42 protein-coding genes, 1 pseudogene and 1 other annotated feature are annotated in these 53,059 nt (G+C 57.7%); of the genes and pseudogenes, 23 read left to right on the top strand and 20 right to left on the bottom strand.

Annotated features, from left to right (window positions below; translation table 11 throughout):
- Positions 1 to 2,017: Ig-like domain-containing protein (locus tag SJY36_RS00540; RefSeq protein ID WP_386172365.1), on the top strand; the 2,017-nt coding region annotated here is incomplete at its 5' end.
- A 135-nt stretch (positions 2,018 to 2,152) separates the two neighbouring features.
- Here the strand turns inward: SJY36_RS00540 and SJY36_RS00545 are convergent.
- Entirely contained in the window at positions 2,153 to 2,518 is a 366-nt protein-coding gene (locus SJY36_RS00545; protein WP_342580354.1) for a MobA/MobL family protein, read from the bottom strand.
- 387 nt (positions 2,519 to 2,905) lie between these two features.
- On the opposite strand from SJY36_RS00545, the gene istA reads away from it, so the two are divergent.
- From istA to SJY36_RS00565, 4 genes and pseudogenes are all read left to right on the top strand, one after another.
- On the top strand, positions 2,906 to 4,405 hold the full coding sequence (istA, locus tag SJY36_RS00550) for an IS21 family transposase (RefSeq protein WP_139246466.1): 1,500 nt from the start codon (positions 2,906 to 2,908) through the stop codon (positions 4,403 to 4,405).
- Complete coding sequence (istB, locus tag SJY36_RS00555; RefSeq protein WP_058317429.1) at positions 4,402 to 5,166, top strand: IS21-like element helper ATPase IstB; 765 nt, start codon at positions 4,402 to 4,404, stop codon at positions 5,164 to 5,166. The genes istA and istB overlap by 4 nt, the downstream gene beginning before the upstream one ends.
- A 139-nt stretch (positions 5,167 to 5,305) precedes the next feature.
- Positions 5,306 to 6,322: pseudogene (locus SJY36_RS00560) on the top strand (IS256 family transposase); the annotation flags it as partial.
- A gap of 95 nt (positions 6,323 to 6,417) precedes the next feature.
- Positions 6,418 to 7,362, top strand: coding sequence for a hypothetical protein (locus SJY36_RS00565; protein ID WP_386172370.1), 945 nt, complete (start codon positions 6,418 to 6,420; stop codon positions 7,360 to 7,362).
- Between the two features lie 53 nt (positions 7,363 to 7,415).
- On the opposite strand, the gene SJY36_RS00570 is transcribed toward SJY36_RS00565, so the two are convergent.
- The 8 genes from SJY36_RS00570 to SJY36_RS00605 form a co-directional block, all read right to left on the bottom strand.
- The gene (locus tag SJY36_RS00570) at positions 7,416 to 7,709 is read right to left on the bottom strand and encodes a hypothetical protein (protein WP_386172373.1); all 294 of its coding nucleotides are present in this window, start codon (positions 7,707 to 7,709) and stop codon (positions 7,416 to 7,418) included.
- Positions 7,691 to 8,359, bottom strand: a complete 669-nt coding sequence (locus SJY36_RS00575; protein WP_259950551.1) for a ParA family protein — start codon at positions 8,357 to 8,359, stop codon at positions 7,691 to 7,693. Before SJY36_RS00575 ends, SJY36_RS00570 begins: the two co-directional genes overlap by 19 nt.
- 89 nt (positions 8,360 to 8,448) lie before the next feature.
- Positions 8,449 to 9,501 carry a replication initiator protein A gene (locus tag SJY36_RS00580; RefSeq protein WP_386172377.1) on the bottom strand — a complete coding sequence of 351 codons (1,053 nt, stop codon included), beginning with the start codon at positions 9,499 to 9,501 and terminating at the stop codon, positions 8,449 to 8,451.
- Between the two features lie 254 nt (positions 9,502 to 9,755).
- Complete coding sequence (locus SJY36_RS00585; RefSeq protein WP_386172379.1) at positions 9,756 to 10,052, bottom strand: hypothetical protein; 297 nt, start codon at positions 10,050 to 10,052, stop codon at positions 9,756 to 9,758.
- A 149-nt stretch (positions 10,053 to 10,201) separates the two neighbouring features.
- Positions 10,202 to 11,436, bottom strand: a protein-coding gene (locus SJY36_RS00590) for an IS3 family transposase (RefSeq protein ID WP_386172136.1) whose coding sequence is annotated in 2 segments (ribosomal slippage) — positions 10,202 to 11,142 and positions 11,142 to 11,436 — 1,236 coding nt in all. Because the reading frame shifts where the segments join, the coding sequence is not laid out codon by codon here.
- Positions 11,033 to 11,149 (bottom strand) — a sequence feature (AL1L pseudoknot). It overlaps the preceding gene by 117 nt.
- Before the next feature lie 11 nt (positions 11,437 to 11,447).
- On the bottom strand, positions 11,448 to 11,633 hold the full coding sequence (locus SJY36_RS00595) for a hypothetical protein (RefSeq protein WP_386172382.1): 186 nt from the start codon (positions 11,631 to 11,633) through the stop codon (positions 11,448 to 11,450).
- Between the two features lie 18 nt (positions 11,634 to 11,651).
- Entirely contained in the window at positions 11,652 to 13,307 is a 1,656-nt protein-coding gene (locus SJY36_RS00600) for a type IV secretory system conjugative DNA transfer family protein (RefSeq protein WP_386172385.1), read from the bottom strand.
- A complete protein-coding gene (locus tag SJY36_RS00605) occupies positions 13,307 to 13,606 on the bottom strand; it encodes a mobilization protein (protein ID WP_386172388.1) in 300 nt (99 codons plus the stop codon). Before SJY36_RS00605 ends, SJY36_RS00600 begins: the two co-directional genes overlap by 1 nt.
- 642 nt (positions 13,607 to 14,248) lie before the next feature.
- On the opposite strand from SJY36_RS00605, the gene mobQ reads away from it, so the two are divergent.
- Positions 14,249 to 15,535 (top strand): MobQ family relaxase, encoded by a 1,287-nt coding sequence (gene mobQ, locus SJY36_RS00610; RefSeq protein ID WP_386172391.1) that lies wholly within the window; start codon positions 14,249 to 14,251, stop codon positions 15,533 to 15,535.
- Here the strand turns inward: mobQ and SJY36_RS00615 are convergent.
- On the bottom strand, positions 15,525 to 15,863 hold the full coding sequence (locus SJY36_RS00615) for a hypothetical protein (protein WP_065334475.1): 339 nt from the start codon (positions 15,861 to 15,863) through the stop codon (positions 15,525 to 15,527). The two genes, mobQ and SJY36_RS00615, sit on opposite strands and share 11 nt — an antisense overlap.
- A gap of 487 nt (positions 15,864 to 16,350) precedes the next feature.
- Between SJY36_RS00615 and SJY36_RS00620 the strand changes: the two genes are divergently transcribed.
- Positions 16,351 to 17,235, top strand: a complete 885-nt coding sequence (locus SJY36_RS00620; protein WP_386172394.1) for an ArdC family protein — start codon at positions 16,351 to 16,353, stop codon at positions 17,233 to 17,235.
- 220 nt (positions 17,236 to 17,455) lie between these two features.
- Here the strand turns inward: SJY36_RS00620 and SJY36_RS00625 are convergent, their stop codons facing one another.
- Positions 17,456 to 18,604 carry a Shedu immune nuclease family protein gene (locus tag SJY36_RS00625; protein ID WP_386172397.1) on the bottom strand — a complete coding sequence of 383 codons (1,149 nt, stop codon included), beginning with the start codon at positions 18,602 to 18,604 and terminating at the stop codon, positions 17,456 to 17,458.
- A gap of 83 nt (positions 18,605 to 18,687) precedes the next feature.
- Here SJY36_RS00625 and SJY36_RS00630 point away from each other — a divergent pair, with 83 nt between their 5' ends.
- The 4 genes from SJY36_RS00630 (at position 18,688) to SJY36_RS00645 (ending at position 23,755) form a co-directional block, all read left to right on the top strand.
- Entirely contained in the window at positions 18,688 to 19,371 is a 684-nt protein-coding gene (locus SJY36_RS00630) for a HEPN domain-containing protein (RefSeq protein WP_386172399.1), read from the top strand.
- Between the two features lie 212 nt (positions 19,372 to 19,583).
- Entirely contained in the window at positions 19,584 to 21,074 is a 1,491-nt protein-coding gene (locus SJY36_RS00635) for a hypothetical protein (protein ID WP_386172402.1), read from the top strand.
- Between the two features lie 650 nt (positions 21,075 to 21,724).
- Positions 21,725 to 21,949 (top strand): hypothetical protein, encoded by a 225-nt coding sequence (locus SJY36_RS00640; protein WP_296034079.1) that lies wholly within the window; start codon positions 21,725 to 21,727, stop codon positions 21,947 to 21,949.
- 24 nt (positions 21,950 to 21,973) lie between these two features.
- Positions 21,974 to 23,755 carry a RiPP maturation radical SAM C-methyltransferase gene (locus tag SJY36_RS00645; RefSeq protein ID WP_386172405.1) on the top strand — a complete coding sequence of 594 codons (1,782 nt, stop codon included), beginning with the start codon at positions 21,974 to 21,976 and terminating at the stop codon, positions 23,753 to 23,755.
- 169 nt (positions 23,756 to 23,924) lie between these two features.
- Here the strand turns inward: SJY36_RS00645 and SJY36_RS00650 are convergent, their stop codons facing one another.
- Both SJY36_RS00650 and SJY36_RS00655 read right to left on the bottom strand, forming a co-directional pair.
- Positions 23,925 to 24,518 (bottom strand): recombinase family protein, encoded by a 594-nt coding sequence (locus SJY36_RS00650; protein WP_386172445.1) that lies wholly within the window; start codon positions 24,516 to 24,518, stop codon positions 23,925 to 23,927.
- A gap of 6 nt (positions 24,519 to 24,524) precedes the next feature.
- Positions 24,525 to 25,136 (bottom strand): recombinase family protein, encoded by a 612-nt coding sequence (locus SJY36_RS00655; protein ID WP_386172408.1) that lies wholly within the window; start codon positions 25,134 to 25,136, stop codon positions 24,525 to 24,527.
- A gap of 120 nt (positions 25,137 to 25,256) precedes the next feature.
- Here SJY36_RS00655 and SJY36_RS00660 point away from each other — a divergent pair, with 120 nt between their 5' ends.
- The 3 genes from SJY36_RS00660 to SJY36_RS00670 all read left to right on the top strand — a co-directional run bounded on the left by SJY36_RS00660 (position 25,257) and on the right by SJY36_RS00670 (position 30,664).
- Positions 25,257 to 28,139: a Tn3 family transposase gene (locus SJY36_RS00660; protein ID WP_386172411.1), complete on the top strand. Its 2,883-nt coding sequence runs from the start codon at positions 25,257 to 25,259 to the stop codon at positions 28,137 to 28,139.
- 975 nt (positions 28,140 to 29,114) lie between these two features.
- Positions 29,115 to 30,317 (top strand): replication initiation protein RepC, encoded by a 1,203-nt coding sequence (repC, locus tag SJY36_RS00665; RefSeq protein WP_386172414.1) that lies wholly within the window; start codon positions 29,115 to 29,117, stop codon positions 30,315 to 30,317.
- A complete protein-coding gene (locus tag SJY36_RS00670) occupies positions 30,317 to 30,664 on the top strand; it encodes a hypothetical protein (RefSeq protein WP_386172417.1) in 348 nt (115 codons plus the stop codon). The genes repC and SJY36_RS00670 overlap by 1 nt, the downstream gene beginning before the upstream one ends.
- A 57-nt stretch (positions 30,665 to 30,721) precedes the next feature.
- On the opposite strand, the gene SJY36_RS00675 is transcribed toward SJY36_RS00670, so the two are convergent.
- Positions 30,722 to 31,993, bottom strand: coding sequence for a Y-family DNA polymerase (locus tag SJY36_RS00675; protein WP_386172420.1), 1,272 nt, complete (start codon positions 31,991 to 31,993; stop codon positions 30,722 to 30,724).
- A gap of 224 nt (positions 31,994 to 32,217) precedes the next feature.
- On the opposite strand from SJY36_RS00675, the gene SJY36_RS00680 reads away from it, so the two are divergent.
- Positions 32,218 to 33,150, top strand: coding sequence for an IS5 family transposase (locus tag SJY36_RS00680; RefSeq protein WP_386172423.1), 933 nt, complete (start codon positions 32,218 to 32,220; stop codon positions 33,148 to 33,150).
- Positions 33,151 to 33,177: 27 nt separating this feature from the next.
- Here SJY36_RS00680 and SJY36_RS00685 read toward each other — a convergent pair whose 3' ends face one another.
- Entirely contained in the window at positions 33,178 to 33,546 is a 369-nt protein-coding gene (locus SJY36_RS00685) for an ABC transporter substrate-binding protein (RefSeq protein ID WP_386172426.1), read from the bottom strand.
- Positions 33,547 to 33,870: 324 nt separating this feature from the next.
- Between SJY36_RS00685 and SJY36_RS00690 the strand changes: the two genes are divergently transcribed.
- From SJY36_RS00690 to SJY36_RS00720, 7 genes are all read left to right on the top strand, one after another.
- On the top strand, positions 33,871 to 34,917 hold the full coding sequence (locus tag SJY36_RS00690; RefSeq protein ID WP_386172429.1) for an AraC family transcriptional regulator ligand-binding domain-containing protein: 1,047 nt from the start codon (positions 33,871 to 33,873) through the stop codon (positions 34,915 to 34,917).
- Positions 34,918 to 35,395: 478 nt separating this feature from the next.
- The gene (locus tag SJY36_RS00695) at positions 35,396 to 35,737 is read left to right on the top strand and encodes a type II toxin-antitoxin system RelE/ParE family toxin (protein WP_342580246.1); all 342 of its coding nucleotides are present in this window, start codon (positions 35,396 to 35,398) and stop codon (positions 35,735 to 35,737) included.
- Positions 35,734 to 36,021 carry a helix-turn-helix domain-containing protein gene (locus tag SJY36_RS00700; protein WP_342580245.1) on the top strand — a complete coding sequence of 96 codons (288 nt, stop codon included), beginning with the start codon at positions 35,734 to 35,736 and terminating at the stop codon, positions 36,019 to 36,021. The genes SJY36_RS00695 and SJY36_RS00700 overlap by 4 nt, the downstream gene beginning before the upstream one ends.
- 237 nt (positions 36,022 to 36,258) lie before the next feature.
- Positions 36,259 to 36,771 carry a tail fiber protein gene (locus SJY36_RS00705; protein WP_342580256.1) on the top strand — a complete coding sequence of 171 codons (513 nt, stop codon included), beginning with the start codon at positions 36,259 to 36,261 and terminating at the stop codon, positions 36,769 to 36,771.
- 18 nt (positions 36,772 to 36,789) lie between these two features.
- Positions 36,790 to 37,308 (top strand): tail fiber protein, encoded by a 519-nt coding sequence (locus SJY36_RS00710; protein ID WP_342580244.1) that lies wholly within the window; start codon positions 36,790 to 36,792, stop codon positions 37,306 to 37,308.
- A gap of 12 nt (positions 37,309 to 37,320) precedes the next feature.
- Positions 37,321 to 37,854 (top strand): tail fiber protein, encoded by a 534-nt coding sequence (locus SJY36_RS00715; RefSeq protein WP_342580243.1) that lies wholly within the window; start codon positions 37,321 to 37,323, stop codon positions 37,852 to 37,854.
- A 56-nt stretch (positions 37,855 to 37,910) separates the two neighbouring features.
- Entirely contained in the window at positions 37,911 to 38,432 is a 522-nt protein-coding gene (locus tag SJY36_RS00720; RefSeq protein ID WP_342580242.1) for a GNAT family N-acetyltransferase, read from the top strand.
- 13 nt (positions 38,433 to 38,445) lie between these two features.
- On the opposite strand, the gene SJY36_RS00725 is transcribed toward SJY36_RS00720, so the two are convergent.
- From SJY36_RS00725 to SJY36_RS00745, 5 genes are all read right to left on the bottom strand, one after another.
- Positions 38,446 to 38,739, bottom strand: a complete 294-nt coding sequence (locus SJY36_RS00725) for a DUF6916 family protein (RefSeq protein ID WP_342580241.1) — start codon at positions 38,737 to 38,739, stop codon at positions 38,446 to 38,448.
- A 174-nt stretch (positions 38,740 to 38,913) separates the two neighbouring features.
- Entirely contained in the window at positions 38,914 to 41,211 is a 2,298-nt protein-coding gene (locus SJY36_RS00730; RefSeq protein ID WP_342580240.1) for a hypothetical protein, read from the bottom strand.
- Between the two features lie 32 nt (positions 41,212 to 41,243).
- A complete protein-coding gene (locus SJY36_RS00735) occupies positions 41,244 to 45,011 on the bottom strand; it encodes a hypothetical protein (protein WP_342580239.1) in 3,768 nt (1,255 codons plus the stop codon).
- Positions 45,008 to 47,449, bottom strand: coding sequence for a hypothetical protein (locus SJY36_RS00740; RefSeq protein ID WP_386172438.1), 2,442 nt, complete (start codon positions 47,447 to 47,449; stop codon positions 45,008 to 45,010). The genes SJY36_RS00735 and SJY36_RS00740 overlap by 4 nt, the downstream gene beginning before the upstream one ends.
- Before the next feature lie 19 nt (positions 47,450 to 47,468).
- A complete protein-coding gene (locus SJY36_RS00745) occupies positions 47,469 to 51,440 on the bottom strand; it encodes a DUF6603 domain-containing protein (RefSeq protein WP_342580237.1) in 3,972 nt (1,323 codons plus the stop codon).
- Between the two features lie 818 nt (positions 51,441 to 52,258).
- Here SJY36_RS00745 and SJY36_RS00750 point away from each other — a divergent pair.
- Positions 52,259 to 53,059: hypothetical protein (locus tag SJY36_RS00750; RefSeq protein ID WP_386172442.1), on the top strand; the 801-nt coding region annotated here is incomplete at its 3' end.

Consider the following 53,059-nt stretch of genomic DNA (forward strand, 5'->3'; position numbering starts at 1 on the left):
CCCCTTGGACACGGAACCTCCGGTCATATCTGATGTTGCAGATATCGCTGTAGACACGGATGCGGGGGTCAACACAGCTTCGGTTACCCTTGCCGCAGAAGTTACCGACAATTCCGGGGAAACTATTTTCCCAATATTTTCGATTGAAGGCACTGTTATCACCAGCCCCTATGACTTTGCTGTCGGCGCCACGACCGTATTCGTGGATGCCCAGGACAGCGCAGGGAACGACGCAGTGCAACAGACCTTTGTGGTAACCGTGACGGATACGACGCCTCCGGATGCGCCGATTATTTTAACACTGGTTGCCACTCCGGACAGCCGTGTAGATCTTGTCGGCACTGCAGAACCGGGCAGTACCATAACGATAACATTCCCCGATGGTGGCACCCAAAGCGTGACGGCGGATGCCGATACAGGGGCGTTCACCGTGACCTCCGATACGCCGCAGCAATCGGGAAGGGTCACACTTGTTGCAACGGACGCTGCGGGAAACAATTCCACACTCGCGAATGTCGACTTTGTTGGCGATGATACACCACCGACGATCTCTATCGGCACGTTGAGTGGATCTGCCAATGGGACTTATACCGCTGCAATCACCCTATCCGAGAACAGCACTGACTTTGGTGTCGCCGATCTTACCATAGGGAACGCAACTGCAACCCTCACCGGCTCAGGAACCACCTATATCGCGACACTGACCCCGGACGCTGATGGCACAATCACCCTTTACGTTGCCGCAGGCACGTTCACCGACTTCGCAGGGAACAGCAACGAAGCCTCGAACACAGTCAGTGCCGTTTTTGACGGAACCGCCCCAACTGTCAGTATTTCCGGAGCGCCCGAGAGCCTTGCGGGTAACAGCTCTTTCTCTGTCACCGTCACGTTTTCGGAGCCTGTCACGGGATTTGTCGCCGCTGATATCAATGCCACGAATGCTGCGGTGACAGGTTTAAGCGGCAGTGGCGCGTCTTATGTGGCGACATTGAGAGCGACGGGGACCGGGGACGTTCAGATAATGATCCCTGCCAATGTCGCGGCTGATGCAGCCGGAAACGGCAATCTGGCATCTAACGCGCTCGATATTGCCGATGTCACCGTGCAGCGGACACAGGCACTCATCGCATCCTACATGCAGACCCGTGCGAACCAGTTGGTCCGCAACCAACCCAGCCTGATACCGTTTCTGTCGGGTGCCGGACGGAATACGTTCAATTTCGCTGCGACACGCGGTTCGGGGAATTTTGATTTCGCGACCGGCGGCGACTATCCGGTCTGGATTCAGGCGAACGGATCATGGACAACCGACGGAAACAGCAGAAGTAAATACGTTTTCGGGGCACTTGGCAGTCACCGGACCCTCAACGAAAACCTGCTGGTCGGCGCAATGCTGCAATTCGACCATCTAAGCGAGGATACCGGTGTGGCGTCGGTCAGCGGGACAGGCTGGATGGTCGGCCCCTATTTCGTTGTCAGAAGTGCGAGCCAGCCGCTGTATTTTGAGGGTCGTTTGCTCTATGGCGAAACCAGCAACAACATTTCGCCCTTCGGAACCTACGAGGATAGCTTTGATTCCACACGTATGCTGGCTCAGCTGAGGGTTGCCGGAGAACTCAGCTTTGGCGCGACAACACTGAACCCTTTCCTGGATGCCTCCTATACCACCGATGACCAGAACGACTATGTGGACAGTCTGGGCAATACCATTCCCGAACAGGGCATAGCACTTGGGCAGATTGAGATCGGCACGGATTTCAGCACGATGCTCCCGGTCAGTAGCGGCGAGCTGGAGCTTTGGGGTGGCGTCTCAGCTATCTGGTCCCATACAAGTGGCAGCGGTTTTGCCTCGACCGTAACACCCGACTACGAGGGCGGCAGGGCGCGGATCGAACTGGGTGTTAACCGCACGATGTCCGCGGGCCAGAGTTTCTCCGCCGCGACCTATTATGACGGTATCGGTGCGAACGACTTCGAAAGCTACGGGTTGAGCCTCGGGTACGAAATGCAGTTCTGATGTGGCTCGTGACTTGCTGGCAATCGGCGGGGCAAGTCCGAAGGGGATATTATTCGTCGCCATAATGAGCGCTGACGAAAATGACCTGAACCGGCTTCAGCGCGAGAAGGTCCGGCAACTGGCGGATTGTGAATATCACGGCTGTCCTGCCATTTGGTTGCAGCATTTTCCAAAATGCGGCCAGACTGCGCGCGCAGAAGGCCCTGCCCGCTCCAGAGCGCGGTTCTGCATCTGCGCCCAGAACCCGCGCATGTCCTTGATCTCTACGCCTCCGGTTTTGGCGGCATCACGATTGCGGGTCAGAATATGGAGGTGGTGATTGCGCTGGTCGCCTGTGCGGGTCTGTACCGCGACATCCGCTGCACTGCCGTAGCGATCAACCAAAGCTTGAACAAAGTCGCGGGCCAGCGCCTCGCGGCCTTCGACAGCGTTCCACAAAGAAACACGGTCAGAGCCCCAGTCAGGGGCCGCAAGGGGGCAGAAGGATAAAAGGGCGCTCATACCTGCTTACGGGTGTAGCCATGCACCCTGCCCTCGCGCGCGCAGAGCAGACGCGCGCCCACGGCGGCAGTGGGCCTGCGCCCGACGCTGCGCTGGCCGCCCCTAGGGCTGATGGATCAAAGGCCCAGGCTCGTCCCTGCCATAAAAAGGGATTTCTCACACAGGTGCTTTTTCCCTTATCCTATCTCAGCGTTTGCTAGAGGTGTTAGGGTGCGTGTGAAAGGCTTGGCTGTTGTGGTTTGCTTTAGGCATCGTTTTTAGAGGGTCGGTCTTACGGGGTGTGAACGGCGGAGCAATACTCGGCCACGGTAGCGACGGCATAGTGTTGTCGCGGGCGGCGTAAAAGTCGTCCACTTTTGCCCTTTCGGATTTCGGGAGGGCTTGGGGATATACACCGTGGACTTGTATTTGAAGGTGCGTCACGCTCATTTCCAAGATGGATTGAGCGGGCGTCAGATTGCCCGGGATTTTGGGATCAGCCGGGACAGTGTTGCGAAGATGTTGGCCTATTCGGAACCGCCGGGATATCGGCGGACAGCGCCGATCAGGCGCCCGAAGCTGGATGCGTTCACCAGCCAGATGGACCAATGGCTTGCTGAAGACAGGAGCCGCCCTCGCAAGCAGCGTCACACCGCCAAGCGTATTTTCGAGCGGTTGCGGGACGAGTGCGGTTTTGATGGCAGCTACACCATCGTCAAGGATTACGTTCGAGACCGTAAGCGGACCGGCAAGGAGATGTTCGTGCCGCTGAGCCATCCGCCCGGTCATGCACAGGCCGATTTTGGTGAAGCGCTTGTCGTGATCGGCGGCGTCGAGCAGAAGGCACACTTCTTTGCCCTCGATCTGCCGCACAGCGACGCATGCTACATCCGGGCCTATCCTGCGGCCAATACCGAGGCGTGGCTTGACGGCCATGTCCATGCCTTTGCGTTCTTCGGCGCGGTTCCCCAGTCGGTTCTTTATGACAATGACCGCTGCCTGGTAGCCCGGATTCTGCCGGATGGCTCCCGGCAAAGAACCCAGCGGTTCAGCGCGATGTTGTCGCATTACGTGATCCGGGACCGCTATGGCCGTCCCGGCAAGGGCAATGACAAAGGGGCCGTGGAGGGGCTGGTCGGCTACGGACGTCGCAACTTCATGGTGCCGATCCCGTCCTTTCCGGACTGGCACGCGTTCAACGCTCACCTGGAAGAGCAGTGCCGCAAGCGCCAGGGTGATGTTCTGCGTGGCCACAAGGTCAGCATCGGGGAACGGCTGAAGGCCGATCTCGCGGCGATGCGGGATTTGCCCGGCACCCCCTTTGAGGCCTGTGAGTTGCAAAGTGGCCAGGTCACATCGACATCGGTGGTGCGTTATCGCGGCAATGATTACTCGGTGCCGGTTGCCTACGGCCACCGTGCGGTCTGGATCAAGGGCTTCGTGACCCGGGTTGTTATCGGCTGCGGCGCCGAGGTGATCGCTGAGCATTCGCGCTCCTATGACACCGGCGACATGGTGTTTGATCCACTGCATTACCTGGCGCTGATCGAACGCAAGATCATGTCCTTCGATCAGGCCGCGCCTCTGCAGGGCTGGGAGTTGCCCGAAGCGTTCAAAACCCTGCGCCGACTGCTGGAAGCCCGGCAGGGAAAGGCCGGCAAGCGCGAGTATGTGCAGGTCCTGCGCCTTCTGGAGCGCTTCGAGATTGACGTGCTGCATCTTGCCGTCAAAGATGCCCTGCGAATGGGAGCGGTCAGCTTCGATGCAATCAAGCACCTGATCTTGTGCAGGGTCGAGCAAAGGCCTCCGAGGCTGGATCTGGATGTCTATCCCTTCCTGCCCAGAACCAACATCACCACCACCTCCGCCGCATCCTACATGAGCCTGCTGGCAGGAGGTGGGGCATGACGGATGCACCCGAACTGCTGCTGGCCCACCATCTCAAAACGCTTCGGCTGCCCACGTTCTTGCGTGAACATGACAAGCAGGCCCGTATCTGCGCCGCTGAAGGCGTAGATCACGTGCGTTACCTGGCCCGGCTGACCGAGCTGGAACTGATCGACCGGGAACGGCGCATGGTGGAACGCCGGATCAAGGCCGCAAAGTTCCCGACCATCAAAAGCCTGGACAGCTTCGACTTCAAGGCGATCCCGTCGCTCAACAAGATGATGGTCCTGGAGCTGGCGCGCTGCGAATGGATCGAACGCAAGGAGAATGTGATCGCGCTCGGTCCCTCCGGCACCGGCAAGACCCATGTCGCCCTCGGGCTGGGACTGGCTGCCTGCCAGAAAGGATTGCCTGTCGCCTTCGTGACCGCCGCAGCCCTCGTGCACGAGATGATGGAGGCCCGCGACGAAAAACGCCTCCTGCAACTCCAGCGCAAACTCGCCAAGGTCAAACTGCTGATCATCGACGAGCTGGGATTCGTCCCCTTGAGCAAAACCGGCGCCGAGCTTCTGTTCGAGCTGATCTCACAGCGCTACGAGCGAGGGTCGACCCTGATCACAAGCAACCTGCCCTTCGAGGAGTGGACCGAAACCTTCGGCACCGAACGCCTGACCGGCGCGCTGCTGGACCGGCTGACACACCACGTCAACATCCTAGAGATGAACGGCGAAAGCTACCGCCTCAATCAAAGCCGCGCCCGCCTCGCCGCCGCTAACAAATGAACCTCACAGAATTGGCCTGACGGCCAATGCGCCTTGGACCGGGCTTGCTATATGAGGGCCGCACGCTCCAAGGCGCTCGCCCCAAACTGGCCGACTTTTGCTCCGCCACAATGGCCGAATTTTACTCCGCCGTTGACACAGTCAGAAGACTGTGACCACCGACAGTGGGAAAGTCATCTTGGACATTCCGCGCGACCGCAACGGCACCTTTGATCCGCTGTTGATCGCCAAGTATCAGCGTCGCTTTCCCGAGTTCGACCGCAAGATCGTCAGCATGTATGCACGCGGTATGACGACCCGTGAGATCCAAGGGCACATTGAGGAGATTTACGGCTTTGAGGTATCACCCAGCTTGATATCGGCGATCACTGAGGCCGTGATGGACGAGGTCACCGCCTGGCAGAGCCGGCCACTGGAACCCTGCTATCCCGTGGTGTTCATGGACGCGATACGCGTCAACATCCGCAGCGATGGAGCGGTCTCGAACAAGGCGGTCTTCGTGGCCTTGGCGATCCGTCCAGACGGCACCCGGGACGTTCTGGGGCTGTGGTTCCAGGCCAACGAGGGTGCCAAATTCTGGGCAAAGGTTCTGAATGATCTACGCCACAGGGGCGTTCAGGACATTCTGATTGCCGTCGTCGACGGCCTCAAAGGCTTCCCCCAGGCCATTGAGGCGGCTTTCCCGGAAGCCCAGGTTCAAACGTGCATCGTTCATTTGCTGCGCCACTCTATGAGCTTTGCCAGCTACAAGGACCGAAAGGCCGTGGCGACAGCCCTGAAGGCGGTCTACACCGCCTTAGACGTCGAAGCAGCAGAGGCTGCGCTGGCCGAGTTCGAGGAGAGTGATCTGGCCAAGCGCTATCCGGCCATCGCACCGAGCTGGCGCAGAGCCTGGAACGAGGTGATCCCGTTTCTCGACTACCCGCCCGAAGTGCGCCGACTGATTTACACCACAAATGCCATAGAAGCCCTGAACTCGAAAATTCGGCGTGCGGTGCGAACCCGCGGCCACTTCCCGAGCGATGAAGCTGCGGCAAAGTTGATCTACTTGGCGCTCAATGCTACTTCAGCCGAGTGGAAGCGATCTGTGCGTGAGTGGCACCGCGTCAAAAGCCAACTCGCCATCATGTTCGAAGAACGCTTTCCCATGGCGTAACTAAAGGCGTCAGGGCACAAAATTTCGCACACTCCCACCTGCAAAGCCAACTTCGGACACTTTTTGTAGACGACCTTCATCCTCCTTATCTGTGCATGCTCCATTTCCAGCTAACGGCACAGGCGATGTTCAACCATCGGCTTACAAATGCCTACGAATTCGAACCACGTGGCGAGCGGGTTCTGTGGCTGGCATCGGAATACAACCGAGCTGGCCTTGACGTTGGAATGAGTCCGTTCCTGAATAATGCAAAATCGGTCGACACGCTTGATTCAGCCTGGGCCGCATCAAAGAAGAAGAAAGAGCGGCACGCGGCCAGAGCTCTGGTCGATATTCTTACCGAGCTAGACTGTTTGAGTGACCCATCGCGAAGTGCTGCAGGGCAATATCTGAGGGCGCTCTTGCACCGAATGCTGCGCATCAGCCTTCAAACCAACACCGTGCTTACAGCTCCCCTTCCGGCAATCGATGCTGAAGGTGGGCACCGGCTTCTCGTTGGTGTTGCCGCTGGAAACACAGGGACGCGCGGCGTCATCGAGCAAAGACTGACTGATTGCATCGCGCTCCGTGAAGCTGGAGACTTGGCACAATGGCGTCTCCGAGGCTTTGGAGACTCCGTTTTTACGACCAACACCTCACAGAAGAAATTGGGTGATGCTGAACTCAAACACGCCACCGAAAACCGGATAATCGCTGTGGAAGCGCATGGCGGTCGACTAACGGAGAAATACGTTCAAGATCACCTTTTCACCATGCGGAACGTCATACCACTCCGGCTGGAAGAGTTGGAAGACCGGGCTCCGATTGGTGACTGGGCATTAGAGCTGCAGTTCTTTGCCCATGATTTGGACAACGGGCTTTCAGAAGATCATATAGTTGAAGGCCTTCCCGTACACATCAACTACAGGCGCTTTGCGGATGTTGCCGGAATGCCAGTGGATGGAGACTTCCTGGCTCTCCTGAGTACCTATTTTACAGAGCATCTCAACGCGGTGCACGTTCACTCCCGAACGCGACAGGCGGTATTGAATTTGATCTAGGCAACTCCAAGCCAATTTTCTCGGAAAGCCTGATAACTGTTATCTGTTATCTGTTATCTTCTGCGGCCATCGATCTCTGCAGAGGTAGGGATGTCGATGCCTCCTGCCCTAAGGCATTCATACAAAAGTTCTTTCTTAGTAAGCCCGCGCCTCTTCGCCTCGAATGCAAAGGCTTCCTTGATGGGTTCTGGCACATTCGTGAAAGAGAACTGGACGCGCGGGGCGTCCTTCAAAGCAAATGACTTTGCTCTGCTGACACTTGGTAACGGTGCCGCCATTGCCTTCAACTTCTTTGAGCTGTCGTCTGCGTCCAGATCGTCGTCAAGGTTTACGCTGACTTTGGCCATGACCCGCTCCTGTAGAAACTGATTAGGCCCCTGCCCTGCAAATCCGCCAGAACCGACTGAGCCGACCGTCGCGCCGATCCCTGTGGGGCTTGCCCTGTAGAGGTCATTTCCTTGAATCCTGTCCGATGCGCGCACATGGCGTTCAGCCGAGGCACATTTTGGGTATCGAGAGCATCGACAATGGCCTGCGTGATGTTTGTTTGTGTATCCACGTCCATCATCACGACCAGGGCCGGAATCTCTTTTTCCATTGTCTCAGCAACACTTTGAACATGTGAATAGGTTCGCTTGGCTCCCTTGGCGTCAGCTTCGTTGGCCTTCGATGGTATCAGGATGAGATTGGCAGCCGCGATGGCGTGCATTGCCATCGCCGACTTGAAGCCTGCTGTATCCACAAAGATTGCGTCATACGGCGGATCAGCCTTCTTCAATGCCTTGACGGTTGGCAGAAGCTTTTCGTCATCTTCTTCGTATAGCCAGTCGAGATCAGTCTGTTCTTTTTTTGCCCATGATTCCAAGTGCCGCTGAGGGTCTGTGTCAATCACGGCGACCCTTGCACCATCCTGAACCATCAGGCTTGCGATGGCCGTCAGAAGTGTCGTTTTTCCCGCGCCGCCCTTTTCTTGCACTACGCTGATAACCTGCGTCATGGCCTGCCTCCATTTTTCCGTAACCCTTAACCCTCAACCAATAACTGTCAACACTTAACAGATATCAGGTATCAGGTATCTGTTAAGTGTTATGGAGCCTTGCCCTTGCGCTCATACCATTTCCGGCAAAACCCTATAAAAGCGGCATCCGGGTGACGTGGTGGGTCGTTCATCCACATCCGCCATTCCTGCTCAAGCGCGTAGACATCCCATGTGGGGGCTGCCTTTCGAGCCTGATCGTAAGCGTCAGAGGACAAACGCACCAATACTTCTGAAGCGAACGACGGGCTATCGCCGTAAATCTCTAAGAACTCAGGCTTTGGAGTAATTTCCAGTACATCATGCAAAAGCCTGAAGCGATAATCGGGCATGTGGGACTGCGCTTCATCCGCCCTGCAGATCGCTTTTACAAGGCGTTTGAACTCTTTTGCTGTAGAGGTCGAGCCTGTCTTGTGTTGCAGCTTATCCAACCCGATCCGCCAGATATCCTGCTTTCCACAGTGCTTTCGTGCCAACTCATACAAGCGCCGTTCCAAGGGTTTGCGGAGCTGGAAATAGGCTTTGTTGAGTGTCAGCACGTTCTTGTTCTCGATGGCCTTGACGAGCCAGTCACCCATTTCCAGCTCGACGCTAAGAAGGCGTCCTGTGGAGTCCTCTTTGACGATCCGCGCGTCGGTGATGAATGAAATCGAACGCCACTCACCTATGCCGTGGTCATGAATGTTCGTTTCGATCTGCGTAAACTGAAGGCGGGTGAGAGCACGTCGAAGCGTTGCGTAGGCCTGTCCGGTAGTATGGCGGTTTGTGGCCTTCAGCAGATCATGGGCCGAAATCCGGACACGACGACCGATCTCCTGACCTTCGTTCTTCGCTGCCATGAGTTGGCTCAGAACATAAATCAGAATATCCCTGTCGAAGACATTTGCGCGGCCTTCCTCAGCCGCTGGCGTGATCTTCACCTTCACGTTGCCTTGTTCGTACTCGAATGCGGCCAGGTCCTTTTTGACCGAGAGCGAGAACAGGGGGTGTTCCATAGAAGCACGGTCACTCTTAGGCGTGGCATCCAGGATGTCACAGACAAACAGGTCCGGCTCAGTGTGCCGCTGCGGTAGCAAAGCTGTTCTTTTTCGGGGCCGTGCCATTATTCGATAATCTACCCACCATTATTCGACAGTCTGCCCACCAGAGGCGTGCATTGTTCGATACTCTACACACCTTTCTTCGATAGTCTACCCACCTTTCTTCGATACTCTACACACCGGCAGGCTAAAATGTGGTGGAATCAAGAAATGAAATCAGTGTGTTGCGGAGATAGCGATTCTCGTAACACCTTCTATAACACATATATAACACACAGCTTCCGAGTCAGAGCTGATCATCGCCATCACATAACCGCTCACCTTCGATAGAAGACGCAGGCATCGACACCCGTGGTTGTCGTGGTCCAGGACGCCCCGAGGACAGCACATGTGGAAGCGTTGCTGGCCAAGAAGCGGGGAAGCGTCACCGTCAGCACCAGGGCCAGAACCAATGCACCCAGTCCAAACCAAGGCAGGCGGCTTTTGAGACGATCCGCTTTCTGTTCCCGTTCGAACACATCTCGATAGGCTTTGGACCTGTCATCTTCCGATCTGGCCAAGACCCCGATGGTCTTGTCCGTCTGGACGCCAAGGCGTCGGACAATCTCGGTCATTGCGTCTGCCGTTGCGCCCAGGTGGCTGTCGAGGGTCTGGCCCAGAAGATCCCCGTATTTTTTCGGATTGGTTTGGTCCCGTGCAGCGAAGGCAGCGATCCGCGCTTCTGTGAATCGCCCCGGATTTACCGGAGACCTATAGCTTCATTTCACGCGACCATATCGAGCACGTCGTGCTGTGCATAGAAGTTCTGTTCAGCCTCTGCTGGCGGGATGTTTCCGATGGGACCAAGTAGACGCCGGTTGTTGAACCAATCGACCCAGCCGAGGGTGGCCAGTTCCAGATCCTGCATGTTGCGCCACGGTCCTTGGCGATGGACCAGCTCTGTTTTGTAGAGACCGTTAATTGTCTCAGCGAGGGCGTTATCATAGGAATCCCCGACGCTGCCTACCGACGGTTCGATGCCAGCCTCAGCCAAACGCTCGGTGTAACGAATGGACAAATATTGACCGCCGCGATCCGAATGGTGAACCAATCCACTTTTCTGGACCGGCCGTCGGTCATGCAGGGCCTGCTCCAAAGCATCGAGAACAAAGTCCGTTTTGGCGGATCGTGAGACCCGCCATCCGACGATGCGATCAGCAAACGTATCGATGACGAAGGCCACATAGACAAAGCCCTGCCACGTCGACACATACGTAAAATCGCTGACCCAGAGAAGGTTCGGAGCTGGTGCTCGGAACACGCGGTTCACCTTGTCACGCGGACAAGGCGCTGACGTGTCAGGCACGGTTGTTTTGACCACCTTGCCCCGCACAGCCCCACGGATGCCAATCTGTTTCATCAACCGTTGCACCGTGCATCTTGCAACCTCAAAGCCCTCACGTTTCAACTGATGCCAGGCCTTGCGCACCCCGTAGACCTGATAATTCTCATCCCAGACACGTTTGATCTCCGGGCGCAGCTCTGTATCCCGCTGATACCGGGCAGAAGCTTTGGCCGGATCAGCGAGGCATGCCAGACGATGGTAATAAGTTGACGGCGCAATCGGCAACACCCTGCAGATTGACTCGACACCGTAAACAGCCCTTTGATCATCAATGAAGCCGATCATCGCTTGAGTGGGCGGTCGAGTTCCGCCTGCGCAAAATAAGCTGATGCCTTGCGGAGAATTTCATTCGCTTGGCGCAGCTCACGGTTTTCCCGTTCCAGCGTCTTGATGCGATCACGCTCTTCGGTTGTCACTCCGTCGCGCATGCCGCTGTCCTTCTCAGCCTGCTTGACCCATCCGCTCAAGGTTTGGGGAATACAGCCGATCTTGGGTGCAATGGCCGCGATCGCGCCCGCCTGCGTTTCGTAGGAGCCTTGATGCTCGAACACCATTCGGACCGCGCGAGCGCGGACCTCTGGCGAGTAGCGATTTGCCATTTTGCTTTTTGTCATAACCATCATCCTTACTTAAGTTGATGGTCTCCGACAAACTCGGGGCGATTCACTGTGGCAACCTTGATCTGCTTGTCCGCCACGGCGGTCAGATCGTCAATCCTGTCGGACATGCTGGCGACAGCCGTTGCCATGAGATCGAGTGTTTCGCGCAGATCATCGTCGGAGAGGGCAGGGAGGTCGGGTTGGTCTGGCATCGAGTGGCGTCCTTCGGATTACTGGTCCTGTGGGACAAACAGTCCCTTGAACTCGGGATCGGCGTAGTAGCGCAGCTTCTGCGCGACGGCGGTGGCGTGCCCCTGCACGCGCAGGAGCTGGTTTTCCGGGCGGAGCTGCATGATTTCATCTGGAGTGAGCAGATCGCGGCCCGTGAGGTTGTTGCTGAAGCTGGGGCCATCACCGGGCTTGAAGCTGTCAGTCTGGAACCCGGCAGTTTCCTGGCCCATCATCTGGCTCAGCCACTTGGCCGTCTCGAAGTCATTCACCCCGAAGACCTGTTGCACCCCGGCATTAGCAATGAAGGTGCCAGCCCGTTCGCCATAGAGGTCCTTGAGCTGGCTCATGTCCTGCAGGATCGGCCAGAGCTGAAGCCCATAGCCCGCCATCAGCCCCATGGCGCGTTCTACGGCCTCCAAACGGCCCAGGGCGGCGAATTCATCGAGCAGGAAGAGGGCAGGGGCCTTGAGGCGCTCAGAACGGCCCTCTGACGCGCTCTGAGGCCGCTCAGCGTCCCGTGCGATGTCCTGAAGGGCCTGAGAGACCAGAAGGCGCAGCCAGCGGCTGTAGGCGTCCATGCGGTTCGGGGGCAGCACCAGAAACACCGAGGTGACCCGGTGGCGCAGATCGGAGAAGTGGAAATCCGACCGCGATAGCACTTTGGCAATGCGCGGGCTGTCGAGAAAATGGGTGTGACGCTGTGCGTTGGATAGCACCGAAGCCGCTTCGCGATCCGCCTTGCCGAGGAAGCGGTTGGCGGCGCGGGCAATCAGCCCGCTCGCCGCATCACTGTCCTGCATCAGCTCCAGCAGCGCGCGGAACTTTTCCGGGGGCAGGGTGAGATATTCCCGGACGGTGGCAAGAGACCGGCGGTCGCGATCCTCGTGGCAAACACAGAACATGATCAGCCCGCCGAGGATGGCCTTGGCCTCCTCGTTCCAATGCGCTTCCGTCACCTGTCCCGGCGGGTCCATGACCAGGGCTTCTGTCAGGGAGGCGGCATCCTCGCCCAGATCGAGGCTGTCCGGTGTTAGCCGGTCGAGTGGGTTGTAGGCGGCAGAGGGCATCCCGGAGACCTCAAACGGATCGAGGACATGGACCGTTCCGAACCGCCGCCGGGCTTCCCCGGCGATCCGGGCATTCTCACCCTTGGGGTCGATGACCAGAACCGAGCGTTCCGCCGCCAGCAGGTTTGGGATCACAGTGCCGACGCCTTTCCCGGCCCGCGTCGGGGCGAGGGTGATCAGATGGGCGGGACCGTCATAGCGCAGCAGCCGCCCGGTGTGCGGATTGCGCCCGATCAGAAGGCCGTCTTCCCGCTGGAGCTTCTTCAGCTCCTTGCGGTTGGCGAACCGGGCGGAGCCGTGGCTGTCGCCGATCAGCCCGAAGAAGGCATCGGCCCCGGAGGCCATGCGCCAGTATTGGAACCCGAAGATGCCCCCGACAAAAATGAACGGACCGAAGACCAGCCACTGCGCCGCGCTTTCACCGGGCGGCTGGTCAAAGAAGGCGAAGACGAAGGGCGTGGCCACGAGCGCCCCGATCATCGCGCCGAACAGGACAGCGCCGATCATCCAGCCCAACAGGATGGGCGTGAAGATCAAACGACCGAAGAACCGGAACAGCCCTCCGAAGACGCGCATCACGCCCCGCATCAGGACGGCGTTTCCGGATCAGAGCTGGACGGGGCAGGGGAGGCCGACCCGGTGGGCGCCCCCCAGTCCGCGAATGCTTTGCGGTCCTGTTCACGGGGCAGGTTGCGGATCAGCCGGTCGAGCATCGCGGCAGCCCCGGAATCGCGTTCCGCCAAGTCCATGAGCGCGCCGCCCAGGATCACCTTGCGCCGCGTGTCGAGCTTGCGCTGTCTGGTGGCTTCCCGGTTCTTCAGCGCCTGAAGACGGGCCTTGGCCTGGGCGTATCGTTTTTCGGCCCGTTCGAGTTCGGTCTCTGCCAATGCGCGTCTCCATCTTTGAAAAGAGCAGGTGGACAGGTTGGTCTTGTCAGATCGAGCGATAGCGCTTACCCGTAGGCCTGTAAAGGACAAGGGCGCACTTATGCAAACTCTTCACCTGCGGTTCCGAGCTTTGCGTGCGATCTCTCTGGGGCCACGCCCCGACCGATGGTCATCCCCTTCGATCCGTACCGTATCGACATGGAAGGGCGTGCCGCCCCTTCCAAACCATCCCAGCCCAACCTCAGCGGTTGGATCGCGTCCCGCAAGGTCGCGCCAGCGTCTCGCCCGATGCCCCACGGAGGGGGCCGGTCTGCTGCTGGCGTCTCCCTTGCGGGAGGTTCGTGTCGTCGGACCTGACGGTGCCGACACGAACCGGGTTTGCCCCCGGCAAACCGCCAGTGATCTACCCCCATATCCCGCCCCCCATGAGGCTGGGGATTTGGGGACAGATCACTGGCAAGCCCGCGCCTTGGCGAGCCGTTGGCTCGCCTCAAGCGGGCTGTCTTTTCCCCTCAGACCGCGCCGGTTCCGGGCGCGATCCTACGAAGAAAAGACGGCTGATCCGGTGCCCAATGTCAGGGCATCGGCACGGATCAGCTCCGGCGCGTGGGCGCGTTTGCATCACAGGCGAGGGGAGGGCGCATGGCCAGCTACCACCTCTCCGTGAAGACGATCAAACGCAGCGCCGGGCGCTCCGCCACGGCAGCCGCGGCCTACCGTGTCGGGGAGCGCATCGAGTGCCAGCGCGAAGGCCGTGTCCACGATTACACCCGCAAGCAGGGCATCGAGGAGACCTTCATCCTGACCCCGAAGGACGCCCCGGACTGGGCCTCGGACCGGTCCCGCCTCTGGAACGAGGTCGAGGCCAGCGAGACCCGCCGTAACTCCGTCACCGCCCGCGAATGGGAGCTGGCCCTGCCCTCCGAGATCAGCGCCGAGGACCGGTCGCAGATCACCCGTCAGTTCGCCGAGGAACTGGTCAGCCGCTATGGCGTGGCCGCCGATGTGGCGATCCATGCGCCCCACCGCGAAGGCGATCAGCGTAACCATCACGCTCATGTTCTGACCTCCACCCGGAAGCTGGAAGCCGGGGGCTTTACTGCCAAGACGCGCGTGCTCGATTCCGCGAAGACTGGCGGCGTCGAGATCGAGCAGATGCGCGGTCTCTGGGCCGAGTTGCAGAACCGCGCGCTGGAGCGTGTCGGTGAGGTCGAGCGCGTCGATCACCGGTCGCTTGAGAAGCAGCGCGAGACGGCGCTGGATCGAGGCGACAAGCTGACGGCCGAGGAGCTGGACCGCGACCCCGAGCTGAAGCTGGGGCCAGCGGCCAATTCCATGGAGCGGCGGGCGAAGGCGATGGCCGAGCGTCAGGGCCGGGAATACGTCCCGGTCACCGAGCGCGGCGCGGTTGTCCATGCCGCTCGCCAAGCCCGCGCCGCCTTCCGCGAAATGCGTGAGCGGCTGGATATCGCGCGGGAGACCTACGGTATCGAGCGCGAGGCCGGGCAAGGCCGCATTTCTGCCGGTCTGGCGGCACTCCGGGCCTCGACCTCGAAAGAACGCGGTGAACGCAATCCGGGGGATTTCCGGGAGCGGTTGTCGCAGGTCGTGGGCCGGTCACGGGACCAAGACGACACGCAAAAGCCGGAAGGCCGCAATTACGCGCGAGAGCGGCTGAAGGAGATCATGGAGAAGGACGCCGGGCGCGACGGCCAGGCGGCGGTTCACAAGCTGGACGGTCACAGCGAGTATGATCTAGGCGAAGACACAAGCCGCGAGGCGCGCAAGCCGTCCGTCAACGAGCGGCTGAAGGATGTGATGAACAAACCGCGCGAGCGGCTAGAAATTGAGGACGAGCGCGACCAGGAGAAGGATCAGGAGGTCGAGAAGGATAGGGACATCGACCGTGATCCAGGTCTCAGTCACTGACGAGGCGATGAGAGGTCGTTTCCCCATTCTTCATGGGAATGCTCGCCTGAGAGAACCCGACACCAACAAGGAATGAAATCACGCCGGTTGCCGTCTTGAATTCGCGCACCCTGATCGCATTCTGCGTCACGCGCGTTCTGGCAGTGACAAGGATTTTCTCCTGCCCATCACTCCCAACCGTCCGCATGATCCACAGGCCGTACCAGCTTGGTCCCTTGCGTTCAGGATCGGCTTTGCACAGCACTTCGACCGTGTGTCCCTCCTCAGCAAGTGCCCGAAGGCCTTGTTCGGTGGTGACGTTTAGTTCGAGGTCAATCGTCTGGTTCATCGCGCATACCAACAGAAACAATGATGGTCGTCTTGTGCCTGAATCTAACAAAGGCATCAATCGTATATTATCGAGTAGATATGGCTCGATAGAGTTCAGTGATCCCGGCGCACGCCGGTCTCGCTTTGAGCGATAGACAGGGCAGGGGTTCGACGGGCTGACACCCACTCACCCCGGCCCTGACAGGTTCCAAATCCTGTTGATCCGCCTGCCATCCTGTCAGGTCCGAGAAAACCGGCAAGCGCCGCCTGCGGCGTCGGTTCCGGTCGAGAATTCCGGTTCCTCCCACGCGCAGGCACGCGGTTCCCTCCCAAATTCACGCCCTCCACCCGGTTGTCACGGCCCCGCCAGGCCGCAGGACGGGCTTTGCCCTTACCTGCTCTGCCCTTCGGAATGCATGGGCATTCCAAAGATCAGAACAGGAAGGCCCGCCCATCGGCGGAAAGGGAAAGAGACCCGGCCCGCGTCACTCAAAGGAGGGTCACAAATGACCGCAGAGAAGTTTGACGTTTATTCCCATGTTACAAATCAGATCATCGCGCAGATCGAGGCTGGAACGCCGCCCTGGCGTAAGCCGTGGACCGGTGGCGGGGTATCGGTCAGCTTGCCGGAACGGTTCAACGGCGAAGCCTATCGGGGCATCAACATCCTGATGCTTTGGGCCACGGCGATGGCCAAGGATTACAGCTCAGCTCGCTGGATGACGTTCAATCAGGCCAAGCAGCTTGGGGGTCATGTCCGCAAGGGCGAGAAATCCGCAACAGTGGTGAAATACGGCACGGTCGAGCGCGAGGACGAAAACGGCGAGGAGCGCCAGATCCCCTATGCCAAGGCCTACCGCGTGTTCAATGCCGATCAGATCGAGGGCCTACCCGCTGAATTCTATATCCTGCCCGACCCGCCCCGTGATCTTGGTACCGTGGCCGATCCCGAGCTGGAGGCGTTCTTTGCCGTGACTGGCGCGCAGATCGACGTGACCGAGGAGCCGCGCGCCTATTACAACATCAAGACCGACCGCATCCACATGCCGCCGATCGCGACCTTTCACAGGGCCGCAGGATATTACGGCACCTTGGCGCATGAGCTGACCCACTGGACAGGGGCGACAAAGCGGCTTGACCGCTTGGGCCGGTTCAATGACCGCAAGGCCTACGCGTTCGAGGAGCTGGTCGCGGAAATCGGCAACTGCATGCTTTGCGCGCAGATCGGGGTAGAGCCCGAATTCGACCAGAGCGCGGCCTATGTCGAAGGATGGCTTGAGGCGATGAAGGAAGACAGCCGCGCGATATTCCGCGCCGCGTCCGAGGCCCAGAAGGCCGTGGATTACATCATGACCCGCACCGCGCAGGCCGACCGGATGGCCGCCGAGTAACAGCCCGCGCCGCCGAACAATCGAGGCCCCCGTCAGCAGGCGGGGGCCTTTTTGTGTTTCGGTCTGATCTTGGTGGTGGGCGGTTTCAGGGTGACCTGTTGGCGGGCAACCAAAAGGCTACCCGCCGACAGGCCCGGCGCTTCGCGCGGACGCCCCTAAAGGGGCGGATGCACCACGGTTGTGAGTCCTTGGAGAAGAGACGGCTTCAGACGTCACTTAGTCAATCGCTACGCAGTATGAACGCCGCTCTATCGTGCAGTTCGTCAAATGTCAGGATGTCGATGGTACGGCATTCGCGCCGAAACAGCTCGAATGTGTCGCGCATGATCTGTGCCCCTCGTTCATCTTCGGCAAATTCCTTCCGGGAGCCAATGACTAGCACCGATTTGGCATTTCGTGTCCGAGCCGCAAGCTTGTCTCCGTCCTTGTTCCAGTGGTCACCGCTCTGAGCAAATGACAACCACTCCGCCTTCTGTTGGATGATCTGTGATACCGCGCTTGTGAATTCTGTACTGAATTCCCATGTCCCGGCCCGGCCTCCCTTCGACGGTTTGAAAATCTTGGTATCGGGTCGCTTAATCTCGACAAGGACCGTGTAGTCTGTGAACGTACCGAGGAAATCAACAATCGGCTTGTTCCGGTTATCAGTCCCGCCACCGCTTCCAACTACCATCTCGCGCCCGAATTGGCGCATGATACGGTAATCGAGTCCATATCCAAAAACCCACTGTTCGCGCTCGAAAAAATTCTGCCAATCTGTCTCCGCCCAATCACCAGCTTTTAGGCGATCCGTGAACACTTGCAGACCCTGTCGACGTCCGAGCAGTAGATTAATTTCATCTGATGTCAGAGAGCCGCGTAGTGCTTCCAGAATGGTTTCTCGCTGTCCAGTATCCATCTGTCGTACTTGCTCGACAACACCGCGCTCAGACGCGTCAATAATGGCCTTTGGGCCTTCTCCTTGAGAGATGTCCTCGATTTGGAAGTTTTCCTCGTTGGAGAGGTCCACGAAATTGATTTGGTGAAGGAAGGCCAAAAGCCGTTTGAGTTCGTCCCCACGGAAGGTAAACTCATTTTCCTCGTAGCCCTGTATCCAGTCATTTTTCCGAGACTGATAGGTCTGCAACGATACTCGTCGCACCTGCTGATCATCCTGCGACACCAAAGCCGTAACCTGCGTCTTTCGCTTTTCTCCCGTCAGTCGCAAACACATCGCGCCTTCAATTTCTCCGAAATGAAGACTGTCCGATCCTTCTATGACCATTCGTACATGCCGGAAGCGCTCTACGTGCCTTTCATCGAACTTGAAGACCCTGGAAATATAGGTCTTTCCTGATTTGCGAAGCTTGAAAAAATTTGCATCATCCATGGCCTGCAGAGTGTAGGCACAATCCGTATCGGCACAAGCTGGTAACTTTTTTAGAATTCATAGGGAGAGAAAGTTTGCGCACAATGGACCCCGCTCGTGTACGCGCTTCCTTCGATGCGCAACTGACGGAAGCGATTGCATTCTACCACACCGTCAAAGCTTCATTGCATTCCGCTGCAGATGTTACTCGCTTGAGTGCGTCGACGATGATTTCGGCCGCCACGTTGTGGGAGAGCTTTTTGAGCGACTTGATCGTGGCCTACATCAACCGTGATCCCAGCCAGTTTGCTATTCACCTGAAACACGCTCTCAACCAAGACTTAACGGACAAGCAAAAGCAAATCTTGAACCGATATGCCTCGTACACGGCTCCAACCAGCATTGATCGAGCGACGATCATCTCGCTCATCGACAACGATGGGAACAACATCACGTTCAGCAATGCCCAAGTTCTGAAGAAAGGCGCGAAGCGATGGGTCACCACAGCCAACATGGCGGGCATAACGGCCCTTACCGGGCAACAGATGGCTATCATCAATCTTTGGATTGCCCTTCGAAACCATATTGCTCATGACAGCGAAAGATCAAAGGTGGCCCTTCAAAGAGCGGTTTCCCAAGGGGCATTGCACGGGACTGGCCTACACCGCGCTCAAAACGCTATCCATACTCCTGGTGTCTATCTGAAGTCGAAGCACCGCCAACCCATCGGGAATCCCCGCATCGAAGAAATCCTTGGCCACATGCAACAGATCGCTGCTGCTATCTGAAAGATCCCTGTTCAAGTCAAATACGGTGGCCTCTGCTCTGGACGAGGGAGGAGCCAGCCAGACAGTTTGTGACCAGCAAAAGGGGGGTACAGTGACACGTAATGCATTTCATCAGACTGCAACACATTGATTAATTTAGGTAAAACTTCCTTTCAAAAAAAGCCGCCCAGTGCAAGGATGTAATATTAATAAATTAAGCAGTGTGACACTTTATGTCTGAGATCGAAGCGCTACTCAAACAGGACGGTCCGACCAGAGCGGCGGCACTAGCGGAAAAGCTGGCCTCAAAGACTGGCATCAAGGCAGAAGCGGCACGGCAACGCTTAGCGCGAGCCCGACCACCCATCCGAAAATACCCTCTATTTCTCCTGCCGAAGCGTGAAGGTTTCTTCTATCTCGAAGAACAACGCAACACGGAACGCTACTGGTCCAACTTGCAGCGTGACCTGCGTGCGACCGGCTCGATCTACGGTCTCGCCATCGACGCGTTCATGGCACGAGGAGGCATCGTCCCCCAGGATGAGTTTGCCGTCATCAGCGGCGCGCCTGTAGCGCTGAAGCGCCAGATTCCAACGGAAAGCGTTGCGAAGATGCTGGTTGATCTGGGTGTTATTGCCGTCCAGGACCTGGCTGAACTTGGCCCCTGCTATGTCGCGAACGAATATGCAGTAGCACATCCGGAACCGTCCTCTGTCATTCGTACCCGGTCTCTGGTTGAAGGGGTCATCCTCGATGGATTGCGCGAATGGGTTCGCAAGAACGGCTTTGCCAGCTACGATAAGATCGCGATACGGGGTGAAGACCATCCGCGCATGGTCGGTCAATTCAAGTGGGATTTGACGGGGCCAAGCTACCTCATGCCCCTGCGCGGCCCCAAATCGCAGAACGGATTCTTCGTTGCCGACGTGTTCAGTGACATCAGGATGGACGCTGAGGCTGTACGGTACTTCCTCCGAAAGGCTGTACTCTACAGACAGACCTCACGCAGCGGCGACATCCTCCCCTTGTTGATGGCAGAGAGCTTTACAGGCGAAGCCCTCACCCTGTGCCATAAGGCAGGGATCATACCCGGCACGCCTTCGAACCTCTTTGGAAACAAGGTTGGCGCTGCAATCATGGCGCTGACCGCCACTCTCAAGAATGCCGCTGGCATTGCCATCAACAACCCTGAGAAACTCTACACTCTGCTCGACAGTCTGTCGGAGATTGAGGGGGCAGCCGGAAACATGCGCGGCATCCTGTTCGAGTTAATCGTCGTGCACTTAGCAAAGAAGACGTTTGGTGGAGGCTTGGAAATGGGCATCAGCGCCAAACATGCCAAAACAGGAGAAAGCGCGGACATCGACGTTCAATGTGTAACCGAGGACAGGATCAGGCTCATCGAATGCAAGGGCAGAGCGCCAGGAGGCACCGTTGCGCTGTCCGAGGTTGAGCACTGGCTAAAGAAGCTTCCGGTCTTCCAGAGCCATCTTTCTAGAATGCCGCATCTGAGCGAGCGTCATCAGGAGTACATGATTTGGACAACGGGTACGTTTGAACCGGACGCAATTACCTTTCTCGAAGTCGAGAAGCTCAAACGGACAAAAAGGCCTATTTCATGGAAGGACGGGTCCGATGTGCGCCAGCTTGCGCGAGATGCGAGGCTGAAAGTGTTGGGAAAGGCTATGGACGAGCATTTCCTGCGTCACCCACTCTCGGCGTAGGAATGACCATCCGCCCTTCGACTGACTGTCGTGGATCACACTGATACAATCGAAAGTGTTTGCCATCGGCTGTCGATGATGAAGCGCGACCGGCTGGTGCTGGTCCCACTGCCACAACTTTCATGCCAAATACGGTGGATTCTGCCCCCCTGCCCCTCGCAGGAAGGATCAGCGACTTAGCGCGGCCAAAAACTATCGGCAGAACTGGCGCGGTTCTGACAGGTTTATGACCAGTCCATTTTGCCGCAAAAACGACCCTTTTTGCGGCAGTCAGTCGCTTGCCGACAAGCCTTTTGTCGTTTTTCACAAATAAGTTCAGCAGCCTGTCACAGACGGTTCAGTGAACGGCCGCAGCGTCGAAGCAGCCGTTCGCGCAGATCGCAGCGAACGGCTTGAGGGAGCCCAGAGTAACCGATGTTACGCTGCGAATGAACGTCAGCTAAACCACTGATCGACTTGCAAAAGAGTGTCTTTAACACACGTATCCAAGTCGTTTGAGACCATCGACCTCGCTGTCTGGAAAACCTTCGGTCTGCAAATTCTCGTTTGGAGCGCGTTCAAGTCCGGCAAGCGGCTGCAACAAGGAAAACTTGACTCGCTTCTTACCTGACGTCATCCTGACGCAACACGGTAAATCTGAGGGGCAAAAAATGTCTGATTTCAAACCTGAAGAACTCCAGAAACGACTAAACAGCGATAGCGATTTTCGGGTAAAATTTGCATCCGACCCCAAGAGCGCGATTGCGGAGTATGGCGGCGATGTAAGCGATGACGACGCTGAGAAGTTGAAGGCTGCGACTGCACCAGCATCGACTATGGCGGACGACACAGTGTCGTCGATCATTCCAGTTCCTTATCCAATTCCAATTCGCTGATTGTCTAATTGGAGAGGTGAGAGCGTGGACGTTAAAATTTGCGTTCCTCCCTACGCGTTCACGAGCATACCTTCGCTTGGAACAAGCATACTTAAAGCGGGGTGTGAGGCGCGTGGTATCTCTTGTGTAGTTGACTATGCCTCCTTAAGATTTAGAGACTTAATCGGTGAAAATGAATACTTTTTATTAGCGTCCTGTGAAGAGTATCCTTTCCTTGGGGAGCTTTCCTTCGTTCGTGAAGCCTATCCTGAACAAGCACTAGCCGAAGACTACGTTTTGAAGTGCTTGTCTCGTGAAACTCAGGTTTTGTCGTGTAAATCTAGAAATACGCTGGGAATTACTCGCGTGATTTCCCGCGACATTGCTTTCGTTCAGAACATTCTGGATAGAATTCCTCAGTTTCTCGAGGAGACGTGCGACAATCTCCTTTCTGGGTCTCCCAAAATTATTGGTTTTTCTAGTACTTTTCAGCAGACAAACCCTATCATTGCCATTTCTAAGATAATTCGTAGACGAGCGCCGGATGTGAAGATCGTCTTTGGCGGCGCCAATTTTGATTGGCCAATGGGGAGTGCTTGGTCTAAAAATCTTCCTCATGTTGACGCAATTTTTTCTGGAGAGAGTGATAACGATTTTCCTGCATACTGTCAGGCGGTGCTGAACGAGGTTAGAACGGCAGCTCCCACTCCCGCGGTTGTTCGGTGCACTCCGGTGGAGCATATGGATAGTATCCCCATTCCTGATTATGGAGAATACGTTGCGGCGAACTCCACTTCAAGATTTCCCGAACCTGCGCCAAAAATTGTATTTGAAGCTTCTCGAGGTTGTTGGTGGGGCGCGAAACAGCACTGCACTTTTTGCGGCCTTAACTCTAACGGCATGACAGCACGTTACAAAAGCCAGGAGAGGCTTTCGACCGAGCTGGCTAAATTGGTTGAGAAGTATAGTCCAAGTTGGATGCAAGCGGCCGACAATATTCTGCCTGTAAAACGAAAGCTTGATGTGCCTACTGCAATTATGGAGTCGGGACTTGGACCATCATATTTCTTCGAGGTGAAGGCTAACCTTACTGAAGCTGAGATAAATGAGCTTACATCCTGCGGTATTAAGGCGATTCAACCTGGAATCGAGAGCCTCTCAACCCGAACCCTTAAAGAAATGAGAAAGGGAACTACAGGAGCGAAGAATATAGCGCTCTTACGGAACTGTATGGAGGCAGGAATATATGTTTCCTGGAATTACTTATATGGCTTCCCAGGTGAAAGTCGTGCCGATTTTGAGGGTATCATAGAGATTATTCCAGCTATCTCTCACCTGTCTCCACCGGAAGGTTTCGGCCCCATCAGATTTGACAGGTATAGCCCCTATCATAGCGATCCAGAGAGCTTTGGGGTAGATGAGGTGAAACCGTTTAGGCACTATTTAGATATTTTCCCATTTTCCCGGAGCCATGACGAAATTGCCTATCATTTTAGTAGTGCTCAGCCGCTAGGGATCAACGCGGATAGTGACTTTTTGAGCTTCTTTGGTAACAGGATTCAGAATTGGATAGACTGCTGGGAAAGAGAGGAGCGTCCTTATCTGCGTCTTTCCAAAATTAATAGTGACTATTACTTGATTGAAGATACACGATCCTTGGCCAACGAGCAGTTTTCAGTGGTTGAGCGAACGGTTGCGGATGCCTTAAGTGCACTCCGAACGCCAATATCTGTTTTTGATCGCGACCAAATGTATAACGAGCTGATTGACCGAGGGTGGGTAGTTGAGCTGGACGGCTTGGCCGTATCAGTCGTGATGGCAGCATAGGTCGAAATAATCACCCTAATTGCTGATGATAGTCATAGGCCGATCACCTATTTCAAAAAGCCTAAAGGTTTTTAGTGTCGCAGAATTAATCGATTTTGTCATCGACCCACTGCGGACGTTGAGAGCAGGAAGACGAAAGGCAGCTAAGTCCGCATAGCAGCCAGCGGACCTAATCCGGGTCTGCGTCCGCTTTGGCACTTCCTGTATCCAGCGCTCTATATACGGTCATGCGCGAAACCCCCAGGTCTCGGGCAATCTGGGCTTTGGATGTGCCCGCTGCAGCCAGTCTCTGAATTTCAGCGTCATCGACCTTCTTCTGCCGCCCCTTGTAGATCCCCTTGCCCTTTGCGGCGTTGATCCCTGCGCGTTGGCGGTCGCGAATGAACTTCAGCTCCATGTCAGCGACCATGCCGAGGACAGTGATCACCATGCGCCCCATGTCGCCGGCCGTCGTCACCTCGGGTTCAAGGATACGCAACGACGCGCCCTTCGCATCCAACTCATGCACCAGATTCAGAACGTCTCGGGTTGACCGCCCAAGGCGGTCGAGGCGATGCACGACCAGCTCGTCACCTGCACGCAAAAACTCCAGGACGGTTGCCAGTTCGGTGCGACCGTCACGGGATGCTCCAGAGCCGGTTTCGGCGCGGACAATTTCACAGCCTGCCGCCTTCAGTTTGGCTTTCTGGATTTCGAGATCCTGACTTGTTGAGCTGACGCGGGCGTAACCGATCTTGGGGTCTGATGCCGGAGAGTGCAGGATCCTACGCTAAGCGCTGAGAACTCGTTTCCCGTAATCGCGTAGATTGCCGTTCGGATCGACATATCTGTAGAGCGTGACTGGTTTCACCCCGAGATCTTTGCAGAGCTCTGAAACCGATGTGTCGCGGCTGGCCATGGCAGCTTGGGCCATGCGGACCTGCGTCTTTGTCAGCGCAAACTTCCTGCCACCTTTCCTGCCACGGGCGCGGGCGGCTTGGAGCCCGGCCATTGTGCGTTCGCGGATCAACTCGCTTTCAAATTCGGCCAGAGCCGCAAAGATACCAAATGAAAGGCGACCAGCCGCAGTCGTGGTATCGATCTGCGCGCCTTGCCCGGTGAGCACTTTGAGGCCAACGCCGCGCTCGGACAGCATGCTGACAGTCTTGACCAGGTGATGCAGGCTGCGGCCCAATCGGTCGAGTTTCCACACAACCAGAACATCGCCTTCACGCAATGCCTTGAGGCAAGCCTCCAGACCAGATCGGTCATCCTTCTTGCCGGACGCCAGGTCCGAGTAAATCTGTTCGTCTTCAACGCCCGCTGCGGTCAAGGCATCCCGTTGCAAGTCAAGGGACTGACTGCCGTCAGCTTTCGAAACACGTGCATAGCCGATCAGCATGTTTCACAAACGTTCGTTTGAGACGATCTGGAAAACGACGCGCTTTCAGTCATCCGAACTATTCCTTATTCAGTATCTTAATCATCAATACGCAAACCATAAGCGGAAAGCAAAAGAAACATGGCGCATCGTACTATCCTCACCGAGCGTCAGCGCTCAGTACTTTTTGATCTTCCGACCGATGAAACGGCGATGTTGCGCCACTACACCCTTGCGGACGACGATCTGGAAATCATCCGCGCCCGCCGCCGCCCCCACAATCGTTTTGGGTTTGCTCTCCAGCTTTGCGCATTGCGCTATCCCGGTCGTTTGTTGACCCCGGGCGAGGTCATTCCAATGGAGATCACGCGCTTCCTGGCTGCGCAGCTTGGGCTGAAGTCAGACGATCTGGCTGGATATGCAAGCCGCGAAGAAACGCGTCATGAACATCTGGCGGCCCTGCGGGGTCTCTATAGCTACAAGATGTTCACTGGCCGAGGGTCGAGAGACCTGAAGGTCTGGCTTGAGAGAACAGCCGAAACTGCCCGGTCGAACGAGGACTTGGCGCGGCGTTTCGTGGAACAATGCCGGGCGACCCAGACCATTCTCCCGGGGATCACGGTTATCGAACGCCTTTGCGCGGATGCACTCGTTGCTGCAGAGCGACGGATCGACGCTCGGATTGCCGACCGGCTGGATGATGAGATGTGCAGCCGACTTGACGCCTTGCTGACGGAAATGGCGGACGGTTCTGTCACCCGCTTTGTCTGGCTGCGCCAGTTTGAGGTGGGCCAGAACTCGGCCGAAATGAACCGGCTGCTCGACCGGTTGGAATTCTTGCAGACCATGGCCGTGGACCGAACCGTCCTGTCGGGTGTGCCGCCCCACCGTATCGCGCGCCTCCGACGGCAAGGTGAACGTTACTTCGCCGGAGATCTGCGGGATATCTCCGGCGACCGCCGCCTTGCCATCCTCGCGGTCTGCGCTCTGGAATGGAGCAGTGCCATTGCCGATGCCGTGGTCGAAAGCCATGACCGGATTGTGGGGAAGACGTGGCGCGAGGCAAAACGCGTATGCGATGCTCGGGCAGATGACGCCAAGGCTGCTTTGAAAGACACCTTGCAGGGCTTCTCAAATTTTGGATCAGCTCTGCTGGAAGCACATGAAGATCAGGTCTCCCTGATCGAGGCCATTCAAAACGCCGGAGGCTGGTCATCGCTGAGGGGGCTTGTTTCCGCCGCCGCCCAACTGACCGACACATTGGCGGCTGATCCACTGGCACATGTTGTTCACGGGTATCATCGCTTCCGACGCTATGCGCCGCGCATGCTGCGGGCGCTCGATATTCAGGCGGCGCCGGTGGCCGAACCGTTGCTTGCCGCCGCCGACATCGTCGCGGGTACGGAAACGACGACTACCCGGCCACTGACCTTTCTGCGCCGGGCTTCGAAATGGCATCGACACTTGAATCACGACGATGGGAACCGGCTTTGGGAGGTGGCGGTCCTGTGCCACCTGCGCGACGCATTCCGTGCCGGCGACATCTGGCTCACACATTCCCGTCGGTATGGCGATCTCAAGGACGCGCTGGTTCCGACAGAAGTTGCCAGGGCCACGCCAAAACTGGCCATGCCGTTTGAACCGGAACTCTGGCTCGCGGATCGAAAATCTCGTTTGGCTGATGGCTTGCAGCGACTGGCCCGCGCCGCCAGGGCGGGTGCCATTCCGGGAGGCTCAATCGAAGATGGTGTGCTCAAGATCGACCGCTTAACTGCCGATGTTCCCGAAGAGGCGGACGCCATGGTGCTCGATCTTTACAAACGCCTGCCAGAGATCAGGATCACCGACCTGCTGCTCGAAGTGGATGACGAGATCGGCTTTACCGAGGCCTTCACCCATCTGCGCACCGGCGTTCCATGCAAAGACAGGGTCGGCATGTTGAACGTGCTGCTGGCTGAAGGGCTGAACCTTGGCCTCAGCAAAATGGCTGGGGCCACGAACACCCATGATTATTTCCAGCTCTCACGCTTGTCGCGCTGGCATGTGGAAAGCGAGGCGATGGCACGCGCCTTGGCCATGGTGATCGAAGGTCAATCTGCCTTGCCGATGGCCCGGTTTTGGGGCGCAGGGCAGACCGCTTCGAGCGACGGGCAATTCTTCCCCACCACGCGCCAGGGCGAAGCGATGAATCTGATCAACGCCAAATACGGCCATGAACCCGGTCTGAAGGCCTATACCCATGTCTCCGATCAGTTCGGCCCTTTCGCCACCCAGACCATCCCGGCCACAGTGAACGAGGCCCCTTACATCCTGGACGGCCTGATGATGACAGACGCAGGCCAGAAAATCCGCGAACAGTATGCCGACACGGGCGGCTTCACCGACCACGTCTTCGCCGTCACCGCCCTTCTGGGCTTTCAGTTCATCCCCCGCATCCGGGATCTGCCATCCAAGCGCCTCTACCTCTTCAATCCGGCATCCTGCCCGAAAGAGCTGACGGGCTTGATAGGCGGCAAGGTCAGGGAACCTGTCATCAGCTCGAACTGGCCCGACATCCTACGCGCAGCGGCCACCATGGTGGCGGGCGCGATGCCGCCAAGCCAACTCTTGCGAAAATTCGCTGCATATCCCCGACAGCATGAACTTGCGGTCGCATTGCGCGAAATCGGCCGGATTGAACGGACGCTGTTCATCATCGATTGGCTACTGGATGCCGACATGCAACGCCGTGCCCAAATCGGCCTGAATAAGGGCGAAGCGCATCATGCGCTAAAAAACGCCCTGCGCATTGGTCGCCAAGGTGAAATCCGTGATCGAACAGCCCAAGGCCAGCACTTCCGAATGGCCGGGCTGAACCTGCTCGCCGCTATCATCATTTACTGGAACACCAAGCACCTTGGCCAAGCTGTCACGGCGCGCCAACGCGACCGTCTGGATTGTTCACCAGATCTGCTAGCGCACGTCTCGCCACTCGGATGGGCCCACATCCTTCTCACCGGCGAATACAGGTGGCCAAAAAAGTGATCAAACCGCCTTAACGTAGGATTTTGCACTCTCCGGCATCAGACCCGCCTTACCCAAGAGGAACGTGCCGATATTGACATAAGCGGTCCTGAATTTGACTTCGTGCGCTCGATTGTCGTCTGGGACATTCGGTCTTTTTCGCACCGTGAACATGGCAGTGAAGGTGACTGTGAGGTGTCCTTTTACGGCCAAAAAGGCACGTATGGGCAACAGGGCGAGTTCACCTACGCCCGCGTTGGCCTAGGCGAAGTGCCGACTTGGGCGATCCCGCAACGATCGTGCCACCCACCGAGCCGCCGCAGAGGCGTGGGGGTCGAATGGCGGTCCTATCAGGGCGAATACGGCAACGAATGGGTTTCATACTAGCTATAGTTACCGCTACTTCCTATCACACAAGAATTGCGGCAAGCATCAACCCATAGTATGCCTGTTGCACAAATATATAAGAATCAACAGGAGGCAAGAGCAGTCAGCCCCAAAAAGAAAACCCCCCGCAAGGTGGGAACCTTACGAGGGGGGGTCTTAGAACATGGAATTGGCGTTCCTATGTGTCCCAACTAATCTTTCAGGCACCGTTCTACCACCTCCCTGACATCGCAATCAAGCAAAAAAACGCATTTGTGTGGGAGCGATTTTTGCATCTTGGCTTGGTCCTTCAATGAACCGCAAGGTCTAGTCCAAGGCGCAACATACAGATGATGGCATGGCCGCGAAGCCAATACCTTGTATTCTGTCACTGCGTCGAGATTCGAATTTGGAAGGAGAAAAACACACTAGAATTAGAAACCCCCGCAAGGCGGAAACCTAACGGGGGGGGTTCTAGAACCAAGGAACGGGAATTCCTTACGGTCATCAAGATACTGTTGATCTGGTTTTAGCAGCCTCCCGACATGCTGGCAACAAAAAACGCACTTGTGCGACAGAAGAAGAATTGTCCGCAGCCGCCTTGTTTAACAACCGAGCAAGGACAGAACCATGACCACACAGACCTACCCAACGCTACCACAGGGCCATCAGCGTTTTACCGTTGAACAACTACTGATCGAATTGGCCCCCGTGCTGGGGCTTCGCGGAGGACGTTTGCACGCCCTTCTTTACATGATGAAACAGACTGCACCCGCAGCGTGGACAGATCCATCACGCGAACCCGTTTTTTTCGCCCCACAGGACCAAACAGCCGAGGCGTTGCATAAAACAGCCCGCGCTCTTCGTAACGATGAAGCGGCCCTTCATGCGGCTGGGCTGATAGAAAAGCGCGTCAAAGGCAACGGGTCACGGTCGCCCTTCGGAGGATGTGGCATTGTCTTTTCAAGGTTGATCGCGCTTGTACCGGACTTGATGCAGTTGAAGGAACAACTGGCCGCCGACCGCAAATTGCGCAAGGAGCTGCGCAACCGGCGCAGCACTTTTGTACGCTACATCATGCAGTGCCATCGTGACGCGACACCTGACGCCTTGTCACACCCGCGTTTGATTGAGCTTCACAGAGTATATGAGGCATGGCCCACCGCAGCGCGTCTCGCGACGATGCCAATGGACGACCTCGAAACCCACGTCGAAGATGCAAAGACTCTGTGCGAAAATATGGAGATTATCCATAAATCATGTCGTGATTCTTCCGGTATGGCGGAAGAAAACTTCCCCTGCTTTATACAAGAGAACAACCAAGATTCTAAATCTGTATTTTGTAACGCAAGCGTAAACGAAAGGAGTGTGGGCAAGCCCACACACGTTAAGGAACACTGTTCTGGGCCCGTAGGCCCAGAAGACTGCTTAGAAAAGAAGGAGGAAGGCGGCGAGGGGCCGAGTAAAGCCGAAATCGCACGATTGTTGAACCCAGAGCGCCTTTTCAATTTGGCGAGTGAGGACATGCAGGACGCCATCAGCACCTGTCGTGGAACAGCGTCACGCTTACAAGACATTCACATGATGGACGCCGCTGCGATGAGGATTTGTCCCTTGGGGATCAATCACGATGCTTGGGCCAAAGCGATTGAGGCTATTGGTCTGGACGGTGCGACACTATGCGTTTTCCTGATCGACGCTAACCGCGACCATCCCACCAGCCCGATCCGAAATCCGGGCGGCGCGTTGCGGGCTATGACCAAGCGTTTTAGGGCGGGCAATTTGAATATCGTGGGTAGTTTGCTTGGCCTCGCACGTCGCAAGAATGGTTGATGTTCATTGGCCCCGCTGCCGAGATACTTCGTTTAGTGCTGTCGGGCTTTTCCGCATCGGCAATTTTCCCGGCCCGTTTCATGGATAGGCAATCCTGGACTGCACGGTTAACCCAACGTCGCGGCCCTGCAAGGGCTATGCCCTTCTCCACTTCGTTTCGATCCTGCGGATGCAGAGCCGTTCCTTTTGGGATGAACCTGGCCCGTCATTACCACCCAACGAAAAGATCGAAAAATGACCAAATTACTCAAGAAAATCCGCAGCGCCTCGCGGCGGGCCACACACGTCCACAACTCGAACTGGTCCCATTCCCGAAGCGCAAGAAAAACGACCCCGCCGAACAGTGACGGTGGACGGGGCGGCCCAACAGCCGCCCCTCTTTTCACTGCACCAGATGACAGCGATCATCTGACCACCGGCAAATCGGAAATGCGTGTCGTGTAGCGCGGGCTACGCCGATCCGCCTTTGTCTGCCACGGACGCTTCATTCCCTCACTTGCCAGAACCATCGTTTTCTTTCCGAACCGATCATTCACATGATCCAGCGCAGACATAAGTGCTGCGCTTTTCGGTTTTTCCACATCGAACAACGTGCGCGGCCTGTCTTCAAATCGCACCAGATCATCCAGCATAACACCCGCCTTGGTAAAGCCGAACGTCTCGCCCTGGCTCTTCGGCCATGCGGCTTGCGCACAGCGGCGAGCCGCATCGACAAGATCGAATGTGTCTGCCGACATAGGCGTCAGTCGCGTCGTGCGTGATCCAGTAAATTGCGGCCGATCTCGGCGGTGTCGGTTCGTGTGGAAAAACACAGTAACCGTTCCAGCCACCAATCCATGCAGACGCAGCTTTTCCGCTGCGCGGGTGGCGTGGGCAGTGATTGCTTGGAACAGGGCATCAAATCCAATCATAGGCGCCCCTGCGGACCGTGTGACGGCCATGCCCTTGCGTTGCGGCTCTACATCATCAAGTGACAGACACGGCTCGCCTTGGAGTTCTAGGACAGTGCGTTCAAGAACGACCGTGCCGACTGCCCTTGCCTGTCGTAATGGCATCCCGCGAAGGTCTGACGCTGTTCCAATACCAAGCTGACGCAGTTTAGCGTCAGTCTTGCGACCAATACCCCAAATGTCACCAACCGGAACCATAGATAGCAACCAGTCGGCCAATTCATCATCCATCATATCCAGCACACCGCCGAAGATAGGATTTTTCTTTGCAATGTCGTTGGCACACTTCGCCAGTGTCTTCGTCGGGGCAATCCCGACACGCACTGGCACACCGATCCGGTGCAACACTGCGGCCCGCATATTTCGGGCATGTGCGACTCGATCTTCAAAACCGCCGAAGTCCAAGAAACATTCATCAATCGAATAGATTTCCACATTTGGCGAGAAGTCGTCATAGACATCAACGACCCGCCGCGAAATATCACCGTAAAGCGAATAGTTACTGGAAAATACCCGGACCCCGTGTGCTTCAACCTTGTCTCGGATCAGGTGCAGTGGCTGGCCCATCTTAATGCCGAGCGCCTTGGCTTCGTCGCTTCGCGCCACCGCGCATCCGTCATTGTTCGACAACACAATCACCGGCACGTTCTTCAGGGTTGGATCGAAGATCCGTTCGGCGCTGACGTAGAAGTTGGCGCTGTCGCTGATCGCGATAGGACGCTTCACGCGAGATCGTAGCGCCGCACCACACCTGCAATCACGCCCCAAATCTCACTATCTTCGGTCAGCTCGATTTCAGGAAAGTTCTCACGCTGATTGGCTGGGGCCAGATAATAACGGTCATTCCGCTTTCGCAGAATTTTCGCGGTGACTGATCCCTCGACAACGGCTTTGTTGCACAAATGGGGTGAGGGATTCCCTGTGTGAATCCAGCGTGGTAGCTGGCGAGCATGAGCAGTTGGTCCCCTACCAAGTACAAGACCAGGAACTGGCCTTCGTACAACACGGCGCTGAAGCAGCGCGGTTCGCTATCAATCTGGTTTGATCCTGAGATGTCGTGGCATGCGCCGCCGACAGGCAAGCGGGGGCGTCAGCCCGAGTTCAGCGACGCCGCGATCCAGGTTTGTCTCACAATGAAGGTGCTGTTTGGCATGCCCCTTCGGCAAACCACCGGGTTCGTCGAAAGCCTCCTTCGTCTGGCCGGGCTGGACTGGAAAGTCCCGGACTTCAGCACCCTGTGCCGCCGTCAGAAGACGCTGAGCGTCGCCATCCCTTACCGTGGCGGATCGGGACCTCTCCACCTGCTGATCGATGCCACCGGGATCAAGGCCGAGGGTGAAGGAGAGTGGAACGCACGCAAACATGGCGGTCCAAGGAAGCGCCTGTGGCGCAAGCTTCACCTCGGAATGGATGAGGAAACACTGGAGATCCGCGCGGTCGGGGTCACCACAAGCAATGTCGGCGATGCCCCGATGCTGCCCGACCTGCTGGAACAAATCCCACCGGATCAAGAGATCGCCACGATCACTGCCGATGGGGCCTATGACACGCGCAGATGCCACAATGCGATTGCCGCTCGCGGAGCTGCCGCCGTCATCCCGCCGCGCAAGAATGCGCAGCTTTGGCAGCCAACGACAGCGGGCGCTATCGCGCGAAACGAAGCCGTGAGGGCCTGCAAATATCTCGGTCGCGCCTTATGGAGAAAATTGACCGGCTATCACCGCCGAAGCCGCGCAGAGACGAAGATGAACTGCGTCAAACTCCTCGGCCAAGGTCTCATGGCGCGAGACTTCGATCGGCAGGTTGCGGAGCTCCAAGTCCGGATCGCGGTGCTCAATCGCTACACGGCCCTTGGCATACCCATCACAGAGCCCGTAGGATAAGTCCGTCTGGGGAAAGGGGCAGTCCGCTCAAACCCCTATTTGTGCAACAGAGCCGCTTTGAAGTGCCAATGTCGAGGCCGAACTGACCGCGCCGAAAATCATCTGTGCGCCTTCACCCAGAAGGCGGCTGGCCTTCTGCACCGCCGGTTGCGGCTTGGTCTCGTCGTCTTCCCAGGAAAAGCGGATCGGCTTGCCCAGAACAGTGCCGCCGCGTTCGGCCACAGCCTGCTCTGCGCCTTTGCGCATGTCATTGCCGATCAGCCCATAGGCCCCGGAAAACGACAGAATGGCCGCGATGTGAAAATCATCCGGTGTGGCCGCCCGCACCAAAGGCGCTGGCAGAGTTGTTACCAGAGCCGCGGTTCCGGCGTTCTTCAAAAAATTACGACGTTTCATGTTTCCTCCCAAAAGATACTACGTGTCTGCGTTCAGCTAGGCAGTTCGACAGAACCGCAGGGAAACGCCTTTCCCGGCTGCGGTATTGGCCGCTGACCTCCAAGGCTTTGTCCTCTTGCGCCAACCTTTCGCCCCCTACGAAAGCAGCGCCTTTGCCGGAAAAAAAACGAAAAAACGCGATTTCTCGTTTATCTGAGCATTCTCAGAGCCCCCCATGGTCACAGAAATCCCAGAACGAGGCGGAATTGAGAATGACCAAATCCGCCAAATATTTGACTTTTTCCGCCATTTTCTTGTAGGGGATCGTTGTTACAGGAGAACGCCATGCAAGTCGGACTGCTTCAGAGCCACCGCATCCCGAACCAGAGCATTCGGATTATGGCCGAAACACTCAAACGGCACGGAATTGAATCGGCGCCCCTTATTGCCGAGGCGGGGCTGGCGCCGGGCATTCTCGAAGATCCCTGGGGAACGCTCGACGGCGAACAGGAGCTTCAGTTTCAGCGCCTTTTCGTGCGCGCCACCCGCCACATTCCCGCGATCGGATTTCTGACCGGGATACGCTACAGCCTGATCGCATACGGACCGCTTGGCCTGGCCGTACTGGTCTCGCGCACTGTGACCGAGGGGTTGCAAACCTTTATCCGGATGCAGGCGCTTGGTTACGCGTTGCTTGAATACGACCTTGTCGAGGAAGATGGCGTCGCCGTCGCCTTTACCGCCAACGACCAATACGTGCCCGAAGATCTGTATGATTTCATGCAGGAGCGATTGCTTGGATCGGGCCCTACATTCTTCCGCGATATGCGGCAAAAGAACCTGCCGATCCGTCAGATCGAGACTCCGCTGGATCGCCCGAACGGATGGATGGACCTCGAAGCCCGATTGCAGACCGAAATTGTCTATCGCGCGCCGCGAACCCGGTTTCATTTTGCCGAGGGCGCGGGCGCGATGCCACTGCCGCTGGCAAACCCTTCTCTGGCCGAGAATTACCGCAAACTCTGCCGGAACATGCTGGAAACCAGCTCGCGGCCCGCCGGTATCGTCAAATCGACCTATCAATTGCTGATGCAATCCCGCGAAGCTCTGCCAAGAGCTCCGGCGGTGGCCCAGGCGCTTAATATCTCGGAACGAACATTTCACCGCAAACTCGCAAAACAGGGCGCAAGTTATCGCCAGATCCTCGATAATGTCCGCTTGCGGCGGGCGCGCGAACTGCTGGAAAACACCGATCTGTCGCTCTTTACAATCAGCGACACTCTCGGCTTCTCCGAAATGGCCAGTTTTTCTCGTTTCTTCCGCAGGGTGGTCGGGGTGCCGCCATCCACCTACCGCAAGGACAGTGTACGGATATTCCGCCATTCGGAATGACTGCGCACACCGCTGCTGAAAAATCCAGACAAACGCACCAAACCTGTGATGGGCGAGATCATGAAGGCCGTGCGTGATTTACCCCACTTGGCGCGCCCTTCGAACACGCTCGACCGAGGCACCGCGTCCGTCAGTTGGCCAAGCACCTGCAAGCCGAGATAGGGCCGCAACCCTGGTTCTGTGAAGGTCGGGGCGCTGCCCGGGGGCCGCGGTGCTGACACGCACTGCGACAGCGTTTGGTCTCCGTTCGGTGGGGTGTTGCCTGCCCCCTCGCAGATATACAAAGGATGTATTGCCGATCTAGCTGCTCCTTTGCGCGCGCGGTTTCACGGCTTCACATGTGCAGGTGTTCGGTAAGTCTCTCTCGATGTGTCAATGCTGCGACGGTTATAGGGCGATGATTTTAGACGTAGTTGAGCCTTGCTCTTGAAATATGTGCCATCGGCATATATGTCATTGACTAACAGTAGGCGTGAAAATGACAAAGTTGCAGACCGTCGCAGAGATGCCGGAGTTCCAGCGGCGGGCCAAGGCCATTATGTCCGAAGATGAGCGTGAAGCGGCAATTCAGTTCATCGCGGCCAATCCGCAAGCGGGGCTGTCGCTGGGCGGCGGGCTTCGCAAGGTTCGTATCCCCCGCGATGGGGGCGGCAAGAGTGGCGGGTTCAGGACGATCTACGTTTTTGGCGGACGACACATGCCAATCTTCTTGGTCACGGTTTTTGCCAAGAACGAGAAGGACAATTTGACCAAAGCGGAACAGGCGGCAGCCGTCGAGCTCAGCAAGAAGATTGTAGCGATGTATGGAGGGACACTATGAACGCCAATGACAGCATTACAAAAGGCCTGGAAGAGGCGCTGGCTTTTGCCAAAGGGCAGAAGGGGAAGGCGCGCGTGCATCAGGTTGCGGTTCCAGAGGTGGACGTTGCAAAAATCCGGCAGGAAACAGGTCTGTCACAAGCCGAATTTGCACGCAGTATTGGCGTTGCCAAAGGCACCCTCCTGAACTGGGAACATGGGCGACGTCAACCCACTGGCCCTGCCCAAGTGTTGCTGGCCCTGATCGCCAAAGACCCGAATGTGGTTCAGGGTTTTCTGCGTTAATATCGTTTTTATGGAAGCCGCCTATAAGTGGCTGCCGTCGCAACAGGGGCTTTGTGCCTCCTTCTTGATATCCAGATGCCAGCTTTGGATGTCATCGAATTCTGCGATCTCTTGCGACGGTCTCCGAATTATGCGGATTTTTACTTGCTTTCTTTCTCCGACAACGCGAGGTTGTCATCATTTAGTGATATTACCCCCTTAGTTGAATGTTCCCTAAATCTATTGAAGGAGAATTTCGTGTCCGAACCCTTTCTTGCCGAAGTGCGAATGTTCGGCTTTGACTTCGCACCACGGGGCTGGGCGTTTCTGGATGGGCAAATCCTGCCGATCAACCAGAACCAGTCCCTGTATTCACTGCTCGGCACGACCTACGGCGGGGATGGTCGGACGACCTTTGCCTTGCCCGACCTCAGAAGCCGCACACCAATTCATAAAGACAACGACTACCATTTGGGGGCCAAAAGCGGCGCGGAAACCGTAACGCTGTCTGCATCGGAGATTCCTAACCACACGCATGTGGCGATGGCCTCGGCGACCCAGGCTAACTCAAATTTGCCGGTCGGTCATGTGCTGGCGGCGGAAGTGACGCCAGACGCTGCCTATCGCGTCGCTGAAGCCGCCAACATGACAGCGCTGAGGGCTGAAACAGTCACCAATGCCGGTGGCGGTCAGGCCCATGACAACATGCAACCCTATCTGACGCTGAACTTTTGCATTGCGATGCAGGGTTTGTTCCCGTCGCGCAACTAAGATACCGGAGATCATTCCATGTCTGAACCATTTGTCGGCGAGATTCGCATGTTCGGGGGAAACTTTGCCCCACGCGGCTGGGCCTTTTGCGACGGGCAATTGCTTGCGGTTACCCAGAATGACGCGCTCTTTTCCCTGTTGGGAACGATTTACGGCGGCGACGGTCGCACCACCTTCGGGTTGCCCGATATGCGCGGAAGGATCCCCATTCACAAGGGGCACGGTCCGGGTCTGAGCGAGCGCCGTCTGGGAAGCAGAGGCGGCGAAGAGCACGTCACACTGACCACAAATCAGTTGGCAAGCCACCACCATGAATTCATGGCCAGCACCGCAGCTGCAACCGACCCATCGCCGCAAGGCAGGGTATTGGCCCAAGGCGTGGGTACGACGTTCTATAGCGAGACAACGCCAGATGCATCACTCGCGTCTAGCGCGATGATGAGGGCCGGCGGTTCGCAATGGCACAACAACCTCATGCCATCGCTTTGCGTCAGCTTCATCATCGCACTGTTCGGAATTTACCCCAGCCGTAGTTAGGAGATCCAAGGCATGTCAGAACCATTTATTGCCGAAATCCGCATTTTTGCGGGTAATTTCGCTCCCAGAAGTTGGGCGTTTTGCGACGGGCAGCTGTTGCCAATTTCGAACAACACCGCGTTGTTTTCGCTGATCGGTACAACCTATGGCGGCGATGGCAGAACCACGACCGCCCTTCCCAACATGCAAGGCCGAGCGCCGATGGAACCGGGGCGCGGGCCCGGTTTGACACGACGACGGCTGGGTGAAAAGCTTGGGATTCCAACCGTGACGCTGAGCGAGAACCAGATGCCGTCCCATACGCACTATGTGCGTGCAAATCAGTCTCCCGGTGGCGTCGCTGCGCCGTCCAATACGACATCAATCGCTGCCGCTGGTGGGCGGGGCGACGATCTTTATTCCTCTGCGACCAGTTCCAATCTGGTCGGGCTATCAAGCGAAACTGTTGAATCGACAGGCGGAAATCAGGCCCATGACAACATGCAGCCCTATCTCGCCCTAAACTTCATCATCGCGCTTCAGGGCCTTTATCCGTCGCGCAGCTAATCCTGGACTGAATGCTGCGGCATCCGGTGGCCAGGCTCTTCAGCCGGGAGTACCCCATGACACTCAAATCGGCGGCACAGGTGCCGGTTTTAAACCACGCGGCATCCTTCGGCATAACATTCCAAGAGATGACAGCGGACGACATGCCGTTTCTGGCGCAAGTCTACCGATCGACCCGCGAAGAGGAAATGGCACGCGCCGGATGGAATGAGGACGAAAAGCACGCCTTCATCTCGATGCAGTTTCTCGCCCAGCACCAGCACTATCAGACCCATTACCCGGACGCGCTTTGGCTGATCATTAAACGCTCGGGCGAGGCAATCGGTCGTCTCTATCTTGAGCGTTGGAAAAGCGAGCACCGTATCATCGACATTGCCCTGCTGCCGGCACATCGCGGGACCGGCATCGGCGGCGCTATTCTGCGCGATCTGATGGACGAAGCGTCAGCCGCGCAAAAAGCCATCGGCATTCACGTCGAAAAGGCCAACCCTGCGATGGCGCTTTACCATCGGTTGGGTTTTGTGACCATTGAGGACAAGGGTGTCTACGATCTGCTGCGATGGTCGCCTGCCGCGTAGGCGCCTCGATCAATCAGGTAAAGATCGCCTCATATTGATACCCTGCTTCGGTCTTGGCGACGGGCACCAGAAAGAGGTGCTGCGTTCCAATGGCGGCATGGGACACCTGATAGGTTGCCTGCGCCAAGCCGGGCTCGGCAGGTCCCTGAAACAGCAGGGCAAAACCGCCCCCTTCCCGCAAGGCGCTGCCACCCGTCTTGATTTCCACAAGTGTCGCCTTGATCTCGATCCCATCCGCCGCCACCGTGACGGTGTCCCCTTCAAGCGGGCCAAAATCCTCTGCGGTCAAGTTTGTCGGGTCTGGCATGAAAATCCTCTCTTCAAAGTACGTCAGCGTCGTTTGTCCCTCGTCTGAAGGGCGTCCAATCTGCGCTTCGATTTAAGGTTGTTGTTAGATCATTTTTCGCCTTCTTGCCACGCCAAACGCCTTCGATCCCAATGCTGGCTGATCGGTGGGAGGAGGTTGCCCGGTCGCTGACGCTCATTTTGGTTCGTAGATCACCAGAAACGTCACCGAACCGCCATTGCCATGGCCGGTATGGTACGATGTGCCGGTATCCCCAGTAAAATAAGGCGATGTCAGCTCGAACGTAAATTGATTTCCGTCTATCTCTGGTCCCGATGTGAGACCACCAGAGTAGATTTTCATCAATTGAACCGCATTTGAGTCTTGCGTGTTGATATCGAAACCACCCAGCATGTGATAGATTTTTTTGATCGGGAATTCTGCGGTTTTCGTAAAGGATTGCACCTGCGCTGTCGTGTCATTCACCGGAAGCGGAACATTGATCAATTGATAACCGCATCCATCCGATGACGTATTTTTAGCGAACACTGCCTGCTCGCTGCTCCACGTCACCCCGTCTTTTACATCAGTGAGATACACGCTGAAGGACTGGGAAAAACTTGTTTTTCCATCTGATCGAGAAATCGAATCTGGTGTCATGGAGCAATAGAGGTGCTGGAACTTGTGATCATCCCCGCTATCGTTGCCGGTGTAATGAACATTGTTAAAGATCCCATACAAAGTGCCGGTGTCTTCTGAGTCAATAGATAGGTCGCCGTCGGAGTTGGAACCGCGTGTTGCCAGAAACGCTGTATTGCTTTCCGGTATCCCAAGCACGCGTATCTTGAGGTAAGAGTTCAAATAATAGGTCCGGTTCTGGCTTTTGTCTTTTATAAAGACCGTAGGGTTGATGGTTAGCGTTTTGTTATCCGTGCCCATGCTGACGCCGGGCGCAAGTTGAAGTTCGGCAAACTTTGTCTTCCCCTCTTTGGTGTGGTCGCTACCATCATCGGCATAGAGATAAAAATGCTCGATGATCGGCGTCCAGTAGCGCACGGGTTTATCGAAGGTCGCGGTAAATGAGCTTGTATTGCCGTATAAGTGGAACGTGTGGCTGCCACCGCTATCCTTCGCCCAGATCACGTCGGCAGAGATAATATTGAAATCCAGATCGACGGTACTGGGCGCGCTTGCCGAGGGACCGGGACTGGGTATGCTTGGAACATCCGACTCTGACCAGAGTGATGGCTGCGGCTGATTTGAATCAATCAGATCGGCCAAAACCGTGATGGTTTCGCTTTTTGTCGGCTCGACCGTGATGGTCAGGTTTGCCAGTTCGGACGTAGAAAGCTGGGTCTGGGTATTGCTGCCCAACTGGTAGTAGATCGCGTTGGCATTGGCATAGGTGAAATTGATGTCTGTCTGATAGCTGCTCGCATCCACATATATCTGGTCTTTGGACAGGCTGGCTTCGATCCGCGCCGACCCGATCTGCAGGTTCAGCACCTTGCTCAGGGTGATTCCGTTTCCGGTGGCTTCAACAGTAAGTTGCGCCGCGCGCGTGGCCATGATGTCGATCGAGCTTGTGAAGATCGGCGGATCGTTGTTGACGACAGATTTCTCGAGGCTGGTCGTGTCTACCGTCGTGATTTCGGCCGTCTCATTGTAGACTTTGACCTGCGAGATATTTGCACCGGAAAACTGGACAGTCACCTTGTCATATAAATCGGCTGTCAGCGTGTCGCCGTGATTGGTGCCGGCGCTGTCCAGCAGCGCACAGGTAAAGTGCGAAGGATCGCGGGTGGCGACGGTCAACTGGGCCTCGACCGTCGAGGTGTCTTGCGCCTTGAGCGTAAAAATCACATTTTTATACAGCGAACCGGTCTGGGGATAGCTTCCATTGCCGCCAGCGGGCAGCGGCTGATCCGCGATTCCTGTATCGACGCCATCATTGCGCAGCAGGGTATAGGTGTAATCCGATGATCCGGTCCAGCTGAGCCCGGTACTGCCGCCGCCATTCAAGACCGGGTTCGCGGCCACGAATGTGTAAATCCCGTCGATTTCGTCGGATACATTCAGCGACAGCGTATCGCTTGTGCCGGTCAGATCGCTGGGGCTGTCGTATTCGACCAGGGTCACATCCTTGATGCCCGTGCTCGACGTAACAAGCAACGAGATCGAGAATGTCAGCACCAGCGGGGCGTCTGACGGCGCGGACAGGTTCATCGGCGATGCGTCGGGTTGCAGCGTGATATGCCCTGCAGGAACGGTTTGCGCCGAATTCGAGCTGTCATAGACCGACCAATCCGCGAGGGCTGTCGATCCGGTCACGTTTTCCGACAAATCGGCGATCTGTGTCAGGTTCAGGGCAATGGTCTGGATCGTGGCGGATTGGCCGGCAGGCAAGGTTGCCGTCAAGGTCAGGACCGCATCTGTGCCGGGATAAACCGCAGGCGGGGAATTCGTCAGTGCATAATCTAGCTGGGTTGCCATTTGGTCGGCCTCTTTGAAATTGGGGCTGTTTGTCAATCGTCGTCGGGTTGCGGTGTCAGGACCAGCCATCCGTCTTCCAGACGGCGGGGCGCAGGCGAAATCGTCGCTGTGTCCGTGGCGGGTTGTGGGCTCAGCTCTTGCCAGGCTCCGGCGGTATGCGCGGTCGCCGTCAGCCAGGACCAATTGCCACCGGCAGAGGCCGAAGCCGTCGCGGGGATCGGCATCTGCACCCGTTCATCGTCAAACAGAACCGGCCCGGTTTGGATGGTCAGTGCCATGGTTTCCAGTGCCGGGCCAACCATCTCCGAGGCCAGCCGCTTGCGCGCGCGCGGAACCAGGCCAGAGGTCACATGCAGCGCACCCCTTGGATCCATCAGCACCGTTCCGGTGAAGGATCCGGTTGTGTCCAACTGGCCGCCACTGGCTTGGGGTGTAGGTGCCGGTGTCACCTGCGGCCAGGACCCGGCACCTTGCTGCGTGACGTAACTGCTTGCAGGCGCGCGCGGGGCCTGGGGCGCAATCGCCGAACTGTAGTCATCGTCGGGGAAAAACGCGGCCACGCCATCGCGGCGCAATTCCGGCGCACCAAGGCGCAGATCGAAGGATGTGTTTTCAACGCCGCCGCTGTTGAATTTCAGCGTCAGATCGGTGCTGTCCTGCGGGTTTGCAAAGATCTGTTCATAGGATTGGTCGGTCATCGGCAGCCCGCGCAGCTGAAGCTGCAGATTGATCCGCACGACCGCGACGGGGTCTCCGGCCAATGGGCTGGTGGCGGCGATCTGGTCATCGCCCAGATCCATCGACCAAGAAGCCTGATCCAGCGTGTCCATCAGATCCTGCAACGCCGCCGCCGCGTCACTGCGCGCCAGCAGATCCGTCACCAAGCCCGCCAAGTGGGGATTGCTGATTGTTTCGGGTTGTGTGCCTTGACCGGGCACATTCCCCGCCCCGCCCGGGGCCGGAACCCATTCCAGAGTTTGAACAGCGCTCGACGCGATAAAGCCGCGCAGACTGCCCAAGGCGTGCCCGTCCTGATCATAAACGCTCAGGGTTTGGTCGGCATGGTTCGGCAGCAGCCAGCCACAGATCGGCGAGGTTCCAGGGTTCAGATCGACTTCGATACTGTCATCGGTCGCATCCAGCCAGCGGATGTCCAGACGGGCGCCCTGCATCAGCCGTGGCGGAGCGGTGATCAGCCCTTGGTCGTAAGTATCCACACCATCCACAGGCGTCAGGGCCGGTGGCAGAATGGGTTTGAGGTTGCTGCTCTGCCCGGCACCGGAATTGTTGGCGGAATTGAGGTTCAGGGTCAGCCCGAAGCTGTCCCGGATCTGCAGGTCGTTGACGCTCCAGAAGCCGGTGCGCACCGGGAAGAAGTAGGGCGTCATGACCGATGTGGCCGGGTCAGGCGATCCATCAAGCGAGGGCACCGGCGCCCCGTAGCGCTTATGCCCGGCATGATCGGCAATATCCGCGCCGGGGGCCACATTAACATCCTGATCCCGCATTGTCAGCCAGCCGTTCAACCCGGTCAGAGTTTGGGATACAAGCGGCCAGTCCCCGATCTCGTCGCGGATCGAGGCGGGCATATCAGCCCCCATAGGCTCTGTCCCATATTGCTCCATCTGCCCCGACAGGGTGCGCAACACGCTTGGAGTCAGAAAGGCGCGCCGCGTGATGCCCACGCCATAGCTGCTTTGCAGTGCCGTGTTCGTGCCGTCCATCGCGCCGCCGATCCAAACGTAGTCATCGCCGTCGAATTGCCACGCCCCCATGTCGGGCAGGTAATTGCCATCCGCATCCGTGGTGACGTTGCCGTTGCTGTCGCGCTGGCATGCATAATTGAATGTCATGCTCCAATCGAGATAAAGCGGCTGCCAGGGCTGAGCGTAGCTCGAAGCCTCCGGGACGCTGCCGATCTGGGTCAACTGCGCGGCGGCCTGCGTTTCGACAGCATCGGGCAAGGCATCCCCACCGCCGGGCAATTGCCCGACCGCGGTGCTGGCTGTGCTGCAAATCAGGGCGCGCGATGGGGCCGGTGGGATCGAACCGCCGCCTGCCACGACAAGCGCGGGATCTTTGGCGGCGAAATAACTCGGCCTCGGGATCGCACGCAGCTGATAACCCGACACGCCCAACGTCTGTTGGGCATAGGTTTGCGTAGCGGTGCCATCATCCGGCCCGCTGGTGGGCGGCAGACCTGTGGCCAGCGCCCGCACGGTATTCGCCTGGCTTTCAACCTCGGCCAAGTAAGTGGCAACCGGCTGGCTCTGCGTCTGCCCGTCAGGTATGGTCAGCTTGGCAAGCGCATCCTGAAACACGTCAAAGGCGGGATTTCCCGAGGGCGGATAGGTCCGCAGATAGACCATGTACCAGATCGCGTATTGCATCCACCAAAGGCTATAAAGCCGACTTTGCATGGAATGCAGAACCTCTCGCGCCTCGTCCAATTGCCGCTGGCTTTGCTGCAGCGTTCCTAGCGCGCTTTGCTGGGCGGCGCTCAGGGGGTCCGGTTTGGCATCGGGTTCGGGGATCAATTCCCAATCATAGCCACCCTGATAGCTTTCGTAGCCCGCCCGTTTGATCCGCTCGCGCAGCAGCTGCCGCCCCGAAGCGGTGTCCAGCTCGTCCAGCGCATGATATTGCGCCGCTTCCAGCGCCACACCCACGGCGACAGCCTGTTCTTTTGTATATCCCAAGCCAAGATTTGGGTCCGCCATGATATGACCGACCAGTTCGGATATCGCCTCGGCCGAAGAGTTGGCCATCGCCACCTTGATATTGGTCGCGATATCGGTCGAGGAATGATACCAGCCCAGACCCTGCGGCATGGGGGTTTGTTCCGAGCCATTCCAGGTCACATCGGTGACCGCAGCCTGAACCAAGGTGCGTGTTGGTGCAGTGGCGGTTGCATCAGGCAGAACCCAGCCCAGCGGATTGGCCACCTGCACCGCGCTGATCCCGTCCGGCAGGTCTAGTCCCTGTTCCTGCGCCAATGTCGCGACATCCACCGTGCTCCAGTCCGCACCATCGGGATTATCGGGCGAGAGCGGGTCGCCGTCGGGATCAGAGATCCAACCCAGCACAAGATAGCTCAGGCTGGCCTCCTGATCCGCTGGAAGGTCACTCAAATCGTCGTGAAACCCAAAGACATTGCCCACGCCCGGCGAGAAACTGGCAAAGCTGACATCGCCCGGGCCGATGGCGCGCAGGAACAATTCGGGATTTTCAGCAATTGTGCCGACGTTCACTGCATCGGCATAATCCGACAGGCTTCGCGACAGCCCCATCATTGAGGCGGCGACGATGGCGGGTCCGGGAATTGTCGTGTTGGGATTGCGCGCAAGATCGCCAAAAGGATTGACAAAGGGACTTGCACCATCGGCATTGAACTCGTCGCTGGTCAGCACCCAGGCTTTGGTTGCGGGTGGTTCCTGCGCGGCGCTGTCACCGGTGCCTTCCTGAATGCGCACCACCAGATACCGGTTCGGCACAACTCGAAAATGCGAAGTCGAGGCGGTTTCGTTGTTGATGGCCCCCTCTGTCAGGTCGCTGGGCCGCAGGGATTGCGCAAAGGCCCGCGGCAGCGCCCAGTGGAGGTGCACTCCGGCACTGGGTGGTGTTTCATTGGACGGGTTGAACGGCGCCGGGACGGGTGACTGGAAGTCATTGAGATTGTTGTAGATCAGCGTCTCGCGCTCCCAGAACATCTCGGAATTCTGCGTGGTGGTGACCTGCGCTTTGACCTGCATCGGCACCACAAGGGTCGATGCCGCATCGAAATTCCCGAGCCCGCTCATGCGTCGTCCTCCGAGTAGGATGTTCGAAACACCATGCGTTCTGGCACGGCGATGGTTTGCAGGGCGAATGTGCCCGGCCCGTTGGGGACACCTGCGGCAAAGGCCGACGCCAGCGCCGGTGCAGCACCGATATCCGCGACAAGTTGCGCGACATCCAGAATACGGCTCTCCGGGTCAATCTGTGCCGTGACATAGGCGTCCGACCCGATTTCCTGCCCGGGGTCCTCGTCTGTCATGGACCGCAAAAAGACCTGGTTGTTACTTTCGGTGCCGTTGTGCAGCCCTTCGCGGGGCTCTTCGACCTCGATCCAATCAGGCACGCGGTCAAACATGGCCAGCATGATGGAGGGCGCCAGGCGGGTCATCCGGGTGATCCGCGCGCGGTCGGCGCGTTGACCGGCATTGGGCGCGTGGTCCGAGGCAGGATCGGGCAAGTCTGCGCCATGAAAGGCCTGGATCTGCAGGTGCGGCCAGCCTGATACGGCGGCCGACCGGATCAGGCAACCGGCCTGCGGTGTCCCGGGGTCAGGTACATTTCCGACCGCAATGCCCAGTAAGCCTGCACGCCGCTCGGCCGCGCGCGTCTCGATCTTGGGCAGCAGCGCCCGAAACAAACGTCCCCGCAGCGCAGCTACCTGCGAACCGGCACCCCCGATCGACAAAGCGCCATAAAGCGCCGCGATCCGCCAATTGCGGTCGATGTAAAAGCAGCGCAGGCTTTCGGGCGGCAAGAGGCGATGATCGGGCACAAGCCGGTTGAAGGGCACGCCCTCAAACAGCCACAGCCGTGACAGGAAGCCCAGAATTGGAGCAGCGGTCTCGTCCACCCATTCCGCCAGCACGCCCTGAACCCCTGTGGTTTCAAGCGCCGCACTGATAACGGCTTTGTCCAACCCTTGCGGCGGCAGGTTGCGATGCAGCGTGGACTCGCTGGACACCCCGGTGGCCGCACCCAGCCCGGCGCCGATCCTGGGCAAAGCATCGACCAAGCCCTCGAAAGCCACGCGACTTGCCGGCGGCGCATTCAGCATCGCCTGCACCTGCGTCTTTGACATCGCTGCAAGGTCCGTGCCTTGTATCTGTGCCAGATCGACCATGCGGTTCAGCAACCGCAATCCCACACGTTGCCATCGCGATAGAGCCGAGGAAAAAGCCTTTGACGACAAGCCCATCAGCCGACCGGTTTCGAAGGCCGCAGCATAGGACATATCGAAAAGAGCCCGCGTGTCGTCATAAATCGCCAATTGCGCGCTGGTTTGTGGCAATAGCGAAAACGCGGGCAATTGTGCCGGCAGAGCGGCCACAAACGGGCCTCGATACCATGCGAAGGTCGTCTCGCCCTGACGGGTGCGATAGCTGAGCGGGACATAGCTGCCCCCCAACGCGTTGCTCGCATAACTCATTGCATCGGTATCGCTGGTTGGCGCGACGTTCGGGGGCGGTGTGATGCGCAACCACAGATCATCGCCCGGACGCGGCTCCAACCCTTGCATCAGGTCGGCAAAGCTCTGCCCGCCGCCATGCAGGCTGTCAAAGCTCCACGCTGCCAGCGACACCAGCCGGACGCGTTCATATCCCTGCGGCGCAACCGGCGCATCACCGGTCAGATACTGGGTGAACCCTTCGAGCGAGACCAGATGCACGATATTCGTGGACACGTCGGCATTCGATGCTGGGCTCTGCGGAAAGCGATGCGTGTTCAGGACGGCATGCACCCGCGTGGCGGGCGCATCCTCGACGGGTTGACCGCTGATATCGGCGTCGCGAGGCCCGCCCGCAGCCTTGTCTCTTATATCTGTCGCGCGCAGCGCGCCGAGGCTTTGCAGCGTGGTCTTGACCGGCATGACGGTGGCAAAGGTCTGCGGCGTGATATCGACCACCGTGACCGGGGCGGCCGGATCCTCGTACGCCGCCAGACTGGGATCACTGGTCAGCGTCCCGGTTTCGGGCGATTGCAGGTCGCCCACCGTGATCGTCGTGGAACCTGTACCAAAGCTGGGTGCGTTGACATTTGACCCGATTGTCGGGGCCAGCACTTCGTCCTGGGTCAGCACGATAAGCGCCATCCACGGCGCATCATTTTTGCCATTCCAGACCGCGCGTTCCCAAGGGATCGCAGGATGCGTCAAAAGCACTTGCGGCAGGGCGGTTGCAAAGACGCCCTGCGCGTTGGCCGGCGGAAAGCGATGCGCCACCTCGTCTGAATTCAAAGAGAACCGCGGCCCATCGGCCACAAAGGTCTGCGTTTTGGTCTGGGCCGGAATATCGACATCGTCGCTGGCATCCGGTGTCGTCGCTTTCAGCGACTGGCTGACCACCAGTTTGTAGGTTCCAGCGGGTAGTTTCGGCAGGATCGGATCCACAAAGCGCATCTCTCCGGGACGGAGGGCCGGGCTATCGCCAAGATCGGCGGCGACCGATATCGGTTTGGAAAACATTGCTTATCCTTTGGTTTCGTTACACGCTGCCGCGCATCGGGCTGGCATTGAATACCTCTTGCGGGGCGGCGGCCATTGCGGCCAGAGATCCATTCGAAACGGCATTCACGGTCAAAGCGGCCAGCGCGTCAAATACTGCGTCGCGTTCCGATTGCGCGCTGGTGCCATTGATCTCGGCAATCTCGGTGATGGTATCCGCACTGGGGATCGGGCCGCCATCGGCCGGTTGTGCCCCCTGATCAGGGTTCAAAACCAGAAGCGTCCCGTCCTCCCCTCCGGCGACATCATGACGCCGCAACGCAGCTGCCGCCGGAAAGGACGGCGGGCCCGACGGCCGATTGGTATGAGACAGGCGCAATACGCCCGTGCCCGTCAGGCAATCAGCGATCGTTGCGGGATCGGTGGGTGGATCATTGGTGGGCGGCGACCAGATCGCCAAAGGCATATCGCCATATTCCGGCGTGACGTGCCAATCCGCCGCGATCATTGGGGCGTCATTGATATCAAGCACCGCCAACATCTGATTGGCCTCGGTGATCGTCGCCTGCATCGGCAGAAGTCCGGTGGCCACATCGCAGGTTGTGACCGCGACCGGCCCTGAAGTGCCATCGACGAATGATATTTCCGTCAATGGCAGAGCGGTTGCAATCCGAGCCGAGAAAAACGGCGGGCGAACGCGCCAAGCCGGTTCACCGCTGCCGAGGGTGACAAAGTCAATCAAGCCCGACTGCACGCTCATCTGGATCAGATCGGCGCCATCCTCGGCAGCCGAGCTGGGATCGGGCGTTTCGGGCGTGGCCGCGGCCATCACCGCCGAAGTCGGAGCCAGCGGCACCGCAAGTTTGGCGGCAGGCACCGGGTCCGGCGCAGCCGGTGGCGGCAACAGGCCCGCGAACGTGTCCCAATCCTGCGGTTCCGTAGCACCATCGCTGCGCGCGGCTCCGAAAGAGATCGGCAGGCTGATGAACCAGAAATCCAGCGCCACCTCGCCACCGAATTCCGGCGACCAAAGATCGAACGTCCCCGAGGCTTCCAGCCCAACGCTGCAGGAGGCTCCAAACAGGCTGACGGTATAGCGGCAGCCTGCGCTGACAGCCATATGGGCGTCAAAATAGAAAGGTTGCCAATACATGATCAGATCAGCACTGCCCGAGAACCAGAGCTCTGCGCCTAATTCGCTGGCCGACACATCAAGATTGCCACCCGCCATGATGTTCGATGGCGTCAGAGCCATATAAAGCGAGCCTGACAGCGACACCAGCTTGCCAATGCTGGCCGACACGCCGAGCCGGTCAAGCTTGGGGTAGTAGTCAGGCACTTCGACCTGAGCACTGTAACCGCCCAGAGAAATGACGAAATCTCCACCTTGGGCGCTGTCTCCCCACCAGGCATCCATGGCAAAGCCGCCCGAGATCGAGAATTTCGGATCGATCACATAGCTGTTGGGCGATAGCGCGGCTTCGACCAGCAGAGCGTCATTGCCCATGTCCAGCGCAACCTCAATGCCCAGCTCCCCATAGGCAAACTTGACGGATGTCTCCTTGGGCGTGCTCAGGACGGATAGACCGATCAGGCCGATTTCAAAGCTGTTGCCGAATTCGACATTCATCACAGCATTGGTGTTGACCACCTCATAGGTGGTCCATTGCAATCCGCCGGCCAGCCAGTAGGTGCCGCGCTCCGGCGTTATGTAGTCCTCCATCATCTGAAGCGTTTCGGTGGCCGTGGGGGTCGGCGTCTGACCCATGACACTGACCAGCGGATAGGCATCCACCTTGTCGATGGTCGGCAGCGTCAGGCTGCGGTTATAACCAAATCCCGCCGACAGTCCGTTGATGAAGAAGGCCGGAATGCCGCCCATAGGCACGTTGACCATGCCAAAGACAAAGAGCGAAGGTGACCCGTCGACGGTTGTATAGGATCCGCTGGCCGAAACACTGACCCGCCACATCTGGATCAGGGCTGTTCCCTCATAGACCGGTGGCAGGTCATCGCCGGGATCGGAATAGCTCAATGCCGCCGAAAGATTGATGGGCCCCTCCTTGAAGGTGACGCCGATCCCGTCGAGGCCCAGATTATACGTGCTTAGATCCGTGAGCGTGGTGAACGGGAGGCCCAAAGACAGGTGCAACAACTCGATGCTGAGCCCGGCGGCCGAGATCCCGCCATCAACCCCGAAGGTGGCCGTGTAGTCGGCCTGCGTCCAGCCGACGCCTAACTGTTCGCAGAAAAGCGGCCCAAACTTTGCCTGCACGGGAAACCAGACCATATCGGTAGGCAGATCATTCGCGTCATAGAGCTGAATGGCGATGGTGCCGTCGGTCATGTATGACCCTGAAGCCGAAAACGCCGGGTTGACCGCATTGGTGCTGGTCGCGCTTGCGCCGCCGCCAGTTCCGGTTCCAGAGCTGACATTGTCAGCCGCCACCGCGTTGTTGCCCTCGCTCGAAGCCTGACCGAATTCGGTGCCAAGAGGCACGCCGATCCCGTCAAAGCGCACCGCGCCGCCAAGATCCCAGTTAAAGGCATCATCGGCACCGGGATCCCAATCAACACTGGCCGCGCCCCGCAATTCGATGCCTTGCATCACGAAACCGTAGATTTTGATCAGAGGATCGCTCTGCGTGCCAATATAGTCGATGCCCACGGAACTGAGCGCAACCCCGAGATGAAAGCTGTAACTGTCCGCCGCGGTGTCCTTTCGCAGCAGGGTCGCGGTGAGACCGGGGATCGTGATTTCAGGCGTCTTTGTTGTGTTGGACCCTTCGGAGCGGGCGATCCAGCTGTCGTTGTATTCATCCTCCGACGTCAGCCACTTGCCGAATTGCAGCGTCAGTTTCGGAGTCGTACCAGTGTCTGCGGTCGCGCTGGCCTTGGGCGCGCTCTCCGTTGTCGAGGGCGCCTTGCCAAGAGCGAAATCAGGCAGGCGCAGGTTCAGCCCGAAATCAGTATAGGCATCGCCGCCTGCGTCCGTTCCCTCCACCGCAACCACATAGATGCCTCCGCCTTCAATGGTGATGATCGGGTCGGTTTGGGCGAGGTTGCTTAGAACATTGGTCACCAGATCCAACGCAATGTTCAACGCGCTTTTGTCGAGGAACCGGTCGGAAAATTCACTCTTGGTCAATACGGTATAGGCCGTGTCCCCGGCACCATCGAGCAAGGTAAGCCAGTCACAAAGCACATTGCCGGGCGTGGCAGAAGTGCTTTGGCTGATCGGATTGCGCAGGAAGTCATTGACCTGCGATTGGGCGAGGATGTTGTTGACGAAACTGACCGCCGCGCTGGCAAAGAAGTCCTGCGCGCTTGTGAAGGTCTTGACGATCTTGCCATCCTGATCGAGGTAATTCGCGCTGAGGCTCTGACTGGAGCCATCGCCAAAGCTCAGCTGCCCCAACACCTGCACCGCAGAAAAGGTGACGGACCCGTCCGTTTGCGGCGTGGGGGACTGCACCGTCGCGGAAAACTGGATTGGATCAACGCTGTCCGCGCCATCCGCGCGCCCCAACGCCGCGGCGCCACCGCTGAGTGCATTCAACGCAACCATGGGGAGATAGGCGTCAAAAGCGACGGCGTAATCGCCCAGGGTAATATCCTTGCGCAGGCCTGCGCCCACCAGGCCCGAAGTCGCGCTATCCCCATCTGCGTCATAATTCGCGTCAGGTTTCGTGGTGACCAGATAGACACCGCTTGGCGACCCCTTGAAGGCGATGGGATACCAATTCAGCCCAACGCCACCGGCGCTGGAACCAGCCAGTGCCGGTGGGACGTCATCTGCAGGCCCCATGATCAGATCGACCAGGGTCAGAACTTCGGAGGGGCGAAAGGGAATGCCGTCAATATTGCGCGTGCCGTCGTGTTCCCAGGGGTTCAGGAACCATTCGTCCTGCAGTACCACCTGATTCTGACTATCAGTAACCAGCAGATTGACCAATTCGCCGATATCGAGAACCCAAGGGTTCAGAGACGATGCATCAAAGCTTAAAGACATTTCACGCCCTCAACTGCCGTTCCGGTGTGGTGGCAATTTCAATTTTAGGTAGAACTATTTATCACTATACATCCGAAAAGGATTCCGACAAGGCATTCGTCCGAATAAAGAAAACGCCTAATCTATACCACGAGTGTTCGATGATATGAATTTTGATGGATTGCCCTTTTGGCAGCGAGAGATACAGGCAAGCGTGTCATCCGTAACGATTTCATTTTCTGGGCCGAAGGTCTTGAGCCCAAAACATCCTGTGACCGGCATCACTATCTGGCACCGCTTTGGAAACGCTAAGTGGCTGGCGGCCCGTCAGGAATACCGTTGGCGGCGCGGACATAACGATAGAGGGTTGGCTTCGGAATACCCATTGTACGGCATATCTTGACTATGGGCATTTCGCGCTCGTTCTCGTTGTCGAGTTTGACAGCGCGGGCGCGGTGCCGCTGTCGGCAGGGGGATTGACGCCGTCGTTGACTGGGTATCATTCACCACGAAATCCGAGGCCCGTTCAATTTGAAAGAATTGAAAATCTATGGTGTTAAGAATGCCCCAACTGGGAAAAAGTTACCATGATCCGTTTAGGAATGTTGCGTTTGCAGGGAGGCTACAGCTAACTACTCCAAGTTGTAGATCTGGTGACCGTAAGGCCCGCGATCTACGATGTTTTATTGCGCAAGTTAAAAAAGTTCGCTTGCCCAAAGCTTTTTGGAATGGGTCTGACAGTCATGAAATTTTCATTCGCATATTTGGTTGCGGTAATTCCTGGTCTTGCATCCCGAAGTGGGCGGGCCTGTCAGCACGCTGCTCTGATACCCAAGGTGATGCGGTCCTGCCTCCCGGCGCTTTTGGGTCTGATGCTGTGGTTCGCGGCGGCGGCCCCTGCGCAGGCGCAATACAACAATTGTCCTGATCTCAATAACCTACCAGCAGGCGGCGTTGTCTGGTTGGACCTGACACTTAACCAATGCTCCAACCCTGAGCCGCCGCTTTCTTCGGACGTGATTACGATCGAGTACAACTCCGGCGCCGGGACATACCGTGTGGCCTACTTTTCAGCCTCCCCATCCAATCCCCAATCTTTTGGGACCGTCGTATTCGCAGGTATACCCCTCACTGATGGTGTTTTTTCACCTAGCGTCTCTTGCCCATCCGGTTGTAGCATTTCGGGCACCTACGGCGGGTCACCCATCAGCGCAACAGTATCCGGCACTTCGGTCGGGCCATCCGCCCCCGCCAATACCGCACCCACCGCAGCGGCGGGTCCGGATCAGGAGGTCGCCGCCGCCGCCACCGTTACGCTCGATGGCAGCAGCTCGGAGGCAAATGATGCCGGACAGACCCTGAGCTTTGCCTGGACCCAGACCGGCGGCACCGCTGTCACCCTCACCGGGGACACCAGCGCCAGCCCCAGCTTTACCGCCCCGAGCCTTGCCGTGGGCGCCGCCGATCTGGTGCTGACCTTTGATCTGGTGGTCAATGACGGGATCGATCCCTCAACCGCCGACAGCGTCACCGTGACCGTCACCGCCCCGGCCAATACCGCACCCACCGCAGCGGCGGGCCCGGATCAGGAGGTCGCCGCCGCCGCCACCGTTACGCTCGATGGCAGCAGCTCGGAGGCA

Origin of the sequence: Sulfitobacter sp. R86518 (assembly GCF_042466275.1) — a bacterium.
GTDB classification, from domain to species: Bacteria; Pseudomonadota; Alphaproteobacteria; order Rhodobacterales; family Rhodobacteraceae; genus Sulfitobacter; species Sulfitobacter pontiacus.

What these genes read in the sequence shown, in the direction of transcription:
- SJY36_RS00545 (WP_342580354.1), bottom strand. Translation starts at nt 2,518, where the DNA reads ATGAGCGCCCTTTTATCCTTCTGCCCCCTTGCGGCCCCTGACTGGGGC.
- istB (WP_058317429.1), top strand. Translation starts at nt 4,402, where the DNA reads ATGACGGATGCACCCGAACTGCTGCTGGCCCACCATCTCAAAACGCTT.
- SJY36_RS00565 (WP_386172370.1), top strand. Translation starts at nt 6,418, where the DNA reads ATGCTCCATTTCCAGCTAACGGCACAGGCGATGTTCAACCATCGGCTT.
- SJY36_RS00570 (WP_386172373.1), bottom strand. Translation starts at nt 7,709, where the DNA reads ATGGCCAAAGTCAGCGTAAACCTTGACGACGATCTGGACGCAGACGAC.
- SJY36_RS00575 (WP_259950551.1), bottom strand. Translation starts at nt 8,359, where the DNA reads ATGACGCAGGTTATCAGCGTAGTGCAAGAAAAGGGCGGCGCGGGAAAA.
- SJY36_RS00580 (WP_386172377.1), bottom strand. Translation starts at nt 9,501, where the DNA reads ATGGCACGGCCCCGAAAAAGAACAGCTTTGCTACCGCAGCGGCACACT.
- SJY36_RS00585 (WP_386172379.1), bottom strand. Translation starts at nt 10,052, where the DNA reads ATGACCGAGATTGTCCGACGCCTTGGCGTCCAGACGGACAAGACCATC.
- SJY36_RS00595 (WP_386172382.1), bottom strand. Translation starts at nt 11,633, where the DNA reads ATGCCAGACCAACCCGACCTCCCTGCCCTCTCCGACGATGATCTGCGC.
- SJY36_RS00600 (WP_386172385.1), bottom strand. Translation starts at nt 13,307, where the DNA reads ATGCGGGGCGTGATGCGCGTCTTCGGAGGGCTGTTCCGGTTCTTCGGT.
- mobQ (WP_386172391.1), top strand. Translation starts at nt 14,249, where the DNA reads ATGGCCAGCTACCACCTCTCCGTGAAGACGATCAAACGCAGCGCCGGG.
- SJY36_RS00615 (WP_065334475.1), bottom strand. Translation starts at nt 15,863, where the DNA reads ATGAACCAGACGATTGACCTCGAACTAAACGTCACCACCGAACAAGGC.
- SJY36_RS00620 (WP_386172394.1), top strand. Translation starts at nt 16,351, where the DNA reads ATGACCGCAGAGAAGTTTGACGTTTATTCCCATGTTACAAATCAGATC.
- SJY36_RS00625 (WP_386172397.1), bottom strand. Translation starts at nt 18,604, where the DNA reads ATGGATGATGCAAATTTTTTCAAGCTTCGCAAATCAGGAAAGACCTAT.
- SJY36_RS00630 (WP_386172399.1), top strand. Translation starts at nt 18,688, where the DNA reads ATGGACCCCGCTCGTGTACGCGCTTCCTTCGATGCGCAACTGACGGAA.
- SJY36_RS00635 (WP_386172402.1), top strand. Translation starts at nt 19,584, where the DNA reads ATGTCTGAGATCGAAGCGCTACTCAAACAGGACGGTCCGACCAGAGCG.
- SJY36_RS00640 (WP_296034079.1), top strand. Translation starts at nt 21,725, where the DNA reads ATGTCTGATTTCAAACCTGAAGAACTCCAGAAACGACTAAACAGCGAT.
- SJY36_RS00655 (WP_386172408.1), bottom strand. Translation starts at nt 25,136, where the DNA reads ATGCTGATCGGCTATGCACGTGTTTCGAAAGCTGACGGCAGTCAGTCC.
- SJY36_RS00660 (WP_386172411.1), top strand. Translation starts at nt 25,257, where the DNA reads ATGGCGCATCGTACTATCCTCACCGAGCGTCAGCGCTCAGTACTTTTT.
- repC (WP_386172414.1), top strand. Translation starts at nt 29,115, where the DNA reads ATGACCACACAGACCTACCCAACGCTACCACAGGGCCATCAGCGTTTT.
- SJY36_RS00670 (WP_386172417.1), top strand. Translation starts at nt 30,317, where the DNA reads ATGTTCATTGGCCCCGCTGCCGAGATACTTCGTTTAGTGCTGTCGGGC.
- SJY36_RS00680 (WP_386172423.1), top strand. Translation starts at nt 32,218, where the DNA reads ATGAGCAGTTGGTCCCCTACCAAGTACAAGACCAGGAACTGGCCTTCG.
- SJY36_RS00685 (WP_386172426.1), bottom strand. Translation starts at nt 33,546, where the DNA reads ATGAAACGTCGTAATTTTTTGAAGAACGCCGGAACCGCGGCTCTGGTA.
- SJY36_RS00690 (WP_386172429.1), top strand. Translation starts at nt 33,871, where the DNA reads ATGCAAGTCGGACTGCTTCAGAGCCACCGCATCCCGAACCAGAGCATT.
- SJY36_RS00695 (WP_342580246.1), top strand. Translation starts at nt 35,396, where the DNA reads ATGACAAAGTTGCAGACCGTCGCAGAGATGCCGGAGTTCCAGCGGCGG.
- SJY36_RS00700 (WP_342580245.1), top strand. Translation starts at nt 35,734, where the DNA reads ATGAACGCCAATGACAGCATTACAAAAGGCCTGGAAGAGGCGCTGGCT.
- SJY36_RS00710 (WP_342580244.1), top strand. Translation starts at nt 36,790, where the DNA reads ATGTCTGAACCATTTGTCGGCGAGATTCGCATGTTCGGGGGAAACTTT.
- SJY36_RS00715 (WP_342580243.1), top strand. Translation starts at nt 37,321, where the DNA reads ATGTCAGAACCATTTATTGCCGAAATCCGCATTTTTGCGGGTAATTTC.
- SJY36_RS00720 (WP_342580242.1), top strand. Translation starts at nt 37,911, where the DNA reads ATGACACTCAAATCGGCGGCACAGGTGCCGGTTTTAAACCACGCGGCA.
- SJY36_RS00725 (WP_342580241.1), bottom strand. Translation starts at nt 38,739, where the DNA reads ATGCCAGACCCGACAAACTTGACCGCAGAGGATTTTGGCCCGCTTGAA.
- SJY36_RS00730 (WP_342580240.1), bottom strand. Translation starts at nt 41,211, where the DNA reads ATGGCAACCCAGCTAGATTATGCACTGACGAATTCCCCGCCTGCGGTT.
- SJY36_RS00735 (WP_342580239.1), bottom strand. Translation starts at nt 45,011, where the DNA reads ATGAGCGGGCTCGGGAATTTCGATGCGGCATCGACCCTTGTGGTGCCG.
- SJY36_RS00740 (WP_386172438.1), bottom strand. Translation starts at nt 47,449, where the DNA reads ATGTTTTCCAAACCGATATCGGTCGCCGCCGATCTTGGCGATAGCCCG.
- SJY36_RS00745 (WP_342580237.1), bottom strand. Translation starts at nt 51,440, where the DNA reads ATGTCTTTAAGCTTTGATGCATCGTCTCTGAACCCTTGGGTTCTCGAT.